The organism is Pseudomonas sp. GD04091 (assembly GCF_029836165.1).
GTDB lineage: Bacteria > Pseudomonadota > Gammaproteobacteria > Pseudomonadales > Pseudomonadaceae > Aquipseudomonas.
On sequence record NZ_JAOEBG010000006.1, the window covers coordinates 1 to 57,671 of the forward strand.

General features: G+C 65.7%; 46 protein-coding genes, 1 tRNA gene and 1 pseudogene (1 of these 48 running past the window's edge). 27 read left to right on the top strand and 21 right to left on the bottom strand.

All coding sequences use genetic code 11. The annotated features are described in order from the left end of the window. Positions 1 to 145 precede the first annotated feature (145 nt). From N7422_RS09635 to N7422_RS09655, 5 genes are all read left to right on the top strand, one after another. Positions 146 to 1,294, top strand: coding sequence for an LLM class flavin-dependent oxidoreductase (locus N7422_RS09635; RefSeq protein ID WP_279806306.1), 1,149 nt, complete (start codon positions 146 to 148; stop codon positions 1,292 to 1,294). A gap of 10 nt (positions 1,295 to 1,304) precedes the next feature. Continuing rightward, a complete protein-coding gene (locus tag N7422_RS09640) occupies positions 1,305 to 2,372 on the top strand; it encodes an ABC transporter substrate-binding protein (RefSeq protein ID WP_279806307.1) in 1,068 nt (355 codons plus the stop codon). Next, a complete protein-coding gene (locus tag N7422_RS09645; protein WP_279806308.1) occupies positions 2,369 to 3,427 on the top strand; it encodes an ABC transporter substrate-binding protein in 1,059 nt (352 codons plus the stop codon). Before N7422_RS09640 ends, N7422_RS09645 begins: the two co-directional genes overlap by 4 nt. A 256-nt stretch (positions 3,428 to 3,683) precedes the next feature. Further along, a complete protein-coding gene (locus N7422_RS09650) occupies positions 3,684 to 5,924 on the top strand; it encodes a TonB-dependent receptor (protein WP_279806309.1) in 2,241 nt (746 codons plus the stop codon). Between the two features lie 156 nt (positions 5,925 to 6,080). After that, positions 6,081 to 8,522, top strand: a complete 2,442-nt coding sequence (locus tag N7422_RS09655) for a TonB-dependent receptor (protein ID WP_279806310.1) — start codon at positions 6,081 to 6,083, stop codon at positions 8,520 to 8,522. An 87-nt stretch (positions 8,523 to 8,609) separates the two neighbouring features. Here the strand turns inward: N7422_RS09655 and glgB are convergent, their stop codons facing one another. From glgB to N7422_RS09670, 3 genes are all read right to left on the bottom strand, one after another. Then, complete coding sequence (glgB, locus tag N7422_RS09660) at positions 8,610 to 10,820, bottom strand: 1,4-alpha-glucan branching protein GlgB (RefSeq protein ID WP_279806311.1); 2,211 nt, start codon at positions 10,818 to 10,820, stop codon at positions 8,610 to 8,612. 154 nt (positions 10,821 to 10,974) lie between these two features. Beyond that, positions 10,975 to 14,292 (bottom strand): maltose alpha-D-glucosyltransferase, encoded by a 3,318-nt coding sequence (gene treS, locus N7422_RS09665; protein WP_279806312.1) that lies wholly within the window; start codon positions 14,290 to 14,292, stop codon positions 10,975 to 10,977. A gap of 156 nt (positions 14,293 to 14,448) precedes the next feature. After that, entirely contained in the window at positions 14,449 to 16,467 is a 2,019-nt protein-coding gene (locus N7422_RS09670; protein WP_279806313.1) for an alpha-1,4-glucan--maltose-1-phosphate maltosyltransferase, read from the bottom strand. A gap of 138 nt (positions 16,468 to 16,605) precedes the next feature. Between N7422_RS09670 and N7422_RS09675 the strand changes: the two genes are divergently transcribed. The 3 genes from N7422_RS09675 to N7422_RS09685 all read left to right on the top strand — a co-directional run bounded on the left by N7422_RS09675 (position 16,606) and on the right by N7422_RS09685 (position 17,520). After that, positions 16,606 to 16,773 (top strand): hypothetical protein, encoded by a 168-nt coding sequence (locus tag N7422_RS09675; RefSeq protein WP_177330851.1) that lies wholly within the window; start codon positions 16,606 to 16,608, stop codon positions 16,771 to 16,773. Between the two features lie 100 nt (positions 16,774 to 16,873). Further along, positions 16,874 to 17,113, top strand: a complete 240-nt coding sequence (locus N7422_RS09680; RefSeq protein WP_279806314.1) for an acyl carrier protein — start codon at positions 16,874 to 16,876, stop codon at positions 17,111 to 17,113. Between the two features lie 146 nt (positions 17,114 to 17,259). Continuing rightward, on the top strand, positions 17,260 to 17,520 hold the full coding sequence (locus N7422_RS09685; RefSeq protein WP_279806315.1) for an acyl carrier protein: 261 nt from the start codon (positions 17,260 to 17,262) through the stop codon (positions 17,518 to 17,520). Here N7422_RS09685 and N7422_RS09690 read toward each other — a convergent pair. Beyond that, a complete protein-coding gene (locus N7422_RS09690; protein ID WP_279806316.1) occupies positions 17,495 to 19,165 on the bottom strand; it encodes an AMP-binding protein in 1,671 nt (556 codons plus the stop codon). The genes N7422_RS09685 and N7422_RS09690 overlap by 26 nt on opposite strands. A 278-nt stretch (positions 19,166 to 19,443) precedes the next feature. On the opposite strand from N7422_RS09690, the gene N7422_RS09695 reads away from it, so the two are divergent. The 4 genes from N7422_RS09695 to N7422_RS09710 are packed head-to-tail and all read left to right on the top strand — an operon-like array spanning position 19,444 to position 24,999. Further along, positions 19,444 to 20,607, top strand: a complete 1,164-nt coding sequence (locus N7422_RS09695) for an isovaleryl-CoA dehydrogenase (RefSeq protein ID WP_279806317.1) — start codon at positions 19,444 to 19,446, stop codon at positions 20,605 to 20,607. A gap of 19 nt (positions 20,608 to 20,626) precedes the next feature. Further along, a complete protein-coding gene (locus N7422_RS09700; protein ID WP_279806318.1) occupies positions 20,627 to 22,234 on the top strand; it encodes a carboxyl transferase domain-containing protein in 1,608 nt (535 codons plus the stop codon). 3 nt (positions 22,235 to 22,237) lie between these two features. Beyond that, on the top strand, positions 22,238 to 23,047 hold the full coding sequence (locus tag N7422_RS09705) for a gamma-carboxygeranoyl-CoA hydratase (RefSeq protein ID WP_279806319.1): 810 nt from the start codon (positions 22,238 to 22,240) through the stop codon (positions 23,045 to 23,047). Beyond that, on the top strand, positions 23,044 to 24,999 hold the full coding sequence (locus N7422_RS09710; protein ID WP_279806320.1) for an acetyl/propionyl/methylcrotonyl-CoA carboxylase subunit alpha: 1,956 nt from the start codon (positions 23,044 to 23,046) through the stop codon (positions 24,997 to 24,999). The genes N7422_RS09705 and N7422_RS09710 overlap by 4 nt, the downstream gene beginning before the upstream one ends. A 133-nt stretch (positions 25,000 to 25,132) precedes the next feature. Here the strand turns inward: N7422_RS09710 and N7422_RS09715 are convergent, their stop codons facing one another. Then, the gene (locus N7422_RS09715) at positions 25,133 to 25,789 is read right to left on the bottom strand and encodes a S24 family peptidase (protein ID WP_279806321.1); all 657 of its coding nucleotides are present in this window, start codon (positions 25,787 to 25,789) and stop codon (positions 25,133 to 25,135) included. 129 nt (positions 25,790 to 25,918) lie between these two features. Here N7422_RS09715 and N7422_RS09720 point away from each other — a divergent pair, with 129 nt between their 5' ends. The 3 genes from N7422_RS09720 to N7422_RS09730 all read left to right on the top strand — a co-directional run bounded on the left by N7422_RS09720 (position 25,919) and on the right by N7422_RS09730 (position 29,157). After that, complete coding sequence (locus tag N7422_RS09720; protein ID WP_279806322.1) at positions 25,919 to 26,233, top strand: hypothetical protein; 315 nt, start codon at positions 25,919 to 25,921, stop codon at positions 26,231 to 26,233. A gap of 1,037 nt (positions 26,234 to 27,270) precedes the next feature. Continuing rightward, on the top strand, positions 27,271 to 27,786 hold the full coding sequence (locus N7422_RS09725) for a DUF4880 domain-containing protein (protein WP_279806323.1): 516 nt from the start codon (positions 27,271 to 27,273) through the stop codon (positions 27,784 to 27,786). A 222-nt stretch (positions 27,787 to 28,008) separates the two neighbouring features. Then, positions 28,009 to 29,157 (top strand): M14-type cytosolic carboxypeptidase, encoded by a 1,149-nt coding sequence (locus N7422_RS09730; RefSeq protein WP_279806324.1) that lies wholly within the window; start codon positions 28,009 to 28,011, stop codon positions 29,155 to 29,157. A gap of 160 nt (positions 29,158 to 29,317) precedes the next feature. Here N7422_RS09730 and N7422_RS09735 read toward each other — a convergent pair whose 3' ends face one another. From N7422_RS09735 to N7422_RS09765, 7 genes are all read right to left on the bottom strand, one after another. Continuing rightward, positions 29,318 to 30,286, bottom strand: coding sequence for a spore coat U domain-containing protein (locus N7422_RS09735; RefSeq protein ID WP_279806325.1), 969 nt, complete (start codon positions 30,284 to 30,286; stop codon positions 29,318 to 29,320). Next, entirely contained in the window at positions 30,283 to 32,616 is a 2,334-nt protein-coding gene (locus N7422_RS09740) for a fimbria/pilus outer membrane usher protein (protein ID WP_279806536.1), read from the bottom strand. The genes N7422_RS09735 and N7422_RS09740 overlap by 4 nt, the downstream gene beginning before the upstream one ends. A gap of 68 nt (positions 32,617 to 32,684) precedes the next feature. Then, positions 32,685 to 33,461 carry a molecular chaperone gene (locus N7422_RS09745; RefSeq protein ID WP_279806326.1) on the bottom strand — a complete coding sequence of 259 codons (777 nt, stop codon included), beginning with the start codon at positions 33,459 to 33,461 and terminating at the stop codon, positions 32,685 to 32,687. A gap of 35 nt (positions 33,462 to 33,496) precedes the next feature. Beyond that, positions 33,497 to 33,982 (bottom strand): spore coat U domain-containing protein, encoded by a 486-nt coding sequence (locus tag N7422_RS09750; RefSeq protein ID WP_279806537.1) that lies wholly within the window; start codon positions 33,980 to 33,982, stop codon positions 33,497 to 33,499. 21 nt (positions 33,983 to 34,003) lie between these two features. Next, complete coding sequence (locus N7422_RS09755; RefSeq protein ID WP_279806327.1) at positions 34,004 to 34,537, bottom strand: spore coat U domain-containing protein; 534 nt, start codon at positions 34,535 to 34,537, stop codon at positions 34,004 to 34,006. Between the two features lie 17 nt (positions 34,538 to 34,554). Next, entirely contained in the window at positions 34,555 to 35,088 is a 534-nt protein-coding gene (locus tag N7422_RS09760) for a spore coat U domain-containing protein (RefSeq protein WP_279806538.1), read from the bottom strand. Positions 35,089 to 35,111: 23 nt separating this feature from the next. After that, positions 35,112 to 35,639 carry a spore coat U domain-containing protein gene (locus tag N7422_RS09765; RefSeq protein ID WP_279806328.1) on the bottom strand — a complete coding sequence of 176 codons (528 nt, stop codon included), beginning with the start codon at positions 35,637 to 35,639 and terminating at the stop codon, positions 35,112 to 35,114. A gap of 270 nt (positions 35,640 to 35,909) precedes the next feature. Between N7422_RS09765 and N7422_RS09770 the strand changes: the two genes are divergently transcribed. The 3 genes from N7422_RS09770 to N7422_RS09780 are packed head-to-tail and all read left to right on the top strand — an operon-like array spanning position 35,910 to position 41,036. Further along, a complete protein-coding gene (locus tag N7422_RS09770) occupies positions 35,910 to 38,162 on the top strand; it encodes an ATP-binding protein (protein WP_279806329.1) in 2,253 nt (750 codons plus the stop codon). Between the two features lie 16 nt (positions 38,163 to 38,178). After that, positions 38,179 to 38,640, top strand: a complete 462-nt coding sequence (locus N7422_RS09775; protein ID WP_279806330.1) for a response regulator — start codon at positions 38,179 to 38,181, stop codon at positions 38,638 to 38,640. 11 nt (positions 38,641 to 38,651) lie between these two features. Beyond that, positions 38,652 to 41,036: a response regulator gene (locus N7422_RS09780; RefSeq protein ID WP_279806331.1), complete on the top strand. Its 2,385-nt coding sequence runs from the start codon at positions 38,652 to 38,654 to the stop codon at positions 41,034 to 41,036. Positions 41,037 to 41,090: 54 nt separating this feature from the next. On the opposite strand, the gene N7422_RS09785 is transcribed toward N7422_RS09780, so the two are convergent. Continuing rightward, positions 41,091 to 41,165, bottom strand: a tRNA-Gln gene (locus N7422_RS09785). A gap of 338 nt (positions 41,166 to 41,503) precedes the next feature. Here N7422_RS09785 and N7422_RS09790 point away from each other — a divergent pair. Both N7422_RS09790 and zapE read left to right on the top strand, forming a co-directional pair. Further along, positions 41,504 to 41,746 (top strand): hypothetical protein, encoded by a 243-nt coding sequence (locus N7422_RS09790; RefSeq protein ID WP_279806332.1) that lies wholly within the window; start codon positions 41,504 to 41,506, stop codon positions 41,744 to 41,746. A gap of 104 nt (positions 41,747 to 41,850) precedes the next feature. Next, on the top strand, positions 41,851 to 42,783 hold the full coding sequence (zapE, locus tag N7422_RS09795) for a cell division protein ZapE (RefSeq protein ID WP_279806333.1): 933 nt from the start codon (positions 41,851 to 41,853) through the stop codon (positions 42,781 to 42,783). A 108-nt stretch (positions 42,784 to 42,891) separates the two neighbouring features. Here zapE and N7422_RS09800 read toward each other — a convergent pair whose 3' ends face one another. After that, the gene (locus N7422_RS09800) at positions 42,892 to 44,781 is read right to left on the bottom strand and encodes a propionyl-CoA synthetase (protein WP_279806334.1); all 1,890 of its coding nucleotides are present in this window, start codon (positions 44,779 to 44,781) and stop codon (positions 42,892 to 42,894) included. Positions 44,782 to 45,052: 271 nt separating this feature from the next. Here N7422_RS09800 and N7422_RS09805 point away from each other — a divergent pair, with 271 nt between their 5' ends. Next, positions 45,053 to 45,919: a LysR family transcriptional regulator gene (locus tag N7422_RS09805; protein WP_279806335.1), complete on the top strand. Its 867-nt coding sequence runs from the start codon at positions 45,053 to 45,055 to the stop codon at positions 45,917 to 45,919. Here the strand turns inward: N7422_RS09805 and N7422_RS09810 are convergent. The 5 genes from N7422_RS09810 to N7422_RS09830 all read right to left on the bottom strand — a co-directional run bounded on the left by N7422_RS09810 (position 45,893) and on the right by N7422_RS09830 (position 49,907). Further along, positions 45,893 to 47,050 (bottom strand): HPP family protein, encoded by a 1,158-nt coding sequence (locus N7422_RS09810; RefSeq protein ID WP_279806336.1) that lies wholly within the window; start codon positions 47,048 to 47,050, stop codon positions 45,893 to 45,895. The genes N7422_RS09805 and N7422_RS09810 overlap by 27 nt on opposite strands. A 252-nt stretch (positions 47,051 to 47,302) precedes the next feature. Beyond that, positions 47,303 to 48,622 carry a sensor histidine kinase gene (locus N7422_RS09815; RefSeq protein ID WP_279806337.1) on the bottom strand — a complete coding sequence of 440 codons (1,320 nt, stop codon included), beginning with the start codon at positions 48,620 to 48,622 and terminating at the stop codon, positions 47,303 to 47,305. Further along, positions 48,619 to 49,287 (bottom strand): response regulator transcription factor, encoded by a 669-nt coding sequence (locus N7422_RS09820; protein WP_279806338.1) that lies wholly within the window; start codon positions 49,285 to 49,287, stop codon positions 48,619 to 48,621. The genes N7422_RS09815 and N7422_RS09820 overlap by 4 nt, the downstream gene beginning before the upstream one ends. Continuing rightward, positions 49,288 to 49,602, bottom strand: a complete 315-nt coding sequence (locus N7422_RS09825; RefSeq protein WP_279806339.1) for a PepSY domain-containing protein — start codon at positions 49,600 to 49,602, stop codon at positions 49,288 to 49,290. Beyond that, positions 49,602 to 49,907 (bottom strand): PepSY domain-containing protein, encoded by a 306-nt coding sequence (locus N7422_RS09830; RefSeq protein ID WP_279806340.1) that lies wholly within the window; start codon positions 49,905 to 49,907, stop codon positions 49,602 to 49,604. The genes N7422_RS09825 and N7422_RS09830 overlap by 1 nt, the downstream gene beginning before the upstream one ends. 321 nt (positions 49,908 to 50,228) lie before the next feature. Between N7422_RS09830 and N7422_RS09835 the strand changes: the two genes are divergently transcribed. Together N7422_RS09835 and N7422_RS26870 are read left to right on the top strand one after the other, a co-directional pair. Continuing rightward, a complete protein-coding gene (locus N7422_RS09835) occupies positions 50,229 to 51,308 on the top strand; it encodes a patatin-like phospholipase family protein (protein ID WP_279806341.1) in 1,080 nt (359 codons plus the stop codon). 223 nt (positions 51,309 to 51,531) lie between these two features. After that, a complete protein-coding gene (locus N7422_RS26870; RefSeq protein WP_347815265.1) occupies positions 51,532 to 51,717 on the top strand; it encodes a hypothetical protein in 186 nt (61 codons plus the stop codon). Positions 51,718 to 52,075: 358 nt separating this feature from the next. Here the strand turns inward: N7422_RS26870 and N7422_RS09840 are convergent. Further along, positions 52,076 to 52,452: pseudogene (locus tag N7422_RS09840) on the bottom strand (structural protein). A 48-nt stretch (positions 52,453 to 52,500) separates the two neighbouring features. On the opposite strand from N7422_RS09840, the gene N7422_RS09845 reads away from it, so the two are divergent. The 3 genes from N7422_RS09845 to queD all read left to right on the top strand — a co-directional run bounded on the left by N7422_RS09845 (position 52,501) and on the right by queD (position 54,268). Beyond that, positions 52,501 to 53,028: a GNAT family N-acetyltransferase gene (locus N7422_RS09845; protein ID WP_279806342.1), complete on the top strand. Its 528-nt coding sequence runs from the start codon at positions 52,501 to 52,503 to the stop codon at positions 53,026 to 53,028. A 606-nt stretch (positions 53,029 to 53,634) separates the two neighbouring features. Next, complete coding sequence (locus tag N7422_RS09850) at positions 53,635 to 53,847, top strand: AlpA family transcriptional regulator (RefSeq protein WP_279806343.1); 213 nt, start codon at positions 53,635 to 53,637, stop codon at positions 53,845 to 53,847. Positions 53,848 to 53,911: 64 nt separating this feature from the next. Beyond that, the gene (queD, locus tag N7422_RS09855; RefSeq protein WP_023630589.1) at positions 53,912 to 54,268 is read left to right on the top strand and encodes a 6-carboxytetrahydropterin synthase QueD; all 357 of its coding nucleotides are present in this window, start codon (positions 53,912 to 53,914) and stop codon (positions 54,266 to 54,268) included. 60 nt (positions 54,269 to 54,328) lie between these two features. Here the strand turns inward: queD and N7422_RS09860 are convergent, their stop codons facing one another. Beyond that, positions 54,329 to 54,808 carry a DUF1289 domain-containing protein gene (locus N7422_RS09860; RefSeq protein ID WP_279806344.1) on the bottom strand — a complete coding sequence of 160 codons (480 nt, stop codon included), beginning with the start codon at positions 54,806 to 54,808 and terminating at the stop codon, positions 54,329 to 54,331. A gap of 407 nt (positions 54,809 to 55,215) precedes the next feature. On the opposite strand from N7422_RS09860, the gene acnB reads away from it, so the two are divergent. Beyond that, positions 55,216 to 57,671: the 5' portion of a bifunctional aconitate hydratase 2/2-methylisocitrate dehydratase gene (gene acnB / locus N7422_RS09865; protein WP_279806539.1), read on the top strand. 154 nt of this gene lie beyond the right edge of the window; only the first 2,456 of its 2,610 coding nucleotides appear in the window; its start codon is at positions 55,216 to 55,218; its stop codon lies beyond the right edge, outside the window.

A 57,671-nucleotide genomic window follows, 5' to 3' on the forward strand; every position in this document is an offset into this window, starting at 1 on the left:
GCTGCTCACCGGGCAGCGGCTGCTGCCCGGCTGCTGCCACAGCAGCACCCCACCCTTGCCACCCCATGCAGCTTCGGCCCTGCAGCGCCATGGCACAGCCGTTGCACCACCCACCCCATCGACAACCTCCCCTTCAGGAGCCCCCATGACCACCGAATTCTTCTGGCGCCTGCCCCTGGGCACCGATGGTCCGCAGCTGTCCACCGACCGTCACAACCGTGGCAACCCACAACACCGCACGGGCAACATCGCCCCCGGCCGCCTGCCCAACGGCGAGGCCGACGGTTTCAGCTACATCGACTACATCGCCCAGGTGGCCAAGGCCGCCGAACTGGCCGGCTTCGAAGGCGCCCTGCTGCCCACTGGCCCCGAGCCCTGGATCGCCGCCGCGGCGCTGGCCCGCGAGACCCGGCGCATCCGCTTCCTGATCGCCTTCCAGGCCACCTGGACCCTGCCCGCCTACGCCGCGCAGCAGGCGGCGATCCTGCAGAACCTCAGCGGCGGGCGGCTGGACTGGAACATCATCACCGGCGGCAACCCGGCCAGCCAACGCGCCAACGGCGACTTCCTCGAACACGACCTGCGCTACAGGCGCACCGGTGAATTCCTCGACGTGATCCAGGGCCTGTGGGCCAACGACACGTTCTCCTACGAAGGCGACATCTATCGCCTGGAGCATGGCAGCCTGCCGCCCGGCCTGGCCCGGGAGCGCAAGCCCGGCGTTTACTTCTCCGGCTTCTCCGACGCCGCGCTGGAGGTCGCCGCCCGCCACGCCGACGTCTACCTGAACTGGGCCGAGCCGGTCGACAAGCTCAAGCCGCATATCGAACGGGTGCGCGAGCTGGCCGACAAGCAGGGCCGCACGGTGCGCTTCGGCCTGCGCGTCGACCTGTTCGCCCGCGAGACCGAGGAACAGGCCTGGCGCGAACTGCGCCAGCAGTTCGAGCGTCTGGAAGGCAAGAGCAGCGCCATCGCCAAGGGTTTCGCCAGCGGCTCCGACTCGGTCGGCGGCGCACGCCAGGCCGCCTATCACCAACACCTGCAGGACTTCGACGAACTGAAGCTGGCACGCAACCTGTGGGCCGGTTTCGCCAAGGCCAAGCCCGGCCCGACCGTGGGCCTGGTGGGCAGCCACCAGAACATCGCCGAGCGCCTGGCCGAATACCGCGACGCCGGCTTCTCGACCTTCATCCTGGCGGCCAACCCGCACCTGGAGGAGGCCCTGCGCATCGGCCAGGAAGTCCTGCCGCTGGTCCAGCAACCCGCCGCCACACCACTGCTGGCCAGTGCCTGAGGAGCCCGACATGAGCCAACCCCTCGACACCCTCTGGTACACCCGCTGCCCGGTGCCCACCGGCCTGGGCATCGCCGTGCAGCAAGGCTGGCTGCAGCAGGACCTGTCCGCCCTGGGCACCCGCGTGCAGTCGCTGCGCGAGGCCGATGAACAGGCCGTGCGCGAATCGCACTTCGACCACACGCTGCGCAACTCGGTGCGCCACGGCGGCAGCATCCCGGCAATCTGGGCCCGCGCCCAGGGCCGCGAGACACGCGTGATCGGCCTGTCCTGGGCCGACGAGGCGCAGCTGATCCTGACCCGCCCGGACAGCGCCATCCACACGGTGAAAGACCTCAAGGGCCGGCGCTTCGGCCTGCCCGACTGGGCCGCGGCGCAGATCGACTTCACCCGCGCCCAGGCCCTGCGCGGTCTGGAAAACGCGCTCAGGCTCGACGGGCTGCAAGTGGGCGACCTGCAACTGGTCAACTACCGCTACGACGGCACCTTCAGCGACCGCCCGGTGCGCAACGTCGCCGGCACACCGGTCGCCACCACCCAGGGCGAAGGCCGCAACCTGGAGCTGGGCGGCCTGCTGCGCGGCGAGGTGGACGCGATCTTCCTCAAGGGCGCCAGCGCCGTGCAGCTGGCCCATGCCTTCGGCCTGCGCACCGTGATCGACACCGGCTGCCACCCCGATCCGCTGATCCGCAGCAACAACGGCACCCCGCGCACGCTGGCCGTGGACAGCCACCTGCTCGAGCAGCATCCGCAGGTGGCCCGCGCCATCCTCGCCAGCGTGCTGCGCGCCGAGCACTGGGCGCACCAGCACCCGGACGAGACCCGTCGCTACCTGGCCCGCGAGACCAACAGCAGCGAATACTGGGTCGGCGTGGCCTATGGCAACGACGCCCACCTGCGCCTGCGCACCGCCCTGGACGAGCAGGCCATCGACGCCCTGCAGGACTTCGTCCACTTCCTCGCGCGCTGGCGCTTCATCCCGGCCAGCTTCACGGTGCACGACTGGATCGACCGCCAGCCGCTGGACGCGTTGCTGGCCACGCCCACTCACATGGACAGGAAGCCCGTCGCCCTATGAGCAAGCCCCTGGAAACCCTCTGGTACACCCACAGCCCCGTGCCCACCGGCCTTGGCATCGCCGTGCAGTCCGGGCGCCTGGCCCAGGCCTTCGCGCCGTTCGGCACGCGCATCCAGTCGCTGCGCGAATCCAGCGAGCGCGAGGTGCGCGAAGCGCACTACGACCACCACCTGCAGAACTCGGTACGCCACGGCGGCAGCATCCCGGCGATCTGGGCCTACGCCAGCGGCGTCGAGACCCGGGTGCTGGGGCTGAGCTGGATCGACGAAGTGCAGCTGATCCTCACCACTGAAGAAAGCGGCGTGCGCGGCATCCGCGACCTGAAGAACCGCCGTTTCGGCCTGCCCAAGTGGGCCAACGTGCAGATCGACTTCACCCGTGCCCAGGCCCTGCGCGGCCTGGAGAACGCGCTCAAGCTCGAAGGGCTGACCGTGGCCGATGTCGAGCTGGTCGACTACCCCTACGGCGGCACCTACAGCGACGAGCCCAAGCAGCACCTGTACGGCTCGGAGGTGGCGCTGGACACCCGCCGGTTAAGCCGGCGCAACAACGAGCTGATCGGCCTGCTGCGCGGCGACATCGACGCGATCTTCCTCAAGGGCGCCCACGCCGTGCAGCTGGCCCACGAGTTCGGCCTGCGCGTGGTGGTCGACACCGGCAGCCACCCCGACCCGCTGATCCGCAGCAACAACGGCACGCCGCGCACGCTGACGGTGGATACGCACTTGCTGCACGCGCATTTCGACGCCAGCCGTACCCTGGTCGATACGGTGCTGCGCACCGAGCAGTGGGCCTGGGCCAACCCCGAGGACACCCGACGCTTTCTCGCCCGCGAGCTGAACACCAGCGAATACTGGGTGGCGGCGGCCTATGGCGAGGATGCCCACCGGCGCCTGCGCACGGCGCTCGATGGCCGCTCCATCGCGGCGTTGCAGGACTTCAGCGAGTTTCTCCACCGCTGGGGGTTCATCCCACGGCGCATCGATGTGCGCGACTGGATCGATTCGAGCGTGCTGGAGCAGGTGATCGGCTCCACCTCGCGATTGGCTGTCTGAACCTGTGGGAGCGGGCTTGCCCGCGAAGAAGATCATGCGGTGCATGGCACCGGCTTCGCCGGTGTTCGCGAGCAAGCTCGCTCCCACAGAGACCGGCCCTGCTGCCCCAGCAACACCCGCCAAACACCCCACTGCTGCAGCATCCACACCGACCGTTCGAGCACTCGGTAAATATCAATAAAAACAATAAGTTAATATCCTGGCACAGTCCCTGCTCTGCCCTCCCCAACAACGCTTTCACTCGGGGAGATTCCACATGCACCAGCGCCAACCACTAGCCCGCCAGATCAGCCTCGCGCTGCTGCTGGGCAGCACCGCCAGCCACACCTTCGCCGCCGATGACACCAAGACCGAGCCGGCCCTGGAGACCGTCACCGTCACCGCCCAGCACCGCGAACAGACCCTGCAGGAAGTGCCGGTGGCCGTGTCGGCGATCAAGGGCACGCAACTGGTCGCCGACGGCGTGCGCTCGATGGGCGACATCACCACCTTCGTGCCCAACGCCTCGGCCAAGAACCCCGACGGCGACGGCCGTCCACGCTGGTACATCCGTGGCCTGGGCACCGGCGACACCGGCGCGGCGACGGTCTACCCGGTGGGCATCTACGCCGACGACGTCTACCTCAACGCGCCCATCGCCGGTGGCGGGCCGCTGTTCGACCTTGAGCGCATCGAGATTTTGCGCGGCCCGCAGGGCACCCTGTACGGCAAGAACACCACCGCCGGCGCGGTCAACGTGATCTCGAAGAAGCCGACCTTCGACACCGATGGCTATGGCACGATCGGCTTCGGCAGCAAGAACGAACGCATCCTCAACGGCGCCCTCGGCGGCACCCTGGTGGACGAGAAGCTGGCCGGCCGGGTGTCGCTGTACTCCGAGGAACGCGACGGCTTCCAGCGCAACGACTTCGACGGCAACACCTACGGCGACGTCAACAAGAAGGCCGTGCGCCTGCAGTTCCTCGCCCAGCTCAACCCCAACCTCGATGCCCTGCTCAAGCTCCACAGCCGCCAGTTCAAGGGCGACGGCAGCAACGGCTCGCTGCCGGTGGGCCGCTACTACAACGTCGGCTACGAGCGCCCCGATGGCCGCGACATCTCGCTCAACGTCAACGAGGACTACCGCCTCGACCACGACGGCGCCTCGCTGACCTTCAACGGGTACCTGGGCGACTACACCCTGACCTCGATCAGCGCCTACGACTACATCCGCAACCGCTCCACCACCGACGCCGACTACACCCCCTACGAGGTCAACGGCGCCTCGATCACCGACAACAGCTACCGCCAGTGGTCCCAGGAGCTGCGCCTGGCCTCGCCGGAGGACCGCCCGCTGCACTGGCTGCTCGGCGCCCATTATTTCCACGAAGACCTCGACAGCGCCTCGCAGCGCATCGTCACCCCGGGCCCGACGCCCAACGGCAGCGGTTCCAACCAGCTCGGCAGCACGGCGTTTCGCGACCTGGGCTTCGACCACCGCACCGACAGCTACGCGCTGTTCGGCAACGTCACCTACGACTTCACCGACGACTTCAGCGTGACCGGCGGCCTGCGCTGGACCCAGGAGAAGAAGGACATCGACCTGGACCTGGTGCAGCTGACCCGCGCCACCGCCAATGGGCCGCTGATCCCCATCGCCGGCGCCGGCAGCAACGGCAACCGCCAGCAGGACAAGACCTGGGAAGCCTGGACCTACGACCTGACCCCGGAATACCGCATCAACGACAACCTGCGGGTGTTCTTCCGTTATGCCCATGGCTTCCGCTCCGGCGGTTTCAACACCGGGCTGTCCACCAGCCTGGCGCAGCTGACCACGGTCGATCCGGAAGAGCTGGACGCCTACGAGCTGGGGCTCAAGTCCGAGTGGTTCGACCGCCGCCTGACGGTCAACGCCAACGTCTTCTACTACGACTACTCGGACATCCAGGTGAACCTGCTGACGGTCAACAACGGCGTGCTCACCACCGCCCTGACCAACGGCGCCAAGGGCAAGGTCAAGGGCGCCGAGCTGGAGATCGAGGGCCAGCCCACCGAGCGCCTGCACCTGCGTGCGGCCGTGTCGTTCCTCGATACCGAGTACACCGATTTCAAGAACACCAACCCCACCACCGGTGCCGTGACCGGCGACTACAGCGGCAACAGCTTCGTGCGTTCGCCGCGCAACGTGGTGTCGCTGGGCGCCGACTACACCCTGCCGCTGGACGTGCCCGGGCGGGTGGTGGCCGGCGGCGACGTGAGTTTCCGCGACAAGGAGTACTTCCTCGCCGACCGCCAGAGCAGCGCCGACGAGACCCTCAGCCAGCCCCACTACACCCTGGCCAATGCGCGCCTGAGCTGGTTCAGCGCCGACGACAAGCTCAGCGTCACCGGCTTCGTCAACAACCTCACCGACCGCCGCTACCAGGTACACGGCCGGCCCAACGGTGGCGCCGGGCAGTACGTGATCACCTATGGCGACCCGCGCACCGTGGGGATGAGCGTTACCAGCCGGTTCTGATCTTTCTGCCCCCTTGGGGTGCTGCGCAGCCCTTTCGCGACAAAAGGCCGCTCCCACAAGGACCGCGCAATCCTTGTAGGAGCGGCCTTGCCGAGGCGTCGGACCGGTCGGAAAGGGCCTCGCAGAGGCCCCATTGCCCTTCAAAAGGACACCCCCATGCCCCACCACACCCCCTTGGCCCTGAGCCTGGCCATCGGCAGCCTCGCCCTGCCCGCACTGGCCGCCGAACCTACCGACCGCCTCGACACCGTGGTCGTGGTCGGCACCCACCGCAGCGACCTCACCGCCCTGCAGAGCGCCGCCCCGGTGGACGTGCTCAGCGGCGAGCAGCTCCAGGAAACCGGCGCCCAGGATCTGTCCGGCGCCCTCACCGCGCTGTCGCCTTCGTTCAACTACCCGCAGTCGCCGCAAGGCGCCTTCGCCGGCTCCATCGCCCAGGGCGCCTCGCTGCGCGGCCTGGCCTCCGACCAGGTGCTGGTGCTGGTCAACGGCAAGCGCCGGCACACCAGCGCCAACGTCACCCGCCAAGGCCTGGTCAACGGCCGTGGCGCGGCGGCGGTGGACCTGAGCCTGATCCCGCTGGCGGCAGTCGAGCGGGTGGAAATCCTGCGCGATGGCGCCGCCGCCCAGTACGGCTCGGACGCCATCGCCGGGGTGATCAACATCGTGCTCAAGGAGCGTGACGAGGGTGGCAACCTCGGCTACCGCTTCGGCGGCTACGACAAGGGCGACGGCCTGCAGCGCAAGCTCAGCGGCTGGAAGGGCTTCGCCCTGCCCAACGACGGCTTCCTCACCCTGGCCTTCGACGCCGGCAGCCAGGACCCGGCCAGCGATACCCGCGACGACAACCGGATCTTCTACCCCGGCTCCACCAGCACCAACACCCCGCGCGAGCAGAACAACCGCTACCGCAACTGGCGCTGGGGCGCGGGCAATGTCTCCGACCAATACAACTTCACCGCCAACGCCGAAATGGGCCTGGGCGACGGCCTGAGCGCCTACGGCCTGGCCACCTATGCGCACAAGAACACCGACGCCGAGAACTTCTTCGACCCGCCCACCACCCTGCGCAACAACTACGCCAGCGTGGCCCTGGCGCGCTACCCGGATGGCCGCCTGCCGATCACCCGCTACGGCCTGGAGGACTACGCCGTCACCGGCGGCCTGCGCTACGAGGACGAGGCCCTCGGCCACTTCGACCTGGCCCTGAACCATGGCGACAACCGCCTCGACTCCACCGACCGCGATGCCATCAACCCCAGCTGGGGCACGGCCAGCGCCTCGACGATCTACACCGGCCGGCGCGAGGCCGACCAGACCAACCTCACCCTGGACTGGACCCGCGACTTCGCCACCGACCTGCTGTTCAAGCCACTGACGGTGTCCGCCGGCCTGGCCTGGCGCGAGGAGAACTACGAGCTCAGTGCCGGCGACGCCCAGGGCTGGCAGAACGGGCCACTGTTCAACAGCGTTGACCCGCTGACCGGGCGGCGTATTCCCGGCTACTACTCAGGCATCACCCAGGTCGACGCCGCCTCCCTCGACCGCCGGGTGATCGGCGCCTACTTCGACCTCGAAGGGCAGATCACCGAGAAATTCCAGGCCGGTTTCGCCCTGCGCAGCGAGCATTACTCCGACTTCGGCGACACCACCAACGGCAAGCTGTCGCTGCGCTACGACTTCACCCCCGAGCTCGCCGCCCGGGCCAGCGCCAGCACCGGCTACCGCGCGCCCTCGCTGGTGCAGTCGGGGCTGTCGTCGTTCAGTGTGCAGGTGGTCGAGCAGCCACCGGGCAGCGGCAACTGGGTCGAGGTGCAGCAGCGCACCTTGCGGGCCGACAGCCCCGAGGCCCAGCTGCTCGGCGGCAAGGCGCTCAAGCCGGAGGAATCGACCAACTTCTCCGTCGGCCTGGTGTGGCGCCCACTGCCCAACGCCTCGCTGACCGTCGACGCCTACCGCATCGACATCGACAACCGCATCACCCTGTCCGACCAGTTGCCGGCCTCGGTGGTCGGGCCGATCTTCGCTGGCACGCCCTACGCCAACATCCAGAGCGCGGCGTTCTACACCAACATCGCCGACACCCGCACCGACGGCATCGAACTGGCCGGTCACTACCAGATCGACCTCGGTGCCTGGGGCGGCCTCGACCTCAACGGCGGTTACGCCCACACCAACACACGTATCACCGGTCTGGACGATGTCGGCGGCATCCCCGGCAACCAGATCATCGGCCGCAACACCCAGGGGCTGATCGAGGACGGCACGCCCAAGGACAAGCTGACCCTGAGCGCCAACTGGCGGTTCGACGGCTGGAGCGTGACCGTGGCCCAGCGCCGTTATGGTCAATGGCAGAACCGCAACGCCGCCAACCCAGCGCTGGACCAGACCTTCGGCGCGCAATGGGTGACCGACCTGGACGTGGCCTATCGCTTCGGGCTGGGGCTGACCCTGTCGGTGGGGGCGATCAATCTGTTCGACAGCCATCCGGACAAGCTCGAAGGCGCGCAGCTGTACGGCGTGCCGAAGTATTCGATCACCAGCCCCGAAGGCGCGCAGGGGGCTTTCTATTACACCAGCCTGAACTACGACTTCTGAGCGCGAACCGCGGCGGCGACAGGCCTGCGCCGCCTTCGATCCCTGCGCGAGCGGGCTGGCCCGCGAAAGGCCAGCGCAGGGCACGAATCAAGCCGGTTTCATCACCAGCACTCCCAACGGCGGCAGGTTCAGCGCCAAGGACAAGGGCTGGCCATGGCTGGGCACCGCTTCGCTGGCCACCGCACCGAGATTGCCCACATTCGACCCGGCATACAGCGCGGCATCGCTGTTGAGCAACTCCACCCACTGCTCGCCGAACGGCACACCGATCTGGTACCCCTCGCGCGGCACCGGAGTGAAGTTGGCCACCACCAGCAACGGCTCGCCCTGGCTGCTCCAGCGCAGCCAGGCATATACGCTGTTGTGCGCGTCGTCGCCGATCAGCCACTGGAAGCCCTGGGGCTGGCAGTCCTGCTCGTGCAGCGCGGGCAGCTCGCGGTACAACCGGTTGAGATCGGCCACCAGCTTCTGCACGCCCTGGTGCTCGGGATACTGCAGCAGGTACCAGTCCAGCTGATGATCGTGGTTCCACTCGCGCCACTGGCCGAACTCGCAGCCCATGAACAGCAGCTTCTTGCCCGGGTGGGTCCACATGAATGCCAGGTACGCCCGCAGGTTGGCGAACTTCTGCCAGCGGTCGCCGGGCATCTTGTCGATCAGCGAATGCTTGCCGTGCACCACTTCGTCGTGGGAGATGGGCAGGATGAAATGCTCGGAATAGGCGTAGATCAGCCCAAAGCTCATCTCGTTGTGGTGGTGGGTGCGGTGGATCGGGTCGTTCTGGATGTAGTGCAGGGTGTCGTGCATCCAGCCCATGTTCCACTTGTAGGCGAAACCCAGCCCGCCCTGCTGCACCGGCTGGCTGACGCCGGGCCAGGCGGTGGACTCCTCGGCGATGATCAACGCGCCCGGCGCCTCATGGGCGGCGACGCTGTTGAGGTGGCGGATGAAGTCGATGGCCTCCAGGTTCTCGCGCCCGCCATGGCGGTTGGGCACCCATTCACCGGCCTTGCGCGAGTAGTCGCGATAGAGCATCGAGGCCACCGCGTCGACGCGCAGGCCATCGATGTGGAAGTGCTTGAGCCAGTGCAGCGCCGAGGCCAGCATGAAGCCGCGCACCTCGTTGCGACCGAGGTTGTAGATCAGCGTGTTCCAGTCCTGATGGAAGCCTTCCAGCGGGTTGTCGTACTCGTACAGCGCGGTGCCATCGAAGCGGGCCAGGCCATGCTCGTCGGTGGGGAAATGCGCCGGTACCCAGTCGAGGATCACGCCGATGCCACCCTGGTGGCAGGCGTCGACGAAGGCGGCGAAGTCCTCGGCGCTGCCATAGCGCGAGGTGGGCGCGAACAGCGACAGCGGCTGGTAGCCCCAGGAGCCGCCGAACGGGTGCTCCATGATCGGCATCAACTCGATATGGGTGAAGCCCAACTCTTGCACATAGGGCACCAGGCGCTCGGCCAGTTCGCGCCAGTCATGGAACCGCGCGACTTCGCCGGCATCGTCCAGCTCGCAGCGCCAGGAGCCGGCGTGCAATTCGTAGATCGACAGTGGCGCGCTGTAGGCATGCCGTTGGGCGCGCTGCTCCATCCACTGGCCGTCGCGCCAGTCGTGGGCCAGGGCACCTGCCACCTTCGAGGCGGTGCTCGGCGACAGCTCGGTGGCCCGGGCCAGCGGATCGGCCTTGAGCGGTAGCACGCCGTCCGCGCCGAGCACTTCGAACTTGTAGGCCTCGCCCACGCCGAGCCTGGGCACGAACAGCTCCCACACCCCGGCGTTGTGCCGCAGGCGCATGGGATGGCGGCGCCCGTCCCAGTTGTTGAAGTCGCCGACCACCGACACCCGCCGCGCGTTCGGCGCCCAGACCGAGAAGCACACGCCGTCCACACCCTCGACCTGCAGGGGTTGTGCGCCGAAGCGTCCGGACAGGTCACGGTGGTTGCCCTCGGCGAACAGGTGCATGTCCATGTCGCCCAGTTGCGGGCCGAAGCTGTAGGGGTCCTCGCTGATCTGCTCGCCACCGGCCCAGCCGATCTGCAGCAGGTAGGGATGGACCGCGTCCAGGTGCGCGGTGAACAGCCCGGGCAGGCTGCCCTGGCGCATCTCGGCGAGGACACGTTCGTCATCACGGGCCAGCACGCGCACGCTGAGGGCGTTGGGCAGGTAGGCACGGATAGACTGGCCGCCCGCACCGTCGGGGTGCGGGCCGAGCACGGCGAACGGATCGGCGTGCTCGGCGCGGGCCAGGGCGTCGAGATCCCGTTGCCGAAGGCCGCCGTTGTCACGCGTGGTTGCATTCATCTCACTGCCCCTTTCCATGTTTTCATTGATAGAGCTGGGGCTGCGTTGCAGCCCTTTCGCGACACAAGGCCGCTCCCACAGGGATTGCGCGATCTCTGTGGGAGCGGCCTTGTGTCGCGAAAGGGCCGCAACGCGGCCCCAGGGTCTTTCAGGCTCATGCTTCACCCCAGGTACTGATCAGCCCATGCAACCCATGCAAAGGCACGGCCAGCCAGCTTGGCCGGTTCTCCGCTTCGTAGGTGATCTCGTAGGCGGCCTTTTCCAGGCAGAACAGTTCCAGCGCGGCGCGCTCGCCCTGCGCCTGCTGCCAGGCGTGAGGCATGCTGGCGGTGGCCAGCCCATAGGCTTCGACGAAGGCGTGACGCGACTGGTGCAGATACTGCCGGGCGACCCGTTGCCGAGCCTGGCGCGCCGCGTCCGACAAGTCGACCGCCGAGGCACTGCGCAGGATCATCGCAGCAGCATAGTCGAACGAGCGCAGCACGCCGCTGACGTCCTTGTACGGGCTGTGCCTGGCTCGGCGTTCCTCCAGCGGCCGGGCCGGCTCGCCTTCGAAATCGATGAGGTAGGCATCGCCCTGCACCACCAGCACCTGGCCCAGGTGCAGGTCGCCGTGCACCCGCATCAACAGGCCGCCCTGGGCTTGTCGGGCAAGGCTGTCGATGTGTTGCTGCAGGCCCTCGCGCTGTTGCTGCAGGTCGTCGACCAGGGCCTGGCTGTCGCGGTCCAGCGTGTCGCGGTGCTGGGCCAGCAGGTCGAGGGCGTGGACCAGCTCGGCGCTGATCTGTCGGCTCCAGCGTTCGCTGTCGCGTGCATCGCTCGGCCGCGACTGGAACGCTTGGTTGTCGCTCGGCGCGGCCAGCAGCAGGTGCATTTCGCCCAGGCGCTGGCCAAGCAAGGCGGCGAAGCCGGTGAGCTCGGCCAGCGCGTCGGTGTGCGCCTCCGGCTCGACGCTGTTGGGTTCCATCTCATCGCGGATCGCCCGTTCCAGGGTGTTCTGCGTCCAGTCCCAGGCATCGCCCTGGTTGCTCAGGTAACCCTGGGCGATCATCAGCAGATGGGACTGCCCGTCGCCATCGACGCGGCTGACCCACGCCAGCAACGGCGAGATGTTGGCGAAGCCCGCGGCGGTCAGGTAGCCGCTCATCTCCAGTTCCGGATGCACCCCGGGGTTCACCCGGCGGATCAGCTTGAGCACCAGGCTGCCACCGACCACCACCGAACTGTTGGACTGCTCGGCGCTCAGGTAGCGCACTTCGCTCTGCTCATCGAGCGCCAGCGCCCGCAGCGAGTCCGTGCATTCGAAACGCAGCTCGCCCAGTGCCTCGCCACAGGGCAGGCGCGTGCCCTCCTGGCAGGCCCGCAGCACCGCGCGCACGAAGCTGTCAAGCACGAAGGCGTCGGTGATCAGCCCCACCTGGCGACCACGGCGCACCCGCGACAGCGCCAGCTGCTGGGGCAGCGCGGCATTGATCTGCTCCTCCGGCAGCAGGCCGAAGGGCAGCTGATAGTGGGTGACCACCCCGTCGCTGTGCACCTCCAGCTCGCCGAGCAGCACCGGCAAGGTGCTGGTGGCGAAGCGCACGCCATAACGCAGGCGGACCTGGTCGATCGGCCCTTCCTTGCCGGCGAACCAGCGGCGCTTGGGCAGGTACTGCGGCAAGATCGCGCCCTGCAAGGTTTCCCGTGCCGGCGCCTCGAGCAGTTCCTCCATGCGCTTGCGCAGCACCAGGGTGGTCAGCTCGGGCAAGCCCTCGGTGGGCTGGACATGCCAGCTGGGCATGCGGTCGTGGGAGGCCAGCAGGAACCAGTAGAAGCCATAGGGCGGCAGGGTCAGCAGGAACGGCAGCTGGCCGATGGGCGGGAACGCGCTGCCGCCCAGCATTTCCACCGGCACCCGGTCGGCGTACTGCGACAGTTCCAGCTCCGCCGCCTGCGCCGCCCGTGAGACGTTGGCCACGCACAGCACGATTTCGCTGTTGCCGTCGGCATCGGTGTATTCACGCAGGTAGGCGAGAATCCGTCGGTTGCTCGGCGTCAGCATCTTCATGCTGCCCCGGCCGAAGGCCTTCTGCTGGTTGCGTACCGCCAGCAGGCGGCGGTTCCAGTTGAGCAGCGAATGCGGGTCGTGGGCCTGAGCCTCGACGTTGATGGTCTGGTAGCCGTACAGCGGGTCCATGATCGGCGGCAGCACCAGGCGCTGCGGGTCGGCCCTGGAGAAACCACCATTGCGGTCCGGCGACCACTGCATCGGCGTGCGCACGCCATCGCGGTCGCCCAGGTAGATGTTGTCGCCCATGCCCAGCTCGTCGCCGTAGTACAGGGTCGGCGTGCCGGGCATCGACAGCAGCAGGCTGGTCAGCAGTTCGATGCGCCGCCGGTCCCGTTGCAGCAATGGCGCCAGGCGTCGACGGATGCCGAGGTTGATGCGCGCGCGACGGTCCTCGGCGTAATAGTTCCACAGGTAGTCGCGCTCGCGGTCGGTGACCATCTCCAGGGTCAGCTCATCGTGGTTGCGCAGGAAGATCGCCCACTGGCAGTTGGCCGGGATCTCCGGGGTCTGGCGCAGGATGTCGGTGATCGGAAAACGGTCTTCCATGGCCAGGGCCATGTACATGCGCGGCATCAGCGGGAAGTGGAACGCCATGTGGCATTCGTCGCCCTCGCCCTCGCCGAAGTACGGGCGCGTGTCCTCCGGCCACTGGTTGGCCTCGGCCAGCAGCATGCGGTCGGGGTAGTTGGCGTCGATCTCGGCGCGGATCGCCTTGAGCACCCCATGGGTCTCGGGGAGGTTCTCGTTGTTGGTGCCGTCACGTTCGATCAGGTAGGGGATGGCGTCCAGGCGCAGGCCGTCGACACCGATGTCGAGCCAGTGGCGCATCACCCCGATCACCGCCTTGAGCACCTGCGGGTTGTCGAAGTTCAGGTCCGGCTGGTGCGAGTAGAAGCGGTGCCAGAAGTACTGGCCGGCGACCGGGTCCCAGGTCCAGTTGGACTTCTCGGTGTCGAGGAAGATGATCCGCGTGCCATCGTATTTCTGGTCGTCGTCGGACCATACGTAGAAGTCCCGGGCCTTGCTGCCGCGCTTGGCACGGCGGGCCTTCTGGAACCAGGGGTGCTGGTCGGAGGTGTGGTTGATGACCAGTTCGGTGATCACCCGCAAGCCGCGCTTGTGGGCCTCGGCGATGAAGCGCCGGGCGTCGGCCATGCTGCCGTAGTCCGGGTGCACGGCCTTGTACTCGGCGATGTCATAACCATCGTCGCGCCGGGGCGAGGGATAGAACGGCAGCAGCCAGAGCGTGTTGACGCCCAGTTCGGCGATGTAGTCGAGCTTGCCGATGAGCCCTGCGAAGTCTCCGATGCCATCGTTGTTCGAATCGAAGAACGACTTGACGTGCAACTGGTAGATCACCGCGTCCTTGTACCACAACGGATCATCGATGAAGGCTGCCGGGCGGGAACGCTTGGCCATTGGGGACTCCTTTCATTTCCAGTTCGGCACGCCCCCTGTAGGAGCGGCCTTGTGTCGCGAAAGGGGCGCGAAGCGGCCCCAGGTTCTCAACGACATGACAGATTGCTGGGGCTGCTACGCAGCCCTTTCGCGACACAAGGCCGCTCCTACAGGGGATCAGCGGAGCTTTTCGATGCGCCAGATGCCGAACGGCTGGTGCCACGGCTCGATGCGCATCCACTGGGTCTTGCCGTGCCAGGTCCAGCGGTGGCCGTTCATCAGGTCCTCGCCCTGGGTGTCGGCGTTGTCGTCCAGCCCCAGTTCCCACAGCGGCAACTCGAAGTTGGCCTCCTGGGCGTTGTGCGGGTCGAGGCTGACGGCCACCAGGATGAAGTTGTCGCGCTCGGGCGTGCGCTTGGCGAAGTACAGGATGTTGTCGTTCCAGCAGTTGAGGAACACCACGCCCAGGTGTGTCTGCAGGGCGCGGTTCTGCCTTCTGATGCGGTTGAGCTGGGCGATCTCGGCGACGATGTTGCCGGGCTGGTTGAAATCGCGCGGGCGGATCTCGTACTTCTCCGAGTCGAGGTATTCCTCCTTGCCCGGCAGCGGCGTGCCTTCGCACAGCTCGAACCCCGAGTACATGCCCCACAACCCCGAGCCCATGGTCGCCAGCGCGGCGCGGATCAGGAAACCGGCGCGGCCCGAAGTCTGCAGGAAGTACGGGTTGATGTCCGGCGTGTTGACGAAGAAATTGGGGCGGTAGCACAGGCTCCACGGTGGCTGGTTGAGCTGCTCGAAGAACTCGCGCAGCTCCTGTTTGCCGTTGCGCCAGGTGAAGTAGGTGTAGCTCTGGGCGTAGCCGACCTTGCCCAGGCGCGCCATCATCGCCGGGCGGGTGAACGCCTCGGCGAGGAAGATCACCTCGGGGTGCCGGCTGCGCACATTGGCGATCAGCCACTGCCAGAACGGCAGCGGCTTGGTGTGCGGATTGTCGACCCGGAAGGTCTTCACCCCCTCCTCGACCCAGCCGACCACCACGTCGCGCAGCGCCAGCCACAGCGACGGCACGGCCTCGGGCGCGTAGAAGTCGACGTTGACGATGTCCTGGTACTTCTTCGGCGGGTTCTCGGCGTAGCGGATGGTGCCGTCGGGACGCCAGCTGAACCAGCCCGGGTGCTCCTTGAGCCAGGGATGGTCCTGGGAGCACTGGATGGCGAAGTCCAGGGCGATCTCCAGGCCGTGCTCGGCGGCGGCGGCGACCAGTCGGCGAAAATCCTCGCGCGTGCCCAGCTGCGGGTGGATGGCGTCATGACCGCCTTCGGGGCTGCCGATCGCGTACGGGCTGCCAGGGTCGCCGGGCTGGGCCTGCAAGGCGTTGTTGCGGCCCTTGCGGTGCTGCATGCCGATGGGATGGATGGGCGGGAAATACAGCACGTCGAAGCCCATGTCGCGGATCATCGGCAGGCGCTGGTGCACATCGTCGAACGTACCGTGGCGCTCGGGGTCATCGGTGATCGAGCGCGGGAACAGTTCGTACCAGCTGGCGAACCGGGCCGCTTCACGGTCGACATCGACGGCAAGCTCCGGGCTGCGGGTGAGGTAGCTGCGGTGCTCGGCCTCCGCCATCAGCCGGGCGGCATCGGGATGCAGCAGCTGCGCCACCTGAGCGTCCACCGACTGCTCCGACAGGCCCTGGCGCAGCGCCTGCAACTGCTCGCGCAGCGGCCCGTCGCTGCGCTCGACACCCTTGCCCAGCAACCGCCGCCCCTCCTCGAGCTCCAGCTTCACATCGACACCGGCGGCGTACTTCTTCTCGAGGTCGTGGCAGTAGGTGGCGTAGGGGTCGATCCAGGCCTCGAGGCTGAACAGGTGCAGGCCCAGCTCGGTGGGGGTGAACTCGGCCAGCCACAGGTCGTTGCCGGGCGAGAGCATGGCCACGCAGTGCCAGCGACGGCTGTGGGCCTGGCGCCAGTACAGGCTCACCGCCAGGCGGTCGTGGCCATCGGTGTACACCTTGGCGCTCACCTCGACCTTGTGACCACGCACCGCCTTGGCGGCGAAGGTACCGCCGTCGAGCACCGGGCTCACGTCCTCGATCACGATGCGCGGGGCCAGCAGCGCCTGCGAGAGGCTGATGGCCTGGTCCGGATGGTCGTTGGCCATGGGCACGCTTTCGAAGGGCTCGTTACCAGACATCGCACTCGCTCCGTGGGGATTGTGGCGGTAAGGGTTCAGAGCCATGGCGGCGGGCGGGGTTCAAAAAAAATGAGCGAATGGCGCACGGCCGGGTCGAAGCCTGCAGTACCGTTTCATTCATCCCGCGAGGTCAGGCCCATGAACATTCCCATTCCACCAGAGACACCCGACCCGAACATCGACGACCCGACATTGCCGCCGCCGGTACCCGAGGAAGATCCGGACGAGCTGCCGATCAAGCCGACCGTGCCGCCGACCGTGGGCGACCCGCCGAGCGAGGAGCCGCCGGTGAAAGGTAGAGGATAGACAAGGTTGTTGCGGGGCGGAGTCACCTGATATTTCTGCCAGTAGCACAGCGCGATCAATCAGCATACAACGCTCATGTCACTTACATGAGGGTACTGTCATGGATTACTTGGAAGAAAGACTGATAACTCTTATCACGGAACAGCTTAGTATTGAGAAGACATATGTCATCCCCACCGCAAACTTTGAGACGGATCTAGGTGCAGACAATCTGGATATTATTGGGATCGTCATGGCTACCGAGAAAGAATTCGATATTACCCTCGATGGAGATCAAGCGGAGAAAGTCAAAACGGTAAATGACCTCCTCGTGCTAGTACGAAAAGCATCACCCAAGTAATACCTCAAGGCCGAGAACTGTCCCGTGCTCTTGCGGGGCAGTCTGGCGCTCGAACCAGACAATTGCACACCTGGTATTTCTGCCAGTAGCAGAGTCTTCTGGGGCCATGTATAGAAAGACACTCCTCTCTGACGGCAGCCCCAGGCATGCGCTCGCGCCTCTACATCGCCTTCCAGTTGCAATGGATTCTCGCCGGCTTCCTCGAACAGAGCCTGCACCGGATCCGGCCGGACATCGCCATGGACGAACTGGGCGCCGACAGTTTCGACGTGGTAGAGCTGCAAGCCATCGTGGAGGAGACATTCGGCATCTTCATCCCCCACCAAATCCAGACGTACACCACCTTCGCCGAACTGGTCGACCTGGTCTACAAGGCGATGCCTAGCCCCCAAGCTCCTCCACGCTGATTTCGCGCATCCGAAACTTCTGCACCTTCCCCGTCACCGTCATCGGAAACTCATCCACGAAACGGAAATACCGCGGCGTCTTGAAATGCGCCAGCCGCGCCTTGCACCACTGCTGCAGTTCCTCCGCCGTGGCACTGTGCCCGGGGTGCAGGCGAATCCATGCCACCACCTCCTCGCCATACCTGCTGCACGGAATGCCCACCACCTGCGCCTCGGCCACCGCCGGATGGGTATGGAAGAACTCCTCCAGCTCACGCGGATAGATGTTTTCGCCGCCCCTGATGATCATGTCCTTGTTGCGCCCGACGATGCGCACATAACCCTCGTCGTCCATCACCGCCAGGTCGCCGGTGTGCATCCAGCCGGCCGGGTCGATGGCGTCATGGGTGGCCTGCAGGTTGTCCCAGTAGCCGAGCATCACGCTGTAGCCCCGGGTGCACAGCTCGCCGATCTCGCCTCGCAGGACGGTGCGCCCGTCGGCGTCCACCAGCTTGGTTTCCAGCTGCGGCTGGGTGCGGCCCACCGTGGTCACGCGCAGCTCCAGGCCGTCGTCGGGGCCGGTCTGCAGCGATACCGGGCTGGTTTCGGTCATGCCGTAGGCGATCTGCACCTCGGCCATGTGCAGCTGGTCGATGACCTTGCGCATCACCTCGATCGGGCAAGTGGCGCCGGCCATGATGCCGCTGCGCAGCGTGGACAGGTCCAGCAAGGTGCGGCTGGGGTGATCGAGCATGGCAATGAACATGGTCGGCACGCCGTAGAGGATGCTGGCGCGTTCCTCGGCCACGGCACGCAGGGTGAACTCGGCGTCGAAGGCGTCGTTGGGATAGACCATGGTGCTGCCGTGGGTGATGCAACCGAGGTTGGCCATGACCATGCCGAAGCAGTGATACAGCGGCACCGGGATCACCATGCGGTCACGCTCGCTCAGGCCCAGGCTCTCGCCGACCATGTAGCCGTTGTTGAGGATGTTGTAGTGGCTCAGGGTCGCGCCCTTGGGCGCGCCGGTGGTGCCGGAGGTGTACTGGATGTTCACCGGCTGGTCGAACTGCAGGCTCTGCTGGCGGGCTTCGCAGGCGGCAGGCGTCACCTCCCCCGCCCGCCCGGCCAGCGCGGCCCAGGGCAGGAAGCCCGAGGGCGGCTCGGCGGCCAGGCTGATCACACCGCGCAGGTCGGGCAGGCGTTCGCCGGCCAGTTCGCCCACGGCATGGTTCGCCAGCTCAGGCACCAGCTCCTGCACCATCGCGTGGTAGTCGCAGGTCTTGAAGGCATCGGCGCACACCAGCCAGCGGCAGCCGGACTGGCGCAGCACATACTCCAGCTCGCCCACCCGATAGGCCGGGTTGATGTTGACCAGGATCGCGCCGACCTTGGCCGTGGCCAGCTGCAGGATGCACCACTGCGCGCAGTTGGGCGCCCAGATGCCGACCCGCTCGCCGCCCTCCACGCCCAGCGCCATCAACGCCCGGGCATGCACGTCGACCTCGGCGGCCAGCTCGCGCCAGCTGTAGCGCAATCCTTGGTGGCGCACTACCAGCGCCTCGCGTTCGCCGTGGCGGGCGACAGTGGCATCGAAGGCCTGGCCGACGGTCAGGGTCAGCAATGGGTGATCCTGGCGGCCGCGCGTGTAGCTTGGTTGAGGCATGGTGATCCCTTCTTGTGGTTGTTCTGGGCATGACTGAAGCAGGCGTCAATTACTCTGGCGCAGATTTACGTTTACGTAAAGGTGACATCTCGATTGACAGCCCCGGAAGGCAGGTTTACGTTAACGTCAACCACGAGCACCGACTCTGTGGGAGCGGGCTTGCCCGCGATGAGGCCGGACCAGACAACATCGCTGGCCGTTCTGACGGGCATCGCGGGCAAGCCCGCTCCCACAGGGTCGGTGCAGTACCTCGAATTTCAAGAACAAGAAGGTGCCCCATGCATTACCCCAGCCTGAACTTCGCCCTGGGCGAGACCATCGACATGCTCCGCGACCAGGTCCGCACCTTCGTCGCCGCCGAGCTGGCACCACGCGCCGCACAGATCGACCACGACAACCTGTTCCCCGCCGACATGTGGCGCAAGTTCGGCGACATGGGCCTGCTGGGCATCACCGTGCCGGAAGAATACGGCGGCGCCGGCCTGGGCTACCTGGCCCACGTGGTGTCGATGGAAGAGATCAGCCGCGCCTCGGCCTCGGTGGCCCTCTCCTATGGCGCCCACTCCAACCTGTGCGTCAACCAGATCAACCGCAACGGCACCCACGAGCAGAAGCTCAAGTACCTGCCCAAGCTGATCAGCGGCGAGCACATCGGCGCCCTGGCCATGAGCGAGCCCAACGCCGGCTCCGACGTGGTGTCGATGAAGCTGCGCGCCGAAAAACGCGGCGACCACTACGTGCTCAACGGCAGCAAGACCTGGATCACCAACGGCCCCGACGCCAACACCTACGTGATCTACGCCAAGACCGACCTGGACAAGGGCCCCCACGGCATCACCGCGTTCATCGTCGAGCGCGACTGGAAAGGCTTCACCCGCAGCAACAAGTTCGACAAGCTCGGCATGCGCGGCTCCAACACCTGCGAGCTGTTCTTCGATGACGTCGAAGTACCGGAAGAAAACATCCTCGGCCAGCTCAACGGCGGCGTGCGCGTGCTGATGAGCGGCCTGGACTACGAGCGCGTGGTGCTCGCCGGCGGCCCCACCGGCATCATGCAGAGCTGCATGGACCTGGTGGTGCCGTACATCCACGACCGCAAGCAGTTCGGCCAGAGCATCGGCGAGTTCCAGCTGATCCAGGGCAAGATCGCCGACATGTACACCCAGCTCAACGCCAGCCGCGCCTACCTGTACGCCGTGGCCCAGGCCTGCGACCGCAGCGAAACCACCCGCAAGGACGCCGCCGGGGTGATCCTCTACACCGCCGAGCGCGCCACGCAGATGGCCCTGGAGGCGATCCAGATCCTCGGCGGCAACGGCTACATCAACGAATTCCCGGCCGGGCGCCTGCTGCGCGACGCCAAGCTGTACGAGATCGGCGCCGGCACCAGCGAGATCCGCCGGATGCTGATCGGCCGCGAACTGTTCAACGAAACCCGCTGAGCACAAGGAACCGGCGTCCATGGCTACCTTGCATACCCAGATCAACCCGCGTTCGGCGGAATTCGCCAGCAACAGCGCGGCCATGCTCGAACAGGTCCAGGCCCTGCGCGGCCTGCTCGGTCACATCGCCCAGGGCGGCGGGCCGAAGGCCCAGGAGCGGCATACCTCGCGGGGCAAGCTGCTGCCCCGCGAGCGTATCGACCGCCTGCTCGACCCGGGCTCGGCGTTCCTCGAGATCGGCCAGCTGGCCGCCCATGAGGTGTACGGCGAAGACGTGCCGGCCGCCGGCGTGATCGCCGGCATCGGCCGGGTCGAAGGCGTGGAGTGCATGATCGTGGCCAACGACGCCACGGTCAAAGGCGGCTCCTACTACCCGCTGACGGTGAAAAAGCACCTGCGCGCCCAGACCATCGCCCTGCAGAACCGCCTGCCGTGCATCTACCTGGTAGACTCCGGCGGCGCCAACCTGCCGCGCCAGGACGAGGTGTTCCCCGACCGCGAGCACTTCGGGCGGATCTTCTTCAACCAGGCCAACATGAGTGCCTTAGGGATACCGCAGATCGCCGTGGTGATGGGCTCGTGCACCGCCGGCGGCGCCTACGTGCCGGCCATGGCCGACGAAGCGATCATGGTGCGCCAGCAGGCGACCATCTTCCTCGCAGGCCCCCCTTTGGTGAAAGCCGCGACCGGTGAAGTGGTCAGCGCAGAGGACCTCGGCGGCGCCGACGTGCACTGCCGCACCAGCGGTGTGGCCGACCACTATGCAGACAACGACGAGCACGCCCTGGCGATTGCCCGGCGCAGCGTCGCCAACCTCAACTGGCACAAGCAGGGCAAGCTGCAATGCCAGGCGCCGGTCGCGCCGTTGTACAACGCCGAAGAGCTGTACGGCGTGGTCCCGGCCGACGCCAAGCAGCCGTTCGACGTGCGCGAGGTGATCGCCCGCCTGGTCGACGGCTCGGTGTTCGATGAGTTCAAGGCGCTGTTCGGCACCACCCTGGTGTGCGGTTTCGCCCACCTGCACGGCTACCCGGTGGCGATCCTGGCCAACAACGGCATCCTCTTCGCCGAGGCCGCGCAAAAAGGCGCGCACTTCATCGAGCTGGCCTGCCAGCGCGGCATCCCGCTGCTGTTCCTGCAGAACATCACCGGCTTCATGGTCGGCAAGAAGTACGAGGAAGGCGGCATCGCCAAGCACGGCGCCAAGCTGGTGACCGCGGTGGCCTGCGCCCAGGTGCCGAAGTTCACGGTGATCATCGGCGGCAGCTTCGGCGCCGGCAACTACGGCATGTGCGGCCGCGCCTACGACCCGCGCTTCCTGTGGATGTGGCCCAACGCCCGCATCGGCGTGATGGGCGCCGAACAGGCGGCCGGCGTGCTGGCCCAGGTCAAGCGCGAACAGAGCGAGCGCAGCGGCGAAGTGTTCAGCAGCGAAGACGAGAAGAAGCTCAAGCAGCCGATCCTCGACCAGTACGAGCGCCAGGGCCACCCCTACTACTCCAGCGCCCGGCTGTGGGACGACGGCGTCATCGACCCGGCGCAGACCCGCGACGTGCTCGGCCTGGCGCTGTCCGCCGCGCTGAACGCCCCGATCGAACAGAGCCGCTTCGGCATTTTCCGGATGTGACCCATGAGCGACTTCGCGACTATCGAACTGGAAAAGGACCCTCGCGGCTTCGCCACCCTGTGGCTGAGCCGGGAAGACAAGAACAACGCCTTCAACGCGCAGATGATCCGCGAGCTGATCGTCGCCCTCGACCGCCTGGCCGAGGTCGCCAGCCTGCGCTTCGTGGTGCTGCGCGGCCGTGGCCGGCACTTCAGCGCCGGCGCGGACCTGGCGTGGATGCAGCAGTCGGCGCAACTGGACTTCAACACCAACCTGGACGACGCCCACGAGCTGGGCGAGCTGATGTATGCCCTGCACCGGCTCAAGACGCCGACCCTGGCCGTGGTGCAAGGCGCCGCTTTCGGTGGCGCGCTGGGGCTGATCAGCTGCTGCGACATGGCCATCGGCGCCGAGGACGCGCAGCTGTGCCTGTCGGAAGTGCGCATCGGCCTGGCCCCGGCGGTGATCAGCCCATTCGTGGTCAAGGCCATCGGCGAGCGCGCTGCCCGCCGCTATGCCCTCACCGCCGAGCGCTTCAGCGGCGTGCGCGCCCGCGACCTGGGCCTGCTGGCCGAGGTATACCCGGCCGCCGAGCTGGACGCCCAGGTCGAGGCCTGGGTCGACAACCTGCTGCAGAACAGCCCGCAGGCGCTGCGCGCCACCAAGGACCTGCTGCGCGAGGTGGACGCCGGCGAACTGAGCCCGGCCCTGCGCCGCTACTGCGAGAACACCATCGCCCGCATCCGCGTCAGCGCCGAAGGCCAGGAAGGCCTGCGCGCCTTCCTGGAAAAACGCCGCCCCGCCTGGCAAGACAACAAGGAGCCGCGCCCATGAGCCGACCCACGCTGACCACCCTGCTGGTCGCCAACCGCGGCGAAATCGCCTGCCGGGTGATGCGCACCGCCAAGGCCATGGGCCTGACCACCGTGGCCGTGCACAGCACCACCGACCGCGATGCGCGCCATAGCCGCGAAGCGGACATCCGCGTCGACCTCGGCGGCACCAAGGCCGCCGAAAGCTACCTGGTGATCGACAAGCTGCTCGCCGCCGCCAAAGCCAGCGGCGCCCAGGCGATCCACCCGGGCTATGGCTTCCTGTCGGAGAACGCCGGTTTCGCCCGCGCCATCGAACAGGCCGGGCTGATCTTCCTCGGCCCGCCGGCCAGCGCCATCGACGCCATGGGCAGCAAGTCGGCGGCCAAGGCGCTGATGGAGTCCGCCGGCGTGCCGCTGGTGCCGGGCTACCACGGCGAGGCCCAGGATCTGGAGACCTTCCGCGCCGCCGCCGAGCGCATCGGCTACCCGGTGCTGCTCAAGGCCAGCGCCGGCGGCGGCGGCAAGGGCATGAAAGTGGTCGAGGACGAGAGCCAGCTGGCCGACGCCCTGGCCTCGGCGCAACGCGAGGCGCAGTCGTCGTTCGGCGATGCGCGGATGCTGGTCGAGAAGTACGTGCTCAAGCCGCGTCATGTGGAGATCCAGGTGTTCGCCGACCAGCACGGCAACTGCCTGTACCTCAACGAGCGTGACTGCTCGATCCAGCGTCGCCACCAGAAGGTGGTCGAGGAAGCCCCGGCGCCGGGCCTCTCCCCGGAGCTGCGCAAGGCCATGGGCGAGGCCGCGGTGCGCGCCGCCCAGGCCATCGGCTACGTGGGCGCCGGCACCGTCGAGTTCCTGCTCGATGCCCGCGGCGAGTTCTTCTTCATGGAGATGAACACCCGCCTGCAGGTGGAGCACCCGGTCACCGAGGCCATCACCGGGCTCGACCTGGTGGCCTGGCAGATCCGCGTGGCCTGCGGCGAACCACTGCCGATCACCCAGGAGCAGGTGCCGCTGATCGGCCACGCCATCGAGGTGCGGCTGTACGCCGAGGATCCGGCCAACGAATTCCTGCCGGCCACCGGCACCCTGGCGTTGTACCGCGAGTCGGCACCGGGCGAAGGCCGTCGGGTGGACAGTGGCGTCAGCGAGGGCGATGTGGTGTCGCCGTTCTATGACCCGATGCTGGGCAAGCTGATTGCCTGGGGCCAGGACCGCGAGCAGGCGCGCCTGCGGTTGCTGGCGATGCTCGATGAGTTCGCCATTGGCGGGCTGAAGACCAATATCGCCTTCCTGCGGCGCATCCTTGCGCACCCGGCGTTTGCCGAGGCGGAACTGGACACCGGGTTCATCCCGCGTCACCAGGATGTGTTGCTGCCTGCGCCCCAGGCTTTGTCGGCCCATTTCTGGGAGGCCGCCGCCGAGGCGTGGTTGCAAAGCGAACCTGCTTCGCAGCGCCAGGACGACCGCGCTTCACCGTGGGCGGCTCGCGATGGCCTGCGCCTGGGCTTGCCGGCGCGCAGCAGCCTGCACTTGCAGTGCGACGGGCATGAGCAGGCGATGGCGCTGGAGCGCAGCGCGCCTTCGAGTTATCGCCTGGAGGGGGAGCAGCTGTGTCATGACCAGGACGGCCTGCGCCGTCGTCACCTGGCGGTGCGTCGGGGTGGCACGCTGTACCTGCAGTGGCAGGGTGAGTTGCACGCCGTCAGTGTTCATGACCCGATCGCGGCGGCCGAGGCCAGCCATAGTCACCAAGGGGGGCTGGGTGCGCCGATGAACGGCAGTATCGTGCGGGTGCTGGTGGAACCGGGGCAGGTGGTCGAGGCCGGTACTGCGCTGGTGGTGCTGGAGGCGATGAAGATGGAGCACAGCATTCGGGCGCCCCATGATGGGACGGTGAAGGCGCTGTTCTGTCAGGAGGGGGATATGGTCAGCGAGGGGACAGTGCTGGTGGAGTTGGAGGGAGCGTAACGGCGGCAATGTGTTCGCCGAAAGGGTTGTTTCGCCTATGAGATCGAGCGCCGCCCGCGCGGCGCTCGATCTCAAGAGCGCTGCAAGGCTACCGCCTGGCACCTCGCAGCCCCAACGCGCTCTGCGCGCGAATCTAGAGCACCCCGTGCATCCGCACCACGACACCAAGAAACTCGCACCCTTCCTCGCACAACACCGTCGGATACAAGGTATTGAGCGGCCTGAGCATCTGCTGTCCGCCCTCCTCGATCAACTCGCGCAGGACTGCCGGCCGACCTGGCTGGCGAGCAACGACCAACCTGCCCGGCGCCACCTCGATCCCCGCATCCACCAACACCCGCATGCCCAGCGGCACGCTCCTGCCGCTGGCGGCATTCATCGAATCATTCTCGACCGGCAACCAGAAGGCGTTCCCCGCCGGCATGTAGTCGGTCAGCTCGTGGATCTCACTTGACTCGGGCAAGGGCCCGCTCAGGTCGGCCCAGCTCAGTACGGGAAAGCGAAAACTCGCATGGCGCAGGGCATTGACCGAAAGCGGCCGGTCCACCGCGTACACCCCCCTGCTCTCGCGCGCCATGCTGTCGCGCTCGACCACCATCACCCGCGCTTCCAGGTACACCAGCCCGAGCTTTTCCAGTTTTTCGTTGACGGTTGCCAGGGTCGGCCTGCGCGTGCCGCGCAGCCAATGGCCGACACCGCCTTGGGTCATGCCCAGGCGCTCGGCCAGTTGGTGTTGTTTGAGGCTGTGCTCGCGCTGGTAGCGCGACAGAAATTCGATCCAGTTTTCCATGGCTGAGAACGATACGGACTGGATGAACGGCATCAATACACATCTAGAATTATCTTAGCAGCTAAAAATAATACATATTGACCTAATATCAGCGTTCATTGTCCTGGAACGGATTTCATAGGTGCAGTCATGAGCAATACGAAAAAAGAAGAAACAGATCTCGACGAAGAGGCCGCCCGCCGCGCCCTCGACTACTACCTCAACCCCACTCCCAGCACCCCGGACCTGGAGCGCACGCTCTGGACCCTGCGCGAAGGTGTGAGCAGCGCCCAGGCCAGCGAGCACGCCATGGCCCTGCTGCGCTGCGCCGCCGCCACGGCACAGGAAACCGGCAGCCATCTGCAGGGCACGACGCGGGAAGTGGTGTTTGCGCTGATGCACATGATCAACATGGCCCGCGCCCTGCTGGAGCAGTGCCACGCCACGGAAAAGGCATCGATCTGAAGGACAGCCCTTTCAAGGTGTTGATAATTGGCGTCCGGCTTGGATTTGCCGGGGCTGCTTTGCAGCCCTTTCGCGACACAAGGCCGCTCCTACAGGAGACCGCGCCCCCTGTAGGAGCGGCCTTGTGTCGCGAAAGGGCCGCAAAGCGACCCCGGCAATCTTGAGTTGAAACAGCCATATCCCAAAAATCGCAAAACCTTGAAAGGGATGGCTCTGAAGAAAGAACGTGTGGTCGACAAACGACAAAAGCCCCGATTGCCGAGGACGAGGAGTGCGTCAGTGTGAGTCGACGCCGTCTTTGGTACCAGCGCTGCGTTTGGCACTCGAGACAAATAAATTATAAATCAATAGGTTACGACCGATATCGATGCCAAAAAGCGCGCTACGGAAAACCGAGGATTTTCCTCATTTTTACCCTATTAAGCGGGCTCTTTGGCACTCAGAATCGTCTCTACCCCGCATGTTTCCTGAAGGTGCCAAAGACCGCGCTTCGAGGTGCCAAATCCACCGCTTCCTCACAAGAGGGTGTTTACGCGTATGCACACAGTCAACATGGCCCGCGCCCTGCTGGAGCAGTGCCACGCCAGGGAAAAGGCATCGATTTGAAGGGAGAACGTGATAGCTGACGAACGGCAAAAGCCCCGATTGCCGGGGACAAGGGGTGCGTCAGGAAGATTTTTTTAGCAGATCGCGGAAAAATCATTTGACTGGCAAATGATAACGATTATTATTGCACTCAGCTGGTCGCGAGACCCGCTGGATAACCTGCAACGTCCTCAGGTCGGACGCTCAGATTATCTCCTCATCAGGCTAATCACGGTTTTTGACCCGGCTTTTTGCCGGGTCATTTTTTTTGGCTCTTCAGGCTAATGAAGATCGTTGATGGCGGCGATGATAGCAAAACTGTGTCAGGACGTGAACGCTCATTACAAATCTTTGCGGAATCAGCACTTGAGAATCAATCTCGTTTAGCCTAAGCTGGCTCCGCATCAAGGAAGATGCCCCCACCCCTTTCCTTAATGAGCAAGGAGCTGTCCATGACCCGCCTGTTGCTGCCCCTCGAGCACGACCCGCGCACCGCCGAACAGTATGGCGAGGACGCGCTGCTGCATGCGCTCAAGCGCCTGCCGCGCCGGGTCCAGCAAGTCTTCCTGCTCAATCGCCTCGACCAACAGGGCTTCGCCGCCATCGCCGAGCGCCTGGACCTGCCGCTGATCAGCATCGAGCGCCACATGAACCAGGCCCTGCAGACCGCCCGCGCCCCCGGCGACGCGCTGGCCAGCATCGCCGGGCAATGGTACGTGCGCCTGCAAAGCCCGCAGGTGACCGCCAGCGAACGTATCGACTTCCGCCGCTGGCTGGATGCAAACCCCGACCACCTGCGTGCCTTCCACGAAACCGAACTGCGCTGGCGCAGCCTGCTCGCGCCGGCCCGGCAGCTCGGGCATGACGGCTGGTACCGGCAAGGGCGTGCGGCGCTGTCGTTGGGTGGCTGTTCGATTGCCATCGGGCTTGGCGTTGCCGCCCTTGTGGCGCTAGGCCTGCTGGCCTGACACCTCATGCCATGCCGCAACCCCTGTAGGAGCGGCCTTGTGTCGCGAAAGGGCCGCAAGGCGGCCCCGGCTTTCTGCATCGCCAATAAAAAACTGGGGCTGCTGCGCAGCCCTTTCGCGACACTAGGCCGCTCCTACACACGTTAATCCCGATCAACATACGCACCCCCACCACCAAGCGGTGTAGAGTACGGTCACAACAACGCCAACAGGAGGCTGGCAATGACCGTGACGCGCTCCCCGCTGCACATCGACTGCGATTTCGACTCCGGCAACATCCTGATCAAGGACGCCAGCGACCCTGCGCACGTCCACCTGAACATCCGCCCCGACACCCACAGCGGGCACTTCCAGTGGTTCCATTTCAAGGTCAGTGGCCTCACCCCGGGCCAGGTCCATCGTTTCAGCCTGGACAACGCCCATGAGTCTTCCTACAAGAACGCCTGGACCGGCTACCACGCCGTGGCGTCCTACGACCAGCAGACGTGGTTCCGCGTGCCCAGCCAGTTCGACGGCAAGGCCCTGAGTTTCGACTTCAAGGCCGAACAGGAACAGGCCTGGTTCGCCTACTTCGAACCCTACCCTCGCGCCCGCCACAACCAACTGATCGAACGTGCCCGGCAGATCCCTGGCGTCGAACTGCTGGCCAGCGGGCGCAGCGTGCAAGGCCGGGATATTCCGCTGCTGCGCGCGGGCGACGGCGCGGCCGCCAAGCGCAAGCTGTGGATCATCGCCCAGCAGCACCCGGGCGAGCACATGGCCGAATGGTTCATGGAAGGTGTGATCGACGCCCTGCAAGCCAATGGCCCGGTCATCCGGCAACTGCTGGCCAAGGCTGACCTGTACCTGATCCCCAACATGAATCCGGACGGCGCCTTCCTCGGCCACCTGCGCACCAACTTCAAGGGCAAGGACCTCAACCGCGCCTGGCAGGACGCCAGTGTCGAGCTGAGCCCCGAGGTGTTCTTCGCCCAGAGCCAGATGAAGCTGCACGGAGTGGACGCATTCATCGACGCCCATGGCGACGAGGAAATTCCCCATGTGTTCACCGCGGCCTGCGAGGGCAACCCCGGCTACACGCCGCGCATTGCCAAGCTGGAAGAGCAGTTCCGCAGCACCCTGTGCAGCCTGACTCCGGACTTCCAGACGAAGTACGGCTACACCCGCGACGAGCCGGGCAAGGCCAACATGACCCTGGCCTGCAATGCCGTGGGCCAGGCCCATGACTGCCTGTCGCTGACCCTGGAGATGCCGTTCAAGGACCACGACGATGCGCCGAATCCGTGTACCGGCTGGTCGGGCGAGCGCTCGAAGGCGCTGGCTGGGGCGGTGCTGGAGACATTGCTGAAGATGGTCGGCGATCTGCGCTGAGCAACACGATCCCGTGTAGGAGCGGCCTTGTGTCGCGAAAGGGCTGCATAGCAGCCCCGGCAATATCTGCCGCGACGCTGAGATCCTGGGGCTGCTCCGCAGCCCTTTCGCGACACAAGGCCGCTCCTACACTAGGATTGCGCACTGCAGGTGAGATTACTCAGAACTGCACATCCAGAATCACACTGTCGGTATAGGTCGCCGCCGGTGGCGTCGCCTGGTCGGTGTACACCTTGGCGTTGTAGTTGAACACCTGGCTCCCCGTCCCGGTCCCCGCCCCAGGATTCACCTCGGCATCGCCGCTCGAGCGCCGCGCCGCGCCCACCGAGCCCCAGCGCACCACGCCGGCACTCTTGAAGATGTCGTAGGCCAGGTAGTTGTTGGCGCTGGACTTCATCCGTCGGCGCCCGCCCGAGACGTTCTGCCCGTCGTCCAGCCCCACCGTGTAGCTGCTGCCCTTGGTACACGACACGCTCAGGCTTTGGCTAACCGTGCCGAACCCGGCCACCACCGGCGCGCTGGCGAAACTGATGTTGGGCGTGGTGATCTGGCAGTCGTTGGTCACCGTGAGACTGACCAGCAGGGTCTGGTTGCCGCTACCGATATCACGCCCCAGGCAGATGTTGCCGATGCCGATGCCCGAGCAATAGTTCCAGCTCCAGGCGATATTCAGGGTTTCCTGGTACAGGCCAGCGGCGACGTTGGCGCCGACCACGGTCTTCAGGTACAGCGGCACGGTCTTGGGCGTGGTGCCGTTAAGCAGGCCCAGCGCATCGATGATGCCATTGCGGGCAAAGTCGAACTGCACGCCACGGCTGATTGGATAGCTGGTGGTGTTGTTGGCGTAGATCGTATAGGGGATCACATCGCCGGTCGGCCCCACCAACCCGCTATTGGACGAGGTGATGGTGGCGTAGAAATGGTCGCTGTTGACCAGCAACGACAACAGCGAACCGGTGCACTGCAGGCCGGCGTTGGTGCTCGAAGCGCTCTGCACCGTGGTGCGCACCAGCGTCGAGTTGACCGATCCGAACGCCGCCGGCGCGGTGGCCACCGCCGAGCACAACGCCCAGGCCGGCCCTGGCAGCGACAGCAGCCCCGCCAGACAACCGCTGGCCAGCCGGTTCATCGGCACACCAACGGGCCGATCAGCGGAATCGGGCCCTGCCCTTCAGGCAGGTCGAAGGTCACCTGGCACTGTCCGCCATCGGCCTTGTCCACCTGCAGGCGGTTGTGCGGTGCCAGGTTCTCCAGGTAGACCAACCCATCCCAACCCACCACCGCCTCGCCACCGCTTTCCTGGTGGCGCACCCGACTGCCCAGCTTGAGTTCCTGCTGATCACCGTCGACCAGAACCAGGCTCGCCGCCAGCACACGCTTGAGCGGGAACTCCAGCAGATAGCCGCTGCCACGGCGCACGGCCACGCGCTGCTCCACTTGCGGCGCCAGCACGTCGGCGGGCAGGTCCATCGGGTCGATTTCGTATTTGCCGCGGTAGTAGCCGCTGCTGTACGGCACCAGCAGGTGACCGTTGCGGTCGGTGCGGCCGATCTGCTGGTTCTCGTAGCGCACCGGCACGTCGGCATAGCCGCTGGTGCTGACCACCACGAAGGCGTCGTCGATGCGGTTGGCGGCGAACAAGCCTGCGTCCATCAGCACCAGCGAGCCGCTGGCGTCGGCCCAGCGGGTCATCTCGCCGCTGCTGCCGTAGGCGCCCACCTGCAGCTGCACCGACTGCAGGCGCCAGGTCAGGTCGGCCTGGCGGTAGTCGTCGCGATTGCCGCCGGTGGCGTAGCCGAGGTTGTAGCCCACCCCGCCGCCCACCGGTACCGCCTGGCTGTAGTTGACCCGCTGCAGGTCCTGGCCGTCCTTGCTGCGCTCGGCGCTGAAGGCCAGGGTGCCGCGCAGGTCGAAGGGGATCACCAGTTGCGCCTGCACCGCCCACTGACTGTCGCCGACCTCGCGGTTGGCCGACAGGTACAGGCTGCTGTTGCGCCACAGCGGCTTGCTCCAGCTCAGGTTGATCAGCCGCGTGCGCGTGCCGTCGCCGGCGCGCACGTCGAAGTAGCCGGCGCCGAGGCTGCCGTAGTGGTCCAGGTTGAGGCTCAGGGTGGCCTGCTCGCTGCGCTGGCTCAGGCGGGTGAAGGGGCTGTCGACCAACGACAGGTCGGCATAGTCGCCATGGCGCTGCACGCGCTGGTAGTTGAAGCCGATGCGCCGGCTGTTGTACTGGTAGCCCAGCGCCACCTGCTGGCCGCTGTCGCCCTCGAAGCGGCTCTGGGTCATGGCCGCGTTGAGCACGCCGTAGGTACCCAGGCGCAGGTTGCCGCCCAGGCCGCCGAGCATCATCGACTCGGCGCTCTCGGCATGGGTTTCCAAGGTGAAGTAGTCGGACACACCGTGGCGCAAGGTCGCCGAAGCCACGCCCGGACCATAGGCGAAATCGCGCACGGCGTAGTCGCGACGCAGGCTGCCGGCGGCCACCGAGAAGTCCGACAGCCCCTTGGCCAGCAGGCTGCTGGTGACATAGAACGGCAAGGTGGTCGACACCTGCCGGCCGAGGGCATCGGTGGTCACCACCACCGCTTCGCCGGCACCGTTGATGAACGGCACGTTGGTCAGGGTGTAGGGGCCCGGCTGCAGCTCGGTGCTGCTGCTCTTGTAGCCGTTGATGAACAGGTCCAGCGAGGTCGGCACGGCGGCTTCGCCGGCAAAGGCCGGCAGCGGATAGGTGACCAGGTCGGGACGAGCGCCGAAGTCGCGGGACAGTTGCAGGCCGCCCACGCGCACCGAGGTGGTCCAGGGCAGCGCGCCGGTCACCAGGTCGCCCGCCTCGTAGGTGAGCAGGCGCTGCTCGTCGGTGTAGCGAAAGGTGGTGTCGTAGCGCAGGAAACCCTGGCGACCCTGGGCCTGGGCGCCATTGAACGACTGGCGCCACTGCCCGGTGGTGGAAAAGGTGCCCCAGTCGTCGAACAGGCGCAGTTCGTTCCAGGCGGCCAGGTAGCTGCCGCCCTCGTCGGTGTCGTTGAGGTAGGCGTCGTAGTTGAGCAAGGCGCCGAAGCTGCTGCGCGCGTCGCTGGCCGGGTACAGGTTGCGCTCACCGACCTGCTGGTCGGGCAGCCAGGCCGGCGGCACCTGCAGCAGCAAGCGCTGGTTCTGGCTGTCGTAGTCGCTGTGCAGGCCGGGGATATTGTCCAGGGCCACTTCGCCCTGGGGACCGCCCGGCAGCTGGATGCCCGCCTCGCGCAACACCTCGCTGGCCAGGTACAGGCGCCCGGCGCGCTGCTGCACCGGCACCAACTCAGCCTTGGCCACCTGGTTCACCAACAGGTCGAGGTACAGCGTGGCGTCGGCGATGGCGGCATGTTCCGAGGGTGGCGGCGGCAGGTCGTCGGCCACGCCCAGGCCGGGCCCCAGCACCGCCAGGCCCAGCCACAACCGGTGCGTTGCCACCCGCACCCAGCTCACACACGATTTCCAACCATTACCGGGTCCTCCCTGGCCCCTGTGATTCGTTCAAGCCCCTGTCACTGCCCTTGCCTGATGGCCTGTGCCACCTCCTGGCCGTTGACCCGCCCCTTGAGCACGCTGGCCGCGCCCGGCGTGGCCGGCGCTGGCCAGCGCATGCTCGCGCCGGGCAGCACGTAACCGAGCAGCCCCTCGACCAGCGGCCGGTCCTGCCCACCCTGCTGCAGCACCACGTCGGTCAGGCGCGCATGCACCGGCCCGCTGTTGCGCAGCTCCACGTAGGGCTTGCCCTGCACCGTCACCGCGCGCCAGCTCAACTGCGGTTTGCCCACGCCTTCGGCACTGCGCTTGCCCTCCGGGTCGGGCTTGCCCCACAACCCTTCGCCGTAGACGAACAGCGGCACCGAGTAGCGCATCTGCAGGCGGATCGCCGCTTTCGGCCCTTCACTGGCGGCATCGGTCGGCAGCGGCGAGGGAATCTCGTCGATGATGATGCGGTAGGCCTGCTCCTGGCCGACCGGCGCGCTGGCGGTGCGGGTCAGGCGGATCAGCTGCTTCTGCCCCGGCGGAATGTTGGCCACCGGCGGGCTGCCGATGATCTCGCGCTGGGCCTGGAACTGCTCCTGGTATTCGCCCTGGCGCCAGGCGAACACCCGGACCTGCAGGCTGGTCGGCGCCGTACCGCGATTCTCCAGCCACAGCGCGCCGGCCTTCTGGTCGGCCTCCAGCACCGGGTCGATCGGCCAGATCAGCACCGAAGTGGCCGCGAAGGCCGGTGCGCTGGCCAACAGCAGCAGCCCGATGATCCCACGCGCCCGTTTCGCGCCTGCCCCCATGCCCCTCTCCTTCTTTCGTTATCCGCGGTGGCCTTTCACCAGGTCACCGTCACTTGCACGACATCTGTGTAGGTCCCGGCCGGCAGGGTGCCGGTCAGGGAGGTACGGCCATAGACCGGCAGCTTGATCGCCGTCGGGTCGCTGTAGCTCACCGCCACGCTGCTGCCGATGCCCAGGGCCTGACTGAACGCCGCGTCGCGGTACAACTGGTAGGCGAGCAGCTGGCTGCCGCCCGAGCGCTTGAGGTTGCGCGTGCCGCTGGCGCTGTTCTGGCCGCCGTCCAGGCTCATGCTCAGGGCCACGCCCGGTGTGCACTGGAAAGTCACCGTGGTACCGCCGAGCGAGGTGCTGAGGGTGGCCGTCGAGAGTGCCGAGCTGGTGCCGAAGTCCAGCACCCCGTAAGCCGTCACGCCGCCGACCACCAGGCATCCGGCGACGACCTGCGCGGTGACCTGGAAGGTGCTGGTGGTCACCGCGTGCGCGCCTTGCACCAGTACCAGGCACAGGCCGGCGAGCAGCAGACGCGCCGCGCCGGACACGGCTCAGAAGCTCAGCTCGACCGCCACCGTGTCGGTATACACCCCCGCCGGCAGGCCGGCCTTGCCGCGGGCCTGGCCATACAGGTTGACGGTCTGGGCCACGCCGGTGCTGGTCGGCAGCGTGATGGTGCCATCGATCGCCAGCAGCTGAGTGTGCCCGGCGTCGGTGTAGAAGTCGTAGGGCACGAAATTGCCCGAGCCATCGGCCAGGGCCCGGGTCCCCCCGGCGGACTGCGAGTCATGGGCTCCGGCACGCACCTTGATCGTCGGCACCGTGCCTGCCGAGCAGAGAATGCTCATGGCCCCGCCACCGCCGCCGAGCACCTGGCCGTTGGCGGTGGTGAACAGCGAATCCTGGGTGCCGAAGTTGAGGCTGCCGAAGTTCAGCCCGGACGTACCGCCGCTGCCGTTGACCTGGCAGGCGGCGGTCAGCGTCAGGGTCGAGCTGATGGTGCCGGTCACGGTGGCGGCCTGGGCCTGGGCAGCCAGGGCCAGGCCAAGGCCGGCGAAGATGCAGCGGGTGAGGTGCTTGGGCATCGGAGTCTCCTTGCGTGTTACCAGTCCAGGGTCACCCTGAGGGTGTCGCGATACAGCCCGGCCGGCAGCGCGCGCGGTTGCGCGACCACCACGCCGTAGATGGGCACGGGCACTTGCTGGGTGCTGCTGATGGTGAAGGTACGGGCCTGGCCGATGCCGTAGCGGCTGTTGCCGCCTGGGTCGATGGCCAGCTGGTAGGGAATCAGTTCACGGCCGTTGCTCAGACGGCGTACGCCATCGCTGCCATGCTGGCCACCGTTGATGCGCACGCTGAAGGCTCGCACCTGTGGCGTGCAGCTGATCTGCAGGCTGCCTTCACCGCCGGCCTCGTCGACCCGGCTGGTCAGCGGCTGGTCCCAGCTTGGCCCGCGCGCGCCGAAGTCCATCAGGCCCGGGTTGCCGAGGGTGGCTGGCTGCTGGTCGCTGCTGATCTGGCAGGCGGCGTTGATCACCAGGCGCGCCTGGATGAAGCCGGTGCTGGTGCCATGGGCCGCGCCGCTGGGCAACAGCAGCGGGCCGAGGGTGAGCAGCAGGATCGAAGTACGGTGCAGCGCGTCCATGGGCATGCCTCTCGCTACCAGGTGACCGTGACTTTGAGCAGGTCGGTGTACAGCCCGGTACGAGGAACCCAGGCCAGCTTGTCGATCCGTGCATACAAGGGCAGCGTCACCGAGCCACTGTCGGGCACCCGTGCCGATTGCGCCACGTCCACCGCCAGTGGCTCGCGCCAGGCCGCGTCGCGATAGAGCCGATAGGGAATCGGCCGGTCCCTGGCATCGAGGCTGGCGAGGTAGCGCAACTCGCCGACACCGCCATGCTGCCCACCATCGACTCGCACCTGGTACGGGGTGTCGGGGTTGCACTCCAGGCGTGGCGGGCGCTGGGCGAGCAACACACCGCTCAATGGCGCACCCGGGCCATCGAGGCGCGCCACGACGCCGAGGTCGATACGCCCCAACGCTTGCGGGCCGGCATCGCGCTGCTGGTTGACCAGCATGCAACCGCGCTGCACGCGAACCTGCACCTCGACGAGAAAGTCCGCCGCCAGGGCGCCGCCACTCAAGCACAGCCCCAAAAGCGCGGCAACCACGCGTTCCGTCACCCTGTCGATCCTTGTCTACAAAGGTTGAGTTTGAGCGTAGCAGCGGGATTGGATCCGCACAGCTGTCGGCCTACCCCTCTTTGGCATTAATGAAAATGGCTGATCGATGGTGGGAAATTTCCTCGCACCTTGATGAAACCCTTCATCCGCTGCCCTCTCTAAATGGCCATATGCCGGCAAACTCACCGGCCTTCTGTTACCGTGCACGACAAAACACCCTGTGCCGACCGCATACCCCGTGCATGGAAGGCCCCGACCGGAGCTTCCCTCTTGAGCGATTCAGCGACCCCGCTCGACCAGGCGATCGAGCGCTGTGCCCAGGAGCCGATCCAGGTTCCGGGCAGCATCCAGCCCCAGGGCTTCCTGCTGGCCCTGGACGAAACGACCTTGCGCGTGCTGCAGGCCAGCGAGAACGTCGAGCGCTGGTTCGGCATGCCGGCAAGCGAGCTGCTGGGGCAGCCCTTCCCGGAACTGGTCAGCGCAGACTTCGACTTGCCCGGCCAACTGGACTACCTGCCGCAAGGGGATGTCTTTCCGTTCCATATCGGCGATGTCCGGCTGCGCCAGGGCGCGCCTTGGCAACAGATGTTGCGAGTACTCGCCCATCGCCATGACCAGGTACTGATCCTCGAGTTCGAACCCTGCCAGAAAGGCGCCGCGAGCCCATACCAGGGCGACTACTATCCGCTGGTGCGCGCGTTCGTCAGCACCCTGCACCAGGCCACCAGTATCGAGGAGCTGCTGCAGCAGTCGGTGCGGCAGATCAAGCGCATCACCGGCTTCGGCCGGGTCAAGGCCTACAGCTTCGACGCCGAGGGCAACGGCACCGTGCTCGCCGAAATGGCCGACCCTGGCTACCCGAGCTACCTGGGCCTGAGCTTTCCGGCAGCCGACATCCCGCGCCAGGCCCGGGAGCTGTACCGGATCAATCGCATCCGCCTGATCGAGGATGCCGACTACCAGCCCTCGCCGCTGCTGCCGCCCCGCAATCCGTTGACCGGCAAGCCGCTGGACATGAGCTTCGCCGCGCTGCGCAGCGTCTCGCCGGTGCATCTGCAGTACATGCGCAACATGGGCACGCTGGCTTCCATGTCGTTGTCCATCGTGGTCGACGACACGCTGTGGGGCCTGGTGTCGTGCCACCACGATCAACCGCGTCCGGTGGACTTCCAGACCCGCACGGCCTGCGAGCTGCTGGCCAGCATGCTGTCGCTGCAGATCGAATCGCGCGAATCCCACGACCGCACCCGCACCCTGCTCGAACTGCGCGAGCGCATCGTGCGCATGCTGGCGTCGATGGCCGACCACGACAGCGTCAGCGACGGCCTGCTCGAACTGCCGCAGGTGCTGCTGGCCTTCGCCGGCGCCAGCGGCGCCGCCATCATCAGTGCCGAGCGCTGCGACCTGATCGGCGACACGCCCTCCGCGGCCCAGGTCAACGCCCTGGTGCACTGGCTGGGGCAACGCGGCGAGGACGCGGTGTTCCATACCGACAACGTGGGGCGGGACATCGATGAACTGCCGGAGCTGGCCAGCCATGTCGGCGGCGTGCTGGCCGTGGCCATCTCCCAGATCCACTCGCACTACCTGGTGTGGTTCCGCCCCGAACAGGCGCGCCAGGTCAACTGGGCGGGACGACCCGACAAGGCGATCAGCCCTCAGGGGCACCTCAGCCCACGCCACAGCTTCGACCGCTGGCAGGAGGAAGTCCGTGGCTTCAGCGCGCCGTGGGATCCACTGATCATCGATGGCGTGCTGGAGCTGCGCACTGCCGTGCTGGGCATCGTCCTGCGCAAGGCCGAGGAACTCGCGCAGCTGGCCGGCGAGCTCAAGCGCTCCAACAAAGAGCTCGAAGCCTTCTCCTACAGCGTCTCCCATGACCTGCGCGCGCCCCTGCGGCATATCGCCGGCTACACCGAGCTGCTCACCGAGATCGAAGGCGAGCACCTGAGCGAGCGCGGCCGGCGCTTCCTGTCGCACATCGATGAAGCGGCACATTTCGCCGGCTCGCTGGTGGACAATCTTCTAAACTTTTCACACATGGGGCGCTCGGCGCTGCGCCTGTCGGACGTCGACCTCAATGCCTTGGTCGACACCATCCGCCAGGAGCTCGAGCCGGACTACCAAGGGCGCGAAATCGTCTGGTCGGTCGCCCCGCTGCCCAAAGTCATCGCGGACCCGGCGTTCATCAACATGGCACTGCACAACCTCATCGCCAACGCCATCAAGTACAGCCGTGGGCGCGCGCCCGCGCGCATCGAGGTCGGCGCCGTGCAGCATGCGCAGGAAACCGAGGTGTACGTGCGCGACAACGGCGTAGGCTTCGACATGGCCTATGCCAACAAGCTGTTCGGGGTGTTCCAGCGCCTGCATCGCATGGAAGAGTTCGAAGGCACCGGTATCGGTCTGGCCAGTGTGCGCCGCATCATCGAGCGTCACGAGGGCCGGGTCTGGGCCGAAGGCCAGGTTGGCCAGGGCGCCAGCTTCCACTTCACCCTCCCCCATCACTCACCGCATTCCTGAGGCGTCTGCACCCATCATGCTCAAACCCATTCTGCTGGTCGAAGACAACCCCAGGGATCTGGAGTTGACCCTCCTTGCGCTGGAGCGCAGCCAGCTGGCCAATGAAGTCATCGTGCTGCGCGACGGTGCCGAAGCCCTGGACTACCTGCTGCGGCGCAACACCTATGCCGAGCGTGACGATGGCAACCCCGCGGTGCTGCTGCTGGACCTCAAGCTACCCAAGATCGACGGCCTGGAAGTGCTCAAGCAGGTGCGCGAGACCCCGGATCTGCGCAGCATCCCGACGGTGATGCTGACCTCCTCGCGCGAAGAGCCGGACCTGCTGCGCGCCTATGAGCTGGGCGTCAACGCCTACGTGGTCAAGCCCGTGGAATTCAAGGAATTCGTGGCCGCCATCTCCGACCTGGGGGTGTTCTGGGCGGTGCTCAACGAACCACCGCCGGGCTCCCTGCGTCTGAACCGGCGCGGCAACAATTGAGTCCGGCCACGATGCAGGGCACCCCACTCAGGCTGCTACTGGTGGAAGACAGCTCGATGGATGCCGAGCTGACGCTGCTTGGCCTGGAGCGCAGCGGGCTGCAGGTCCACTCGCGCCTGGTATTCGACCACGTCGGCGTCGAGCACGCGCTGAGCGAGGCCAGCTTTGACCTGATCCTCTGCGATTGCGTGCTGCCGGGCTCGTCGGGCACCGACGTCCTGGCGATCGCCCAGCGCCTGGCGCCCGACGTACCGTTCATCTTCCTCTCCGGCATCTATGGCGAAGAGCATGCGGTGGAAATGATCCGCCTCGGCGCCACCGACTACGTGCTGAAGAAGAACCTGCCCCTGTTGCCCAAGGCGGTGCGCCGGGCGCTGACCGAGGTGCACGAACGCCAGCGCCGCCGCCGGGCCGAAGAGGCGCTGGCCGACGTCGAGGCCCGTGCGCGCATCGCCATCGACGCGGCGGGCATGGGTACCTGGGACTTGCGCCCCCAGGAAGGCCTGTTGATCTGGGATGACCGTTGCAAGACCTTGTTCGGCCTGCCCACCGATACCGAGATGAGCCTGGAGGTGTTCTACGCCGGCATCTATCCGGACGACCTGCCACGGGTGCGCGAAGCCGTCGAGCAGGCCATGCGGCCGGACAGCGATGGCCTGTACCGCGCCGAGTTCCGTATCGCCCAGCCGGATGGCCTGGAACCGCGCTGGCTGCTCTCCACCGGCCAGACCCAGTTCGTCGACGAGCGCTGCGTGCGTTTTTCCGGCGTACTGCAGGATATCCACCAACAGCGCCAGGCCACTCGCGCGCTGGAACAGCTCAACGAAATGCTCGGGGAGCGGGTCGAGCGGCGCACCCGTGAACGCGACCGGGCCTGGGAGCTGTCCCAGGACCTGCTGGCGGTGCTGAACAAGGATCTGACACCGGTCACCTTGAACCCGGCCTGGGAAGCCAGCCTGGGCTTCACCCGCGAACGGCTGAGCCAGACCTCGCTGCTGCAACTGCTGCCCGAGGCCGACCAGGAGTCCTTGCTCGCCGAGCTTGGCGCGTTGTCGCTGGGCCGTACCAGCGCTCGCTTCGTCGGTCGCATCCTGCACGCCAGCGGGCAGCAGCGCTGGCTGTCCTGGGTGGTGGTCCCGGACGACAACCTGCTGTACGTGGTCGCCCGCGACATCTCCAGCGAACGTGAAGCCGTGCTCGACCTGGCTGAAGCCAACGAGCGCCTGCGCGAGCAGATCGCCGAGCGCGAACGCATCGAAGCCGCGCTGCAACAGATGCAGCGGCTGGAGGCGGTCGGCCAGCTGACCGCAGGCGTGGCGCACGACTTCAACAACCTGCTCACGGTGATCCTCACCGGTGCCAGCTTCCTCCAGCGCGACCTGGACAAGGGCTCGCTGGACAAGGCCCACACCCGCCTCCAGCACATCCGCGAGGCCGGCGAGCGCGGTGCCAAGCTGACCGCGCAGTTGTTGGCCTTCTCGCGCAAGCAACGTCTCGAACCCGTGGCGATAGACCTCAACCGCACCCTCTCCGGCCTGGAGGAGCTGCTGCGGCGCACCCTGGGCGGCAGCATCTCGGTACGGCTGGACCTGGATGGCCATCTCTGGCAGGCACTCACCGACCCGACCCAGACCGAGATGATCATCCTCAACCTGGCGATCAACGCCCGCGACGCGATGCCCGACGGTGGCCAGCTGACGCTGGTCACCCGCAACAACCGGGTCAGCGCCCGCCCCCGCCGCCCGGAAGCCCCTGAGCCGGGCGAGTACGTGGTGCTGTCGATTCGCGATACCGGCTGCGGCATGAGCGAGGAAGTGGTGGCCAAGGTCTTCGAGCCGTTCTTCACCACCAAGGATATCGGCAAGGGTTCGGGCCTGGGCCTGGCCCAGGTGTTCGGCTTCGCCAAGCAATCCGGCGGCGGCGTGCGCATCGATACCGCGCCCGGTCGCGGCACCCAGGTCAGCGTCTACCTGCCAGCGGTGCAGCAGCCGGCGTCGCTGGTACCCGCCGAGCCGGACAAGCCCGTGATGCTGGCACGCCATGCCACGGACCGTCAGGTATTGCTGGTGGATGACGACCACCTGGTGCGGGAGATGATTGGCGACGTCCTGCGCCGCCAGGGTTACCTGGTGCGGCAGGCGCACAGCAGCGAGCAGGCCTTGGCCTTGCTCGACGAGCACGTGGAAGTGTTGCTCACCGACTTCGCCATGCCCGAATTCAATGGTGCCCAGCTGGCCCTGGCGGCCCGCGAGCGCTTCCCGAACCTGCCAGTGGTGTTCCTCACCGGCTATGCGCAGTTGCAAGGCCTGGAGCTGCCCGGCTGTCCGGTGATCCAGAAACCGGTGAGCGAGCAGGCGTTGGCCCAGGCGCTCGCCGAGGCACTGGAAAACAGGTAGGCAGAAACGAAAAAATCGCCTGCGGGCGATTTTGGGGAAGGTGTTGCTTGGAAATGGCAGGGGCGGCTGGATTCGAACCAACGCATGGCAGGATCAAAACCTGCTGCCTTACCGCTTGGCGACGCCCCTGTATCGGATGCGGCGAGTGACTGAGCACCGCCTATCTGACCATTCGCTGCACGTTGCGAGTGTCGCTGTGCAGGAATGGCGCGCACTTTAACAAGCTTTTTTCGGAGTGGGAAGCTTTTTTTAAAAAAAATCGCAGGAAAACAGCAAGTTAGTCATAACTGCCGAGCCATGTGCTGGTTCAACAGGCCTTTTCGCGGGGCAAGCTGCTCCCGAGTGAGTCTGCCCGTGAAATGACCACGGCTGCCATTCGTCGCTTTTCCCCCTGCGCGCCTCAACACAATCGCGCTCCCCCCTTCCAATCAGATAGAACCCCATCTGCGCATCACAAGGAGGGCGCCATGCCAGTTTCCCATGACCTCTATCAGGACCTTCACTACCCACGCGAAATCGTGCAACAACGCCGTCAGCAGGACAGCAAGCTCGACCGCCTGCTCGACGAATACATGGACATCGACAACCAGGTGCTGGCCGCCGAATCCATCTCGGCGGGCAACTTCGTCGACGACGATCTGCGCCATCTGAAGGAAAGGCGCCTGGCGATCAAGTACATGATCGAGCGCCAGCTGGAGCGCAAGGGCTGACCTATCGCGTTTCACGATCATTGCCCGGCACATTCTCGATTGCTCACAATGGCTGCCCTCGCGCAAGCTGCGCCCTGCCAAGTCCCGACCCGAGGAGCACGCCCTTGTCCATCTGGATTCCCGCCCCCCTGCGCCACCTGGGCCGGCGTCGGCATGCCGACGCGCCGGCGACCAGTGCCTTGATGGAGCACTTCCAGCGTCGGGCCGGCGAGCGCGGCTACACCGTGAGCGACGGCCAACGCCGGGTGATCGAGGCCATGGCCGCGCAGCTGGACGCGCTTGCCACCGGCCGGGCGCACAGCCTTTACCTCCACGGGGCGGTCGGACGCGGCAAGAGCTGGCTGCTCGACGTGTTCTTCGAGGCCGTGCCCACGCCGAGCAAACGCCGCCTGCACTTCCATGACTTCTTCGCCCGCCTGCACCAGGGCATGCATCAGCACCGGGCGTTGGACGACGCCCTTGGCACGACGCTCGACGAACTGCTCGGCGACTGCCGGGTCCTGTGCTTCGACGAGTTCCACGTCCACGACATTGGCGATGCCATGCTGCTGACCCGGCTGTTCGACGCCCTGTTCACGCGCGGTGTGTTGCTGCTGTTGACCTCCAACTACGCGCCCGAAGGCCTGCTGCCCAACCCGCTGTACCACGAGCGCTTCCTGCCGGTGATCCGCCTGCTCAACAGCCATATGCAGGTGCTCGAGTTGGGTGGTGACACCGACGGACCTCAGGTGATGTTCGGTTTCCACGATCTGTGCGAGCAGGCCACCGCGGTGATCGACTACCTGGTGCTGGCCGAGCGCTTCGAGCGCTGGATCATCGACGGCCTGGACGACCTGGCCGAGTGCTCGCTGGCGGCGCAGCAGCGCTTCGTCAACCTGATCGATGTGCTGTATGACCAGGATCGCGAGCTGGTGCTGCTCGGTCGACGGCCCCTCGCGCAGAGCCTGGGCGGCGCCCTCGCCGACCTGATGCGCACGCGCAGCCGTCTGGGGCAGTTGCATCAGGTCGGGCCAGGCCAGCCGCTCGCCGAACTGTAGGCGCACGCGGCCTTTCGCCGGCAAGTCGCACCGCCGCCCCACAGGTATTGCCTGATCCTGTGGGAGCGGGTTTACCCGCGAAGCAGGCGCCACGGTGCAGGGTCGACTTCAACCCGCCCGTGGCAGGTCCGCCAATACCGCTTCCATTTCCCCCAGCACCGCCGGATCGTCCAGGGTCGACGGCGGCAGGTAATCCTGCCCGTCGGCGATCTTGCGCAGCACCGCCCGCAAGATCTTGCCCGAGCGGGTCTTGGGCAGGCGCTTGACCAGCCGCACCCGGTTGAAGCAGGCCAGGGCGCCGATCTGCTCGCGCACACTGGCGACCAGCTCGCCCTGCAACTGCGCCTCGCCGATGCCCTGGCCGTCCTTGAGCACCACCAGCGCCAGCGGCACCTGGCCCTTGATCTCGTCATGCACGCCGATCACCGCGCACTCCGCCACCGCCGGATGACGTGCCACCAAGTCCTCCATCTCGCCGGTGGACAGGCGATGGCCGGAGACGTTGATCACATCGTCGGTGCGTCCCATGATGTAGACGAAACCCTCGTCGTCCAGGTAGCCGCCGTCGCCCGTGTGGTAGTAGCCCGGGTAACTGTGCAGGTAGGCCTGCAGGTAACGTTGGTGATCGCCCCACAGCGTCTGGCTGCAACCGGGCGGCAGCGGCAGGGCGATGACGATGGCGCCTTGCTGGTTCGGCCCCAGGGGTTTTCCGTCATCGTCCAGCACCTGCACGTGGTAACCAGGCACCGCGCGATTGCTCGAACCCGGCCGCGCCGCGCTGCCCTCCAGGCCCACGCATGGCGCGGTCACCGGCCAGCCGGTCTCGGTCTGCCACCAATGGTCATGCACTGGCTTGCCGCTGACCCGTTCGAGCCACTCATGGGTGCTGGAGTCGAGCTTCTCGCCCGCGAGGAACAGCTGGCGCAGCGAACCCAGGTCGTGACGACGGATCAGCTCGCCTTCGGGGTCCTCCTTGCGAATCGCGCGCATGGCGGTCGGCGCGCAGAACAGCGCATTGACCTTGTACCGCTCGACCACCCGCCAGTATGCCGAGGCGTCCGGCGTACGGATCGGCTTGCCTTCGTAGAACACCGTGGTGCAGCCGCTCATCAGCGGCCCGTAGACGATCAGCGAATGCCCGACCACCCAGCCCACATCGGAAATCCCCCACCACACGTCGCCCGCCTGCATGCCATAGACATGGCGCATCGCGTAGCGCAAGGCGACGGCATTGCCACCGTTTTCCCGGACGATACCCTTGGGTTTGCCGGTAGTGCCCGAGGTGTACATGATGTACAGCGGATGGCTCGCCTCCAGCTCCACGGGCGCCACCGGCTCGGCGCCGGCCAGCGCCCGCTGCCAGTCCAGGTCGCGCCCGGCCTGCAATTCGGCGCGCGCCTGGGGCCGCTGCAGCACCAGCACATGGCGCGGCTGGTGCGTGGCCAGTTGCAGGGCGCGGTCGACCAGCGGCTTGTATTCGATCACGCGGTCGAACTCTAGCCCGCAGGACGCCGTCAGCAGCAAGGTCGGACGGGCGTCGTCGATGCGCAGGGCCAGCTCGTTGGCGGCAAAGCCGCCGAACACCACCGAGTGCACCGCGCCGATGCGCGCGCAGGCGAGCATGGCCATGGCCGCCTCGGGCACCATCGGCATGTAGATGATCACCCCATCGCCCTTACCCACGCCCAACGCGCGCAGCAGCCCGGCCAGGCGCGCGACCTCGTCGCGCAGTTGCTGGTAGGTGAAGGTCTGCTGTACACCGGTCACCGGCGAGTCGTAGATCAGCGCCGCTTGCTCGCCTCGACCCTGTTCGATCTGATGATCGAGTGCCAGGTAGCAGCTGTTCAGACGGCCATCGGCGAACCAGCGGTGGGTGCCGTCGGCGTTCTGCTGCAGGGTCAGGGTCGGCTTGCGGTGCCAGGCCAGTTGCTCGGCCTGGGCCTGCCAGAAAGCGGCGGGGTCGGTGATGGAGCGGGCATAGCTGTGCTGATAAGTCATTGGTTCGCAACCCGGTACTTGTTGTTATTGAAGGGCGAACGCTGAGTATGGACCGGGGTCGCGCGACTGCCATCGGACTTAAGTCGCAACCCTTGTGCAGATTTGCCATGGCCAACGTCTGGACTGACCGGCCCCAGCACGGCCGGACGCGGTCCCGCGCTACACCGGCAGGACAGTGTGGAGAAGCACTCGGCCACGGCGCCTGGAGCAATCGCCCCATTACGGTGCAAAGCCTCTAGAATAGGCCACCTCTTCAGCCACCGAGCAGCCCATGGACATCGATCAGGCCCGAACCTTTCTGGAAGTGGTGCGCTGCGGCAGCCTGGTCGCTGCCGCCGAACGCCTGTTCGTGTCGCAGACGGCCATCACCGCCCGGGTCCAGCGTCTGGAGCAGCAGCTGGGCTGCCAGCTGTTCGTGCGCAGCCGCAGCGGCGCCAGCCTGACCAGCGATGGCGAAGCGTTCGTGGTCTACGCCAATCAGTTGGTGCAGACCTGGGAAGCGGCCCGTCGCGACCTGCCACTGCCGCAAGGCTGCCAGCAGGTGTTGCACGTGGGCGGCGAGGTGAGCCTGGGCAATCCGATGATGCTCGACTGGGTCAGCGCGCTGCACCGCGAGCTGCCCAGCCACGCCATTCGCAGCGAGGTCAGTGACGGCGAGTCGTTGCTGCGCAAGGTGGAGATGGGCCTGCTCGATGCCGCGCTGGTGTATCAGCCCACCTATGGGCCAGGTCTGCAGGTCGAGCAGTTGATGGAAGAAAAGCTGATTCGCGTGCGCCGGGTGGATGTGCCCGAGCCCTATGTCTATATCGACTGGGGCGAAGCCTTCCGCCGCCAGCATGACGCCGCCCTGCCCGACCTGTCACGCCCGGCGCTGAGCTTCAATCTCGGGCCGCTGGCCCTGCAGTTCATCCTCGACCAGGGTGGCAGCGGCTATTTCCGTACTCGGGTGGTGCAGGCCTACCTGCAGCGCGGCACGTTCGAGCGCGTGCCGCAGGCGCCGGAGTTCACCTACCCGACCTACCTGGTCTATGCCCGCAAACGCGACAGCGAGGCCCTGCAGCAGGCCTTCAGCGTGCTGCGCCGGTTGGTCGCGGCCGGCGAGAGCGACTGGTCACAACGCTGGGACCCGCTGATCTGAAGCCTGCGCGGCGGCATTGAGCAAGTGCCGCTTGAGCCCGGCGATCAGGTCGGTCTGGGTGATCACCCCCACCAGGTTGTCGCCGTCGAGCACCGGCAGGCAATGCAGGCCTTGCTCGCCGAGCAGCGGCAGCAAGCGCTCCAGTGGATGGTCGCTGCCGACGCTGACGACTTGGCGGCTCATCACCTGTTCCAGGCGCACGGCCTGGCGCCGGAACAGGCCACGCCAGCTGAAACGCCCGCGGGCCATGGCCGGGCCGAGCAGATCGCCAAGGCTGACGATGCCGACCAGGCGGCCGTTGTCGAGCACGGGCAGGGTCTTCAGCTGGTGACTGGCGAGCATTTTCCAAGCCTGATCCAAGGTGGTGCCTGGCGTGGCCGCCTGCACGTCGCGGGACATCACCGAGCGTGCGGTGATGCCGCCCAGGCTGCGCTGCAGGGCATGCTGTTCGGTGGCCAGGATGATGCGCTCCAGTTCATCGCGGGTGACGTCGACGAACTCGCCGATTTCTTCCAGGGCCTGGTCCAGGTCCTCGCCGCGAATGCCGACCCGCTCCCCCGGCAACGGGTCGTGGGTATGGTGCAGGTCCTTGCGCGGTAGCGCGCCCTTGGGGTAGCGCACGCCGGTCAGGCGGTTGTACAGCACCGCCACACCTACCAGGATCAGCGCATTGAGCATGACCGGTTCGAGCAGGTGGTCGCCCATGGCCACCAGCCCCGGGTCGGCCAGCACCGCGCTCACCGCCACGCCACCGCCGGGCGGATGCAGACAGCGCAGCAGGCACATCACCAGGATCGCCAGGCCCAGCGCCGCCGCCGCGACCCACAGCCCATCGCCAAAGCCGTGACGCATGGCCAAACCCACGATGCCGGCCAGGGCGTAACTGCCCAGCACCGGCCAAGGCTGGGCCAACGGCCCCGAGTGCACGGCGAACACCAGCACCGCCGAGGCCGCCAGCGGGCCGAGCAGGTGCAGGGCAATGGACGGACCATATGCCAGGCTGCACAGGTAGCCGGCCAGGAACAGGCCCAGCAGCGCGCCGAGGCCAGCGCGCAGCCACTCTTGGGGGGGAATGTTCAGGGGCGCCGGAAGCAGGCGCTGCAAGCGGGATTGGGGACGCGAGGCAGACATCGAGGTATTCGGATCGTGTTCTTGTGCTGAAAAAGGAAAGCCCAGCGCGACCGGCCTGGGCCCTGTGTTGCGCAATGCAGTGGCGCAAAGGGGCTCCGTCCATGGAGAGATGGAAACCGCAGGGTTTCGTGGGGAGGGATTGTGCCGGGCGCGGGCAGTGGTGAGCCAATTCAAAAAACTGCGGCTGTACTGCAATTTTTTTGCACAGTTGATCCGCTGTGCGTCATCGGCCCAATCGCGAGGCGCCGCCGATCAACGCCCTTTGCACGGCAGTTCGATGCTGACCCGCAGCCCACCCTGGGGGCTTTCCAGCAGCACGATCTGGCCGCCCCAGGCCTCGACGATATCGCGCACAATGCCTAGACCAAGGCCATGGCCCTCGACCTGCTCATCGAGCCGCAAGCCGCGTTCGAGCACCTGCAGGCGCTGCGCCTCGGGAATACCCGGTCCATCGTCATCCACCCACAGCCGGTAGCCCTCGGTGGTCGGCGCGATGCCCAGGCGCACCTCGCTGTCGGCCCACTTGCAGGCGTTGTCCAGCAGGTTGCCGAGCAGCTCCAGCAGGTCCTCGCGATCCCATGGCAGCAGCAGGCCCGACGGCACATCGCGTTCGAGCAGCAACCCCTCGCCATGGATCATGCCCAGCGTCGACAGCAAACCCGGCAGCTCGGCATCGCAGTCGAACTGCGCCCCGGGCAACGCATCGCCGGCCAGCCGCGCCCGGTTGAGTTCCCGGGCCAGGCGCTGCTGAATCTGCTCCAGCTGCTCGCGCATCTGCGCGCGCACGTCCGGCAGGGCCTGCAGGCGCTCGCTGGCGGCCAGGCTGAGCAACACCGCCAGCGGCGTCTTCAGGGCATGGCCGAGGTTGCCCAGGGCGGTACGCGAGCGGCGCAGGCTGTCTTCGGTATGGGCCAGCAGGTGGTTGATCTGGTTTACCAGCGGTTGCAGCTCGCTGGGCACCTCGGCATCCAGCTGCGAACGCTGGCCCTGCTGCAGCTGGGCGATCTGCCGGCGCGCCCGCTCCAGCGGGCGCAGTGAACGGGTCACGGTGATGCGTTGCAGCACCAGCACCAGCACCAACGCCACCAGCCCCATGCCCAGGCCGATCTGCTGCATGCGCCGGAAGCCCTCGCGTACCGGCGAGTAGTCCTGGGCCACGCTGATGGAGATGTCCTGTCCCAGGCGCCGATAGTCGCCGCGATAGGCCAACAGCTGCTGGCCTTCCGGGCCCAGCTCGTGGCCATCGTCGAGGCCGGGCTTGCCGGGCCTGGGCATGTCCAGGTCCCACAGCGAACGCGAACGCCACGTGCCCTGGGCAAAATCGATGCGGAAGTAATAGCCCGAAAACGGCTGCTGGTAGGCCGCCGACAGGCGCCGCTCGTCCAGCTGCAACCCGGACGGCCCACGCACGATGGCCACCAGCAGGTTTTCGCTTTCCTTGCGCAGGCCATTCTCCAGGTAACGTTGCAGCCCCGCCTCGAACAGCCAGAGCGTGAGCTGCGCCAGCGCCAGCCCCACCACCACCAGCACCGCCACCAGGCCCAGGCTCAGGCGCGCCTGGATCGATTTCACGCAGCGCTCCCGGCGTAGACATAACCCTGACCACGGCGCGTCTCGATCACGCTGCGCCCGAGCTTGCGACGCAAGTGATTGACATGCACCTCGAGCACGTTGGAGTCGCGCTCCGTCTCGCCGTCATACAGGTGCTCGGCCAGGTGGCTCTTGGACAGTACCTGCCCCGGGTGCAGCATGAAGTAGCGCAGCAGGCGAAACTCGGCGGCCGTCAGCTGGATGTCCGCGCCATCGCGGCTCACGCACTGGCGCGATTCGTCCAGGTGCAGGCCGGCGGCTTCCAGTTTCGGCTGGTTGGCCAGGCCCTTGGCCCGACGCAACAAGGCCTGGAGGCGCAATTGCAGTTCTTCAGGATGGAATGGCTTGCTCAGGTAGTCGTCGGCACCGGCCTTCAGCCCCTCGATGCGCTCGGCCCAGGAGCCGCGCGCGGTGAGGATCAGCACCGGCGTGGCCAGGCCGGCCGCGCGCCATTGCGCCATCACCTCGAGCCCGGGCAAGCCAGGCAGACCGAGGTCGAGAATGATCAGGTCATAGGGCTCGCTCTGGCCCTGGTACACCGCGTCGCGGCCATCGGCCAGCCAGTCCACGGCATAGCCCTGGCGTTGCAGGGCAGCGGTCAGTTCGTCGGCCAGGGGGACATTGTCCTCGACAAGCAACAGGCGCATTCAGTCGTCTTCCTCGTCTTTGAGCAGCGCGCCGGTGCGGGCGTCGAGCTTGATCTCGCGCACCACGCCCGCCGGGGTCAGCAGTTCGACCTCGTACTCGTAGCGCTCGTGCTTTTCTTCCAGCTCGGCCTCCAGCAGGCGCGCCCCGGGGTAACGCCCCAGGGCGGCTTCGAGCAGTTGCTCCAGTGGCAGGATGATGCCCTTTTGCCGAAGCTCCAGGGCTTCATCCTGATCCAGGTCGCGCGCGGCGGCCAGCGAGCAGACGGTCATCAGCGCAAAGGCGAGATAGCGCGTCGTTCGCGGTAGATCGTTCATCAGTTATCCCGAACGTCTCGCAATACTTCACCGGTCTTGGCATCAACGTCGACATCCCACTCGACGTTCTGCGCGTCACGCAGTTCGACCTTCAAGACGTAGCGGCCGTATGTGTTTTCCAACTCGGAATCCGTGATGGCGGCACCTGGGTGCTTGGCCTTAGCGATATCGGCGATTTTTTGCAGCGACTGAACGGTACCCGCCTTTTCCAGGCCGCTGATTTCGTGAGCCGGAACATCGGCCAGGGCAACGTTGGCAGCAAAGGCCAGGGTGGCGGCAGTAGCAAGGGCAGTCAGGGTTTTCATGAGCTTCTCTCCATCGAGATATGTAATTTGTCTACGGGGTTAAGATTAACCACCGGTCCTTAACTCAACCTGAAAACAGCTGGCCGCATGATAGCGCAGCTCATGGATGCCCGTGCGCAGTCCCTTGTAGGAGCGGCCTTGTGTCGCGAAAGGGCCGCAAAGCGGCCCCAGGATTTCAGCGTTGGTGCAAAGATCGCCGGGGCTGCTTTGCAGCCCTTTCGCGACACAAGGCCGCTCCTACAGGGGAACGCGTCCGTCCAGTGCCGCGATACAGCCGGCAAAACCTCTATACTGCCCGCCTGCCCCACCCGAGACTCCGTCATGAACGCCATCCACATCAAGTACCCCGCGCTGACCTTCAAGGCCGGCCAGCGTGCCCTGCGGCAGATCCGCGAGCGCGGCCTGCGGGCCGAAGATGTCGGCGTGCTGCCGGGCGCCGCCGGAGGCCCCAAGCCACTGGGAATCCAAGGCCTGGACCTGGCCCTGTTCGGTGAATGGCTACCCAGGGCGCCGCGCCAGCGCGCCCTGATCGGTGCTTCGATCGGCTCCTGGCGCTTCGCCAGCGCCTGCCTGGACGACCCGGTCGCCGGCATCCGCCGCCTGGGCGAGCTGTACACAGAGCAGGATTTCGCCAAGGGCGTGACAGCAAAGCAGATCAGCCAGAGCTGCCAGCGCATGCTCGACGAGTTGCTGCAAGGCCGTGACGGACAGATCCTCGCCAACCCGCATTACCGCCTGAACATCCTGGTGGTGAAAAGCCACGGCCAGCTCGCCCACGACCATCGAGGGCGGCTGGGCATGGGGCTGTCGTCGGTGATCGCCAGCAACCTGCTGGGGCGCTCGCGCCTTGCCCGGCACTTCGAACGGATCATCCTGCATGACCGACGCAGCGCGCCGCCGCTGGATGCCTTGACCGACTTCCCCTCGCGCTGCCTGCCGCTGGACCTGGCCAACCTGCGTCACGCCCTGCTCGCCTCGGGCTCGATCCCCATGATCATGGAAGGGGTGCGCGACATCCCCGGCGCGGGCGCGGGCACCTACCGCGACGGCGGTCTGCTCGACTACCACCTGGACCTGCCCTATCGCGGCGACGACCTGGTGCTCTACCCGCACTTCACCGACAAGGTAGTGCCCGGCTGGTTCGACAAGACCTTGCCCTGGCGCAAAGGCGACGCCACGCGCCTGCAGAACGTGCTGCTGATGACGCCGTCGCCGCAGTACCTGGCCGCCCTGCCCTTCGGCAAGCTACCGGACCGCAAGGATTTCAAGCGTTTCATGGGCGATGCGCCGAGCCGCAAGCGCTACTGGTACAAGGCCATCGCCGAAAGCCAGCGCCTGGGCGACGAACTGCTGGAGCTGATTGCCACCGGGCGGCTGCAGGAGCGTCTGCAAGCCCTGTAGCGGGCATGCTGGTTAAACTGCGCGCACCATCGATTCACCTAGAGTTACGACAGCGTGGAAATTTTTCAAAAGATTCCACAATGGACTCCTGCCAGAAACCGACAAGTCACGACAGCAGTAGAAACACCTTCACATGGGCGCCTTTGTCGTCTTGATAGTCCCGATACAAACCTACACATCACGAATTAATTAGTACGTCATCCAGTACATCGACCACACCACCATGAAGCAATGTACTAGGGGCACTTACGGACACCAAGAGGCGCGTGCGCGCAGGGATGAGGCGCGCGAAAGGGTGGCGCAGAACAAGGACCCACGCGAATCGAGAAGGGAAAAGAAGGTCGAGCGCCTGGGCGCCCAGAAGAGGACATTCCGCCGAGTCCTTGGGGAGTGGCTTGAATTCCGCTAAGGAGGGCTGACCGCGTCGACGGTCAAGGTGATTTCGAACGCCATGGAACTGGACGTACTCTCGGCGTTCGGCCTGCGCCAGATCGCAGCATCAAGCGCGCCGACGTGATCACGCTTATCCGCAGAATTGAGCGACGCGGATCAGTGATCCACGGCAGTGAAGACCAGGCAATGGATGGCCCAAGTGTTTCGCTATGCGATAGCCACCGGCATGATCGAGCGCAACCCCACAGCGGAAATGCATGCGGTCACCGAGAAGATGGCTTCCATAAGAACAGGCCTTTCCTGGCGTTCACGGAAATGCCAGAAATCATCAAGGCAATCCGGGATAGCACCCTTCGCACGCCCTCGGCAAACACCTACTTGTAGTTCGCATTCCCGTGCTTGATGATCGCGTGCACCAGGCCGCTCAGGACCTTCTGATCCTTGATGTCCTTGATCTGATCGCCAGGGCCAAGGCCGCAGCGTTTGGCCACGGCACGAACGTAAGCCCCGCGTCGTTCTCGACCTCTGGCGCCCAGCGCTTTATGATCGACGCCACAGTGTGCAGGCCATGCTTGTTGTAGTAGGTATGCAGCAGCTTGCGCAGGGCGCGAATCCCATTCTCAGGAGTATCGAAGAGGCAGAACCGGCTGCCGGGCTCTTTGCCGATCTGGCCAACCCAGTGGTTGGCCGGGTTGAAATCGATGTTTCCAGGGTTGCGATTACGCACGCCGCGGGGAAGCGAGTTGCTCATGGTTTTTCTCCAGACCTATGAACATTTTTAAAACTCCAAGGAAAGAACATGAATCTCAAGTCAAGCACTATATCCATGCGCCTTATTAACGAAGGCGATGCCGAGTTTGTAATAAGCCTTCGCACAGATGAAAACCTAAACAAGTTCCTATCATCTGTCAGCTCAGATGTCGAGGCGCAGAAAAAATGGATAAAATCATACAAAATTGATGAAGAGAAGAAGTCTCAATTTTACTTCATAATAGAACGAAACGATGGAGTAAAGTGCGGAACAGTTAGAATATACGACATACAAAACGACTCTTTTTCATGGGGCAGCTGGATACTAAACGAACAAAAAACTCGTTATGCCGCTGTTGAGAGCGCATTCTTGGTTTACGAATTCGGATTCAATCACCTAGGTTTCCAAAAGTGTCATTTCGAGGTGATGAAGGGAAACGAAAAAGTAATATCTTTCCATGAAAAAATGGGCGCAGAGCGCGTCTCAGAAGACGAAACATTCATCTACTTTAACATCACAAAGAGCTCAATAGAGTCCTCAAAGAATTCCTTCTCAAGGATTCTCAAAAACGGATAATAACCACCGACTGTTCAGGTTAGTCTCTTCTGCCAAAAACATGACAAAGACTAAATCGCCTGGAATTATTCGTCATCTAGAGATGCCTATCATAAGACAACAAACAACAACGGATGTGTAGGTGGGCTTGGCCGACACTAGAATATAGAAAATCGATGGCGTGAAACAACCTTCACGCCACAACTTATCTATAAGAGATTTCGAAAATGATCGAGAGCGCAGAGGAAATCGCCATTGCGTTCAAGCCGCCCCCGGAAATCCCGCTACCCGAATAGAGCACTCGAACTCTTGTGGTCCCCGGCAGCATTGCGATACCAAGCTGCGTGCCGCGTAGCCAGTGACCACCCCGGTCTGCGGCTGTACCCTCTGAAGCGCGACTGCCAGGGTATAGGTCTGGCCAGGCCACTGATAAGCCAGGGCCTGTACGTTGGTGGTGAAGCCGCTGTCGCTGGCAATCTCCAGGATAACGTCACCGTTCTGACCGCCTGCTATCGAGGCGGTGACGGTGATCTGCACGCCGTAGCTGACCGAGGCGTCGCGTGTGGCGCTGATCTGGAAAGCAGTGTTCAGTGCCGGGGGGCACTTCTTGGCCTGAGGAGATACGCAATGGCACACACAGAAGGTATCGACCGCCTCCTTCGCCTGTCGGACGTGATCCGGATCACTGGCACGGGGTGCAACACCGTCTACGCGCGAATTAAGGAGGGAACGTTGCCAAAACAGGTTAAGATAGGCCCCAAATCGGTTGCCTGGCGCCAGTCCGAAATCAACCAGTGGATGGCCTCTTTGAACCCCAGCGATGACCAATCAGTACACTGAGCAGTACACCGAAAACCGAAATTCCGCTCAAAACCTTACCCCAATCAGCATTACAGGCCCACTAGTGGAAATTTTCAAAGAGTTCACATTCGAATCGGCCCACCGCCTGCCCAACGTCCCGGCCGGGCACAAGTGCGGCCGCCTGCATGGCCACTCGTTCAAGGTGGCCCTGCACCTGACCGGCCCGCTCGACCCGCACACCGGCTGGATCCGCGACTTCTCGGAGATCAAGGCGATCTTCAAACCGATCTACGAGCAGCTGGACCACAACTACCTGAACGACATTCCCGGCCTCGAGAACCCCACCAGCGAAGTGATCGCCAAGTGGATCTGGGATCAGGTCAAGCCGTTGCTGCCGGAGCTGTCGAAGGTGCGCATCCACGAAACCTGCACCAGTGGGTGCGAGTACACCGGCGACTGATCTTCACCGGTTTATTCGCGGGTTTACCCGCGAATAAACCGGCTCTATCACCCCAGAGCTTCAGCCCTGCCCGCTCTCGAGGGCATCACGCAGAAAGCTCGGCGCGATGTAGCGCTGGTAATGCGCCTCGGACAACAGGAAGAACTCCCGGTCGATGGCATCGCGCAACTGCGGCAGTTCCCAGTCGCGGAACTCCGGCAGCAACGCCATCCCGTACGCATCCAGATCACGGATCATCCGCGCGCCCCGGGCGATCAACTGATAGGCCCAGCAGTACTCCGACTGATGCGCCACGAAGCGGATCGAGCGCTGCTCCAGCTGCTGGCGCAGCAGGTCTTTGTCGAACACTTCCAGCTTGGCCATCATCACCTGCACCAGCAGTTGCTCCAGGCGCAGCCACACGGCGCGCTTCTGCTCGTCGTCATAGCCGTTCCAGTGGATCACTTCGTGGTGGAAGCGCTTGCAGCCACGGCACACCAGGTCTCCGTACACCGTGGAGCAGAGGCCGACGCAAGGGGTCTTGATGGACTGGTTGGACATTGGAAAACAACGGCTTGGCGGTGGAACACCGGCTCATGTTAGCCCTTTGTCTAACCAGGGTCACCCGTTAAAGTCATCTTCGCCGCCTTACTTTCGGCTTATTTTTGCCGTAGAATCACTCCGCCTTTTCAAGGCACCAATGTCCGTTGGAAGCTGTTTTCAAAGCGTCACGAGCACAGTTCATCCGGTAGAACGGCGTTGGCCCTGTCCATGCGAGCGCGCATGGCCATGGCCAACCCCTCATCAGCCTTCCGTTCTACAGGCGTAAAACTTTGAAAGCAGCTTCTGTAAGGATTCCTTGCGACCCTGGCGGGGCGACTCAAAAAGTCGTCGTTGCGCATGGGTGCCAGGAATGCTGGATGAGCGTCCCGGACTCCCTTTAGGGACCACTGATGAGGGTAATAACTGTGCTTGAAGCCTACCGCAAACATATCGAAGAGCGTGCCGCTCTGGGTATCGTGCCCCAGCCGCTGAACGCCGAACAAACTGCAGGCCTGGTCGAGCTGCTGAAAAACCCGCCGGCCGGCGAAGAAGCCTTCCTCGTAGATCTGATCACCAACCGCGTTCCGCCAGGAGTCGACGAAGCCGCCTACGTCAAGGCCGCGTTCCTCTCCGCCATCGCCAAGGGCGAAGCCAAGTCCCCGCTGATCGACCGCAAGCACGCCACCGAGCTGCTGGGCACCATGCAGGGCGGCTACAACATCGAGACGCTGGTCGCGCTGCTGGACGACGCCGAGCTGGGCGCCGTCGCGGCCGAACAGCTCAAGCACACCCTGCTGATGTTCGATGCCTTCCACGACGTGGCTGAAAAAGCCAAGGCTGGCAACACCCACGCCAAGGCCGTGCTGGACTCCTGGGCCGCCGGCGAGTGGTTCACCAGCCGTCCGGCCATCGCCGACAAGTACACCCTGACCGTGTTCAAGGTGCCTGGCGAAACCAACACCGACGACCTGTCCCCTGCCCCAGACGCCTGGTCGCGCCCGGACATCCCGCTGCACGCCCTGGCCATGCTGAAGATGGCCCGCGACGGCATCGAGCCGCAGCAGCCTGGTTCGGTCGGCCCGCTGGCCCAGATCGAGGCGGTCAAGGCCAAGGGCTTCCCGGTCGCCTATGTCGGCGACGTGGTCGGCACCGGTTCCTCGCGTAAATCCGCGACCAACTCGGTGCTGTGGTTCTTCGGCGACGACATCCCGTACGTGCCGAACAAGCGCGCCGGTGGCTTCTGCTTCGGCACCAAGATCGCCCCGATCTTCTACAACACCATGGAAGACGCCGGCGCCCTGCCGATCGAATTCGACTGCACCAACCTGGGCATGGGCGACGTGATCGACGTCTACCCATTCAAAGGTGAAGTGCGCCGTCACGGCAGCGACGAGCTGGTCACCAGCTTCGAGCTGAAGACCGAAGTGCTGCTCGACGAAGTCCGCGCTGGCGGTCGTATCCCGCTGATCGTCGGCCGTGGCCTGACCGAGAAAGCCCGTGCCGAACTGGGCCTGGCGCCTTCGGACCTGTTCAAGAAACCCGAGCAGCCAGCCGCTTCGACCAAGGGCTTCACCCTGGCGCAGAAGATGGTCGGCCGCGCCTGCGGTCTGCCGGAAGGCCAGGGCGTGCGCCCAGGTGCCTACTGCGAACCGAAGATGACCACCGTCGGTTCCCAGGACACCACTGGCCCGATGACTCGCGACGAGCTGAAAGACCTGGCGTGCCTGGGCTTCTCCGCCGATCTGGTGATGCAGTCGTTCTGCCACACCGCCGCTTATCCGAAGCCGATCGACGTCACCACCCACCACACCCTGCCCGACTTCATCCGCACCCGTGGCGGCGTGTCGCTGCGCCCGGGCGACGGCATCATCCACAGCTGGCTGAACCGCATGCTGATGCCTGACACCGTCGGCACCGGCGGCGACTCGCACACCCGCTTCCCGATCGGCATCTCGTTCCCGGCCGGTTCCGGCCTGGTGGCTTTCGCCGCCGCCACCGGCGTCATGCCGCTGGACATGCCAGAGTCGATCCTGGTGCGCTTCAAGGGCAAGCTGCAGCCAGGCATCACCCTGCGTGACCTGGTCCACGCCATTCCGTACTACGCGATCCAGAAAGGCCTGCTGACCGTCGAGAAGAAAGGCAAGAAGAACGCCTTCTCCGGCCGCATCCTGGAGATCGAAGGCCTCAACGACCTGACCGTCGAGCAAGCCTTCGAGCTGTCCGACGCCTCGGCCGAACGTTCCGCCGCCGGTTGCACCATCAAGCTGCCGGAAAAGGCCATCGCCGAGTACCTGCAGTCCAACATCACCCTGCTGCGCTGGATGATCGGCGAAGGCTACGGCGATGCCCGCACCCTGGAGCGTCGCGCCCAGGCCATGGAAGCCTGGCTGGCCAAGCCTGAGCTGCTGTCGGCCGACGCCGATGCCGAATACGCCGAAATCATCGAAATCGACCTGGCCGACGTCAAGGAGCCTGTGCTCTGCGCGCCGAACGACCCGGACGATGCCCGCCTGCTGTCCTCGGTACAGGGCGAGAAGATCGACGAGGTGTTCATCGGTTCGTGCATGACCAACATCGGTCACTTCCGCGCCGCCGGCAAGCTGCTGGACAAGGTCAAGGGCGGTATTCCGACCCGTCTGTGGCTGGCCCCGCCAACCAAGATGGACGCCCATCAGCTGACCGAGGAAGGCTACTACGGCATCTACGGCAAGGCTGGCGCGCGCATGGAAATGCCAGGCTGCTCGCTGTGCATGGGTAACCAGGCACGTGTGCAGACAGGTTCCACCGTGGTCTCCACCTCGACCCGTAACTTCCCGAACCGTCTGGGCGACGCCACCAACGTGTACCTGGCCTCGGCCGAGCTGGCCGCGGTCGCCTCGAT

Coding starts and splice junctions, on each gene's coding strand:
- N7422_RS26870 (WP_347815265.1), top strand. CDS start 51,532: ATGAAGCAATGTACTAGGGGCACTTACGGACACCAAGAGGCGCGTGCG.
- N7422_RS09730 (WP_279806324.1), top strand. CDS start 28,009: ATGACCGTGACGCGCTCCCCGCTGCACATCGACTGCGATTTCGACTCC.
- N7422_RS09805 (WP_279806335.1), top strand. CDS start 45,053: ATGGACATCGATCAGGCCCGAACCTTTCTGGAAGTGGTGCGCTGCGGC.
- N7422_RS09715 (WP_279806321.1), bottom strand. CDS start 25,789: ATGGAAAACTGGATCGAATTTCTGTCGCGCTACCAGCGCGAGCACAGC.
- glgB (WP_279806311.1), bottom strand. CDS start 10,820: ATGAATGCAACCACGCGTGACAACGGCGGCCTTCGGCAACGGGATCTC.
- N7422_RS09670 (WP_279806313.1), bottom strand. CDS start 16,467: ATGTCTGGTAACGAGCCCTTCGAAAGCGTGCCCATGGCCAACGACCAT.
- N7422_RS09755 (WP_279806327.1), bottom strand. CDS start 34,537: ATGCCCAAGCACCTCACCCGCTGCATCTTCGCCGGCCTTGGCCTGGCC.
- N7422_RS09860 (WP_279806344.1), bottom strand. CDS start 54,808: ATGTCCAACCAGTCCATCAAGACCCCTTGCGTCGGCCTCTGCTCCACG.
- treS (WP_279806312.1), bottom strand. CDS start 14,292: ATGGCCAAGCGTTCCCGCCCGGCAGCCTTCATCGATGATCCGTTGTGG.
- N7422_RS09725 (WP_279806323.1), top strand. CDS start 27,271: ATGACCCGCCTGTTGCTGCCCCTCGAGCACGACCCGCGCACCGCCGAA.
- N7422_RS09735 (WP_279806325.1), bottom strand. CDS start 30,286: ATGAACCGGCTGGCCAGCGGTTGTCTGGCGGGGCTGCTGTCGCTGCCA.
- N7422_RS09705 (WP_279806319.1), top strand. CDS start 22,238: ATGAGCGACTTCGCGACTATCGAACTGGAAAAGGACCCTCGCGGCTTC.
- N7422_RS09645 (WP_279806308.1), top strand. CDS start 2,369: ATGAGCAAGCCCCTGGAAACCCTCTGGTACACCCACAGCCCCGTGCCC.
- N7422_RS09680 (WP_279806314.1), top strand. CDS start 16,874: ATGGATTACTTGGAAGAAAGACTGATAACTCTTATCACGGAACAGCTT.
- N7422_RS09685 (WP_279806315.1), top strand. CDS start 17,260: ATGCGCTCGCGCCTCTACATCGCCTTCCAGTTGCAATGGATTCTCGCC.
- N7422_RS09650 (WP_279806309.1), top strand. CDS start 3,684: ATGCACCAGCGCCAACCACTAGCCCGCCAGATCAGCCTCGCGCTGCTG.
- N7422_RS09780 (WP_279806331.1), top strand. CDS start 38,652: ATGCAGGGCACCCCACTCAGGCTGCTACTGGTGGAAGACAGCTCGATG.
- N7422_RS09700 (WP_279806318.1), top strand. CDS start 20,627: ATGGCTACCTTGCATACCCAGATCAACCCGCGTTCGGCGGAATTCGCC.
- N7422_RS09825 (WP_279806339.1), bottom strand. CDS start 49,602: ATGAACGATCTACCGCGAACGACGCGCTATCTCGCCTTTGCGCTGATG.
- N7422_RS09690 (WP_279806316.1), bottom strand. CDS start 19,165: ATGCCTCAACCAAGCTACACGCGCGGCCGCCAGGATCACCCATTGCTG.
- N7422_RS09830 (WP_279806340.1), bottom strand. CDS start 49,907: ATGAAAACCCTGACTGCCCTTGCTACTGCCGCCACCCTGGCCTTTGCT.
- N7422_RS09775 (WP_279806330.1), top strand. CDS start 38,179: ATGCTCAAACCCATTCTGCTGGTCGAAGACAACCCCAGGGATCTGGAG.
- N7422_RS09640 (WP_279806307.1), top strand. CDS start 1,305: ATGAGCCAACCCCTCGACACCCTCTGGTACACCCGCTGCCCGGTGCCC.
- N7422_RS09820 (WP_279806338.1), bottom strand. CDS start 49,287: ATGCGCCTGTTGCTTGTCGAGGACAATGTCCCCCTGGCCGACGAACTG.
- N7422_RS09675 (WP_177330851.1), top strand. CDS start 16,606: ATGAACATTCCCATTCCACCAGAGACACCCGACCCGAACATCGACGAC.
- N7422_RS09850 (WP_279806343.1), top strand. CDS start 53,635: ATGGCACACACAGAAGGTATCGACCGCCTCCTTCGCCTGTCGGACGTG.
- N7422_RS09720 (WP_279806322.1), top strand. CDS start 25,919: ATGAGCAATACGAAAAAAGAAGAAACAGATCTCGACGAAGAGGCCGCC.
- N7422_RS09695 (WP_279806317.1), top strand. CDS start 19,444: ATGCATTACCCCAGCCTGAACTTCGCCCTGGGCGAGACCATCGACATG.
- N7422_RS09810 (WP_279806336.1), bottom strand. CDS start 47,050: ATGTCTGCCTCGCGTCCCCAATCCCGCTTGCAGCGCCTGCTTCCGGCG.
- N7422_RS09655 (WP_279806310.1), top strand. CDS start 6,081: ATGCCCCACCACACCCCCTTGGCCCTGAGCCTGGCCATCGGCAGCCTC.
- N7422_RS09745 (WP_279806326.1), bottom strand. CDS start 33,461: ATGGGGGCAGGCGCGAAACGGGCGCGTGGGATCATCGGGCTGCTGCTG.
- N7422_RS09845 (WP_279806342.1), top strand. CDS start 52,501: ATGAATCTCAAGTCAAGCACTATATCCATGCGCCTTATTAACGAAGGC.
- N7422_RS09635 (WP_279806306.1), top strand. CDS start 146: ATGACCACCGAATTCTTCTGGCGCCTGCCCCTGGGCACCGATGGTCCG.
- N7422_RS09835 (WP_279806341.1), top strand. CDS start 50,229: ATGAACGCCATCCACATCAAGTACCCCGCGCTGACCTTCAAGGCCGGC.
- N7422_RS09790 (WP_279806332.1), top strand. CDS start 41,504: ATGCCAGTTTCCCATGACCTCTATCAGGACCTTCACTACCCACGCGAA.
- N7422_RS09710 (WP_279806320.1), top strand. CDS start 23,044: ATGAGCCGACCCACGCTGACCACCCTGCTGGTCGCCAACCGCGGCGAA.
- N7422_RS09800 (WP_279806334.1), bottom strand. CDS start 44,781: ATGACTTATCAGCACAGCTATGCCCGCTCCATCACCGACCCCGCCGCT.